The organism is Mesorhizobium sp. MC2-1-1 (genome assembly GCF_057597255.1).
In genome coordinates, this window is the sequence record NZ_CP195205.1 from 1,775,274 (window position 1) to 1,830,954 (window position 55,681).

General features: G+C 62.7%; 57 protein-coding genes and 1 pseudogene (2 of these 58 only partly in view). 21 read left to right on the forward strand and 37 right to left on the reverse strand.

Features of this window, described 5'->3' with window-relative positions; genetic code table 11:
- Positions 1-1,647, reverse strand: the 5' portion of a protein-coding gene (locus ACR64R_RS08980) for a ComEC/Rec2 family competence protein (RefSeq protein WP_487361292.1). 594 nt of this gene lie to the left of the window's left edge; only the first 1,647 of its 2,241 coding nucleotides appear in the window; its start codon is at positions 1,645-1,647; its stop codon lies off the left edge, out of view.
- A 337-nt stretch (positions 1,648-1,984) separates the two neighbouring features.
- On the opposite strand from ACR64R_RS08980, the gene gltX reads away from it, so the two are divergent.
- Both gltX and gltA read left to right on the forward strand, forming a co-directional pair.
- Positions 1,985-3,409, forward strand: coding sequence for a glutamate--tRNA ligase (gene gltX / locus ACR64R_RS08985; protein ID WP_487361293.1), 1,425 nt, complete (start codon positions 1,985-1,987; stop codon positions 3,407-3,409).
- Positions 3,410-3,590: 181 nt separating this feature from the next.
- Positions 3,591-4,919: a citrate synthase gene (gene gltA, locus ACR64R_RS08990; RefSeq protein ID WP_487361294.1), complete on the forward strand. Its 1,329-nt coding sequence runs from the start codon at positions 3,591-3,593 to the stop codon at positions 4,917-4,919.
- Positions 4,920-4,950: 31 nt separating this feature from the next.
- Here gltA and lpxB read toward each other — a convergent pair whose 3' ends face one another.
- From lpxB to ACR64R_RS09055, 13 genes are all read right to left on the reverse strand, one after another.
- Positions 4,951-6,138, reverse strand: a complete 1,188-nt coding sequence (lpxB, locus tag ACR64R_RS08995) for a lipid-A-disaccharide synthase (RefSeq protein WP_487361295.1) — start codon at positions 6,136-6,138, stop codon at positions 4,951-4,953.
- The gene (locus tag ACR64R_RS09000) at positions 6,128-7,045 is read right to left on the reverse strand and encodes an LpxI family protein (RefSeq protein ID WP_487361296.1); all 918 of its coding nucleotides are present in this window, start codon (positions 7,043-7,045) and stop codon (positions 6,128-6,130) included. Before ACR64R_RS09000 ends, lpxB begins: the two co-directional genes overlap by 11 nt.
- Entirely contained in the window at positions 7,032-7,868 is an 837-nt protein-coding gene (lpxA, locus tag ACR64R_RS09005; RefSeq protein WP_487361297.1) for an acyl-ACP--UDP-N-acetylglucosamine O-acyltransferase, read from the reverse strand. Before lpxA ends, ACR64R_RS09000 begins: the two co-directional genes overlap by 14 nt.
- A gap of 15 nt (positions 7,869-7,883) precedes the next feature.
- Positions 7,884-8,345 (reverse strand): 3-hydroxyacyl-ACP dehydratase FabZ, encoded by a 462-nt coding sequence (fabZ, locus tag ACR64R_RS09010; protein ID WP_487361298.1) that lies wholly within the window; start codon positions 8,343-8,345, stop codon positions 7,884-7,886.
- Positions 8,338-9,393, reverse strand: coding sequence for a UDP-3-O-(3-hydroxymyristoyl)glucosamine N-acyltransferase (gene lpxD / locus ACR64R_RS09015; RefSeq protein ID WP_487361299.1), 1,056 nt, complete (start codon positions 9,391-9,393; stop codon positions 8,338-8,340). Before lpxD ends, fabZ begins: the two co-directional genes overlap by 8 nt.
- A gap of 77 nt (positions 9,394-9,470) precedes the next feature.
- Positions 9,471-11,828, reverse strand: coding sequence for an outer membrane protein assembly factor BamA (gene bamA, locus ACR64R_RS09020; protein ID WP_487361300.1), 2,358 nt, complete (start codon positions 11,826-11,828; stop codon positions 9,471-9,473).
- Positions 11,829-12,046: 218 nt separating this feature from the next.
- The gene (gene rseP / locus ACR64R_RS09025; RefSeq protein WP_487361301.1) at positions 12,047-13,189 is read right to left on the reverse strand and encodes an RIP metalloprotease RseP; all 1,143 of its coding nucleotides are present in this window, start codon (positions 13,187-13,189) and stop codon (positions 12,047-12,049) included.
- Positions 13,190-13,293: 104 nt separating this feature from the next.
- Positions 13,294-14,109: a phosphatidate cytidylyltransferase gene (locus tag ACR64R_RS09030; RefSeq protein ID WP_487361302.1), complete on the reverse strand. Its 816-nt coding sequence runs from the start codon at positions 14,107-14,109 to the stop codon at positions 13,294-13,296.
- Positions 14,110-14,118: 9 nt separating this feature from the next.
- Positions 14,119-14,838 carry an isoprenyl transferase gene (locus ACR64R_RS09035; RefSeq protein WP_487361303.1) on the reverse strand — a complete coding sequence of 240 codons (720 nt, stop codon included), beginning with the start codon at positions 14,836-14,838 and terminating at the stop codon, positions 14,119-14,121.
- 30 nt (positions 14,839-14,868) lie between these two features.
- A complete protein-coding gene (frr, locus tag ACR64R_RS09040; protein ID WP_487361304.1) occupies positions 14,869-15,423 on the reverse strand; it encodes a ribosome recycling factor in 555 nt (184 codons plus the stop codon).
- A gap of 78 nt (positions 15,424-15,501) precedes the next feature.
- Positions 15,502-16,221, reverse strand: coding sequence for a UMP kinase (pyrH, locus tag ACR64R_RS09045; protein ID WP_487361305.1), 720 nt, complete (start codon positions 16,219-16,221; stop codon positions 15,502-15,504).
- Positions 16,222-16,388: 167 nt separating this feature from the next.
- A complete protein-coding gene (locus ACR64R_RS09050) occupies positions 16,389-17,498 on the reverse strand; it encodes an aldo/keto reductase (protein WP_487361306.1) in 1,110 nt (369 codons plus the stop codon).
- 32 nt (positions 17,499-17,530) lie between these two features.
- Complete coding sequence (locus ACR64R_RS09055; protein WP_487361307.1) at positions 17,531-18,058, reverse strand: nuclear transport factor 2 family protein; 528 nt, start codon at positions 18,056-18,058, stop codon at positions 17,531-17,533.
- Positions 18,059-18,167: 109 nt separating this feature from the next.
- Here ACR64R_RS09055 and ACR64R_RS09060 point away from each other — a divergent pair, with 109 nt between their 5' ends.
- Positions 18,168-19,094, forward strand: a complete 927-nt coding sequence (locus ACR64R_RS09060; RefSeq protein WP_487361308.1) for a LysR family transcriptional regulator — start codon at positions 18,168-18,170, stop codon at positions 19,092-19,094.
- Between the two features lie 52 nt (positions 19,095-19,146).
- Here ACR64R_RS09060 and tsf read toward each other — a convergent pair whose 3' ends face one another.
- The 4 genes from tsf to ACR64R_RS09080 form a co-directional block, all read right to left on the reverse strand.
- Positions 19,147-20,067 (reverse strand): translation elongation factor Ts, encoded by a 921-nt coding sequence (gene tsf, locus ACR64R_RS09065; protein WP_487361309.1) that lies wholly within the window; start codon positions 20,065-20,067, stop codon positions 19,147-19,149.
- A 119-nt stretch (positions 20,068-20,186) separates the two neighbouring features.
- The gene (gene rpsB, locus ACR64R_RS09070; RefSeq protein WP_040994986.1) at positions 20,187-20,966 is read right to left on the reverse strand and encodes a 30S ribosomal protein S2; all 780 of its coding nucleotides are present in this window, start codon (positions 20,964-20,966) and stop codon (positions 20,187-20,189) included.
- 201 nt (positions 20,967-21,167) lie between these two features.
- Positions 21,168-21,446: a DUF4031 domain-containing protein gene (locus ACR64R_RS09075; RefSeq protein WP_487361310.1), complete on the reverse strand. Its 279-nt coding sequence runs from the start codon at positions 21,444-21,446 to the stop codon at positions 21,168-21,170.
- Between the two features lie 84 nt (positions 21,447-21,530).
- Positions 21,531-22,361: a cell envelope integrity EipB family protein gene (locus ACR64R_RS09080; RefSeq protein ID WP_487361311.1), complete on the reverse strand. Its 831-nt coding sequence runs from the start codon at positions 22,359-22,361 to the stop codon at positions 21,531-21,533.
- 139 nt (positions 22,362-22,500) lie between these two features.
- Between ACR64R_RS09080 and ACR64R_RS09085 the strand changes: the two genes are divergently transcribed.
- From ACR64R_RS09085 to ACR64R_RS09100, 4 genes are all read left to right on the forward strand, one after another.
- Positions 22,501-22,965, forward strand: a complete 465-nt coding sequence (locus tag ACR64R_RS09085) for a RidA family protein (protein WP_487361312.1) — start codon at positions 22,501-22,503, stop codon at positions 22,963-22,965.
- Between the two features lie 8 nt (positions 22,966-22,973).
- A complete protein-coding gene (locus ACR64R_RS09090) occupies positions 22,974-23,702 on the forward strand; it encodes a glycerophosphodiester phosphodiesterase (RefSeq protein ID WP_487361313.1) in 729 nt (242 codons plus the stop codon).
- 55 nt (positions 23,703-23,757) lie between these two features.
- On the forward strand, positions 23,758-24,972 hold the full coding sequence (locus ACR64R_RS09095) for a GNAT family N-acetyltransferase (RefSeq protein WP_487361314.1): 1,215 nt from the start codon (positions 23,758-23,760) through the stop codon (positions 24,970-24,972).
- 120 nt (positions 24,973-25,092) lie between these two features.
- Positions 25,093-25,521 carry an HIT family protein gene (locus tag ACR64R_RS09100; protein ID WP_487361315.1) on the forward strand — a complete coding sequence of 143 codons (429 nt, stop codon included), beginning with the start codon at positions 25,093-25,095 and terminating at the stop codon, positions 25,519-25,521.
- Between the two features lie 11 nt (positions 25,522-25,532).
- Here the strand turns inward: ACR64R_RS09100 and ACR64R_RS09105 are convergent, their stop codons facing one another.
- The 6 genes from ACR64R_RS09105 to ACR64R_RS09130 form a co-directional block, all read right to left on the reverse strand.
- Complete coding sequence (locus ACR64R_RS09105) at positions 25,533-25,883, reverse strand: AzlD domain-containing protein (protein ID WP_487361316.1); 351 nt, start codon at positions 25,881-25,883, stop codon at positions 25,533-25,535.
- Positions 25,880-26,803, reverse strand: coding sequence for an AzlC family ABC transporter permease (locus ACR64R_RS09110; protein ID WP_487361317.1), 924 nt, complete (start codon positions 26,801-26,803; stop codon positions 25,880-25,882). The genes ACR64R_RS09105 and ACR64R_RS09110 overlap by 4 nt, the downstream gene beginning before the upstream one ends.
- Positions 26,796-27,140, reverse strand: a complete 345-nt coding sequence (locus ACR64R_RS09115; RefSeq protein WP_487361318.1) for a hypothetical protein — start codon at positions 27,138-27,140, stop codon at positions 26,796-26,798. The genes ACR64R_RS09110 and ACR64R_RS09115 overlap by 8 nt, the downstream gene beginning before the upstream one ends.
- A gap of 49 nt (positions 27,141-27,189) precedes the next feature.
- The gene (gene clpA / locus ACR64R_RS09120) at positions 27,190-29,655 is read right to left on the reverse strand and encodes an ATP-dependent Clp protease ATP-binding subunit ClpA (protein ID WP_487361319.1); all 2,466 of its coding nucleotides are present in this window, start codon (positions 29,653-29,655) and stop codon (positions 27,190-27,192) included.
- A 6-nt stretch (positions 29,656-29,661) separates the two neighbouring features.
- Positions 29,662-29,988, reverse strand: a complete 327-nt coding sequence (clpS, locus tag ACR64R_RS09125) for an ATP-dependent Clp protease adapter ClpS (protein WP_040972327.1) — start codon at positions 29,986-29,988, stop codon at positions 29,662-29,664.
- 277 nt (positions 29,989-30,265) lie between these two features.
- Positions 30,266-30,595, reverse strand: coding sequence for a phasin family protein (locus ACR64R_RS09130; RefSeq protein ID WP_042642580.1), 330 nt, complete (start codon positions 30,593-30,595; stop codon positions 30,266-30,268).
- Between the two features lie 286 nt (positions 30,596-30,881).
- On the opposite strand from ACR64R_RS09130, the gene ACR64R_RS09135 reads away from it, so the two are divergent.
- On the forward strand, positions 30,882-32,300 hold the full coding sequence (locus ACR64R_RS09135; RefSeq protein ID WP_487361320.1) for an SPOR domain-containing protein: 1,419 nt from the start codon (positions 30,882-30,884) through the stop codon (positions 32,298-32,300).
- Positions 32,301-32,344: 44 nt separating this feature from the next.
- On the opposite strand, the gene ACR64R_RS09140 is transcribed toward ACR64R_RS09135, so the two are convergent.
- The 3 genes from ACR64R_RS09140 to ACR64R_RS09150 all read right to left on the reverse strand — a co-directional run bounded on the left by ACR64R_RS09140 (position 32,345) and on the right by ACR64R_RS09150 (position 35,090).
- Positions 32,345-33,043 carry a J domain-containing protein gene (locus ACR64R_RS09140; protein WP_487361321.1) on the reverse strand — a complete coding sequence of 233 codons (699 nt, stop codon included), beginning with the start codon at positions 33,041-33,043 and terminating at the stop codon, positions 32,345-32,347.
- 122 nt (positions 33,044-33,165) lie between these two features.
- Complete coding sequence (locus tag ACR64R_RS09145) at positions 33,166-33,603, reverse strand: DUF1489 family protein (RefSeq protein WP_487361322.1); 438 nt, start codon at positions 33,601-33,603, stop codon at positions 33,166-33,168.
- 83 nt (positions 33,604-33,686) lie between these two features.
- Positions 33,687-35,090, reverse strand: coding sequence for an L-serine ammonia-lyase (locus ACR64R_RS09150; RefSeq protein WP_487361323.1), 1,404 nt, complete (start codon positions 35,088-35,090; stop codon positions 33,687-33,689).
- A gap of 169 nt (positions 35,091-35,259) precedes the next feature.
- Here ACR64R_RS09150 and ACR64R_RS09155 point away from each other — a divergent pair, with 169 nt between their 5' ends.
- Positions 35,260-35,979 (forward strand): DUF599 domain-containing protein, encoded by a 720-nt coding sequence (locus ACR64R_RS09155; RefSeq protein WP_487361324.1) that lies wholly within the window; start codon positions 35,260-35,262, stop codon positions 35,977-35,979.
- Here ACR64R_RS09155 and ACR64R_RS09160 read toward each other — a convergent pair.
- From ACR64R_RS09160 to ACR64R_RS09180, 5 genes are all read right to left on the reverse strand, one after another.
- Entirely contained in the window at positions 35,952-36,749 is a 798-nt protein-coding gene (locus tag ACR64R_RS09160; protein WP_487361325.1) for a YdcF family protein, read from the reverse strand. The genes ACR64R_RS09155 and ACR64R_RS09160 overlap by 28 nt on opposite strands.
- Positions 36,750-36,778: 29 nt before the next feature.
- Positions 36,779-38,344: an amidase gene (locus ACR64R_RS09165; protein ID WP_487361326.1), complete on the reverse strand. Its 1,566-nt coding sequence runs from the start codon at positions 38,342-38,344 to the stop codon at positions 36,779-36,781.
- The gene (locus tag ACR64R_RS09170; protein WP_487361327.1) at positions 38,344-38,802 is read right to left on the reverse strand and encodes a GNAT family N-acetyltransferase; all 459 of its coding nucleotides are present in this window, start codon (positions 38,800-38,802) and stop codon (positions 38,344-38,346) included. The genes ACR64R_RS09165 and ACR64R_RS09170 overlap by 1 nt, the downstream gene beginning before the upstream one ends.
- Before the next feature lie 3 nt (positions 38,803-38,805).
- Complete coding sequence (gatC, locus tag ACR64R_RS09175) at positions 38,806-39,093, reverse strand: Asp-tRNA(Asn)/Glu-tRNA(Gln) amidotransferase subunit GatC (RefSeq protein ID WP_487361328.1); 288 nt, start codon at positions 39,091-39,093, stop codon at positions 38,806-38,808.
- A gap of 113 nt (positions 39,094-39,206) precedes the next feature.
- Positions 39,207-39,914, reverse strand: a complete 708-nt coding sequence (locus ACR64R_RS09180; RefSeq protein WP_487361329.1) for a metal-dependent hydrolase — start codon at positions 39,912-39,914, stop codon at positions 39,207-39,209.
- Between the two features lie 117 nt (positions 39,915-40,031).
- Here ACR64R_RS09180 and ruvX point away from each other — a divergent pair, with 117 nt between their 5' ends.
- Positions 40,032-40,514, forward strand: coding sequence for a Holliday junction resolvase RuvX (gene ruvX / locus ACR64R_RS09185; protein WP_487361330.1), 483 nt, complete (start codon positions 40,032-40,034; stop codon positions 40,512-40,514).
- On the opposite strand, the gene ACR64R_RS09190 is transcribed toward ruvX, so the two are convergent.
- The 3 genes from ACR64R_RS09190 to ACR64R_RS09200 form a co-directional block, all read right to left on the reverse strand.
- Positions 40,456-40,797, reverse strand: coding sequence for a DUF6105 family protein (locus ACR64R_RS09190; protein ID WP_487361331.1), 342 nt, complete (start codon positions 40,795-40,797; stop codon positions 40,456-40,458). The genes ruvX and ACR64R_RS09190 overlap by 59 nt on opposite strands.
- The gene (locus tag ACR64R_RS09195) at positions 40,797-41,276 is read right to left on the reverse strand and encodes a hypothetical protein (RefSeq protein ID WP_487361332.1); all 480 of its coding nucleotides are present in this window, start codon (positions 41,274-41,276) and stop codon (positions 40,797-40,799) included. The genes ACR64R_RS09190 and ACR64R_RS09195 overlap by 1 nt, the downstream gene beginning before the upstream one ends.
- Before the next feature lie 221 nt (positions 41,277-41,497).
- Positions 41,498-43,126 (reverse strand): DNA alkylation response protein, encoded by a 1,629-nt coding sequence (locus tag ACR64R_RS09200; RefSeq protein WP_487361333.1) that lies wholly within the window; start codon positions 43,124-43,126, stop codon positions 41,498-41,500.
- 182 nt (positions 43,127-43,308) lie between these two features.
- On the opposite strand from ACR64R_RS09200, the gene ACR64R_RS09205 reads away from it, so the two are divergent.
- From ACR64R_RS09205 to ACR64R_RS09255, 11 genes and pseudogenes are all read left to right on the forward strand, one after another.
- Positions 43,309-44,274 carry an aspartate carbamoyltransferase catalytic subunit gene (locus ACR64R_RS09205; protein ID WP_487361334.1) on the forward strand — a complete coding sequence of 322 codons (966 nt, stop codon included), beginning with the start codon at positions 43,309-43,311 and terminating at the stop codon, positions 44,272-44,274.
- Entirely contained in the window at positions 44,271-45,557 is a 1,287-nt protein-coding gene (locus ACR64R_RS09210) for a dihydroorotase (protein ID WP_487361335.1), read from the forward strand. The genes ACR64R_RS09205 and ACR64R_RS09210 overlap by 4 nt, the downstream gene beginning before the upstream one ends.
- Before the next feature lie 159 nt (positions 45,558-45,716).
- Positions 45,717-46,310, forward strand: a complete 594-nt coding sequence (gene plsY / locus ACR64R_RS09215) for a glycerol-3-phosphate 1-O-acyltransferase PlsY (protein WP_487361336.1) — start codon at positions 45,717-45,719, stop codon at positions 46,308-46,310.
- Positions 46,307-46,852: pseudogene (locus tag ACR64R_RS09220) on the forward strand (DNA-processing protein DprA); the annotation flags it as partial. The gene plsY and the pseudogene ACR64R_RS09220, both read left to right, overlap by 4 nt.
- Before the next feature lie 63 nt (positions 46,853-46,915).
- Positions 46,916-48,475, forward strand: coding sequence for a recombinase family protein (locus tag ACR64R_RS09225; protein ID WP_487361337.1), 1,560 nt, complete (start codon positions 46,916-46,918; stop codon positions 48,473-48,475).
- A gap of 335 nt (positions 48,476-48,810) precedes the next feature.
- Positions 48,811-49,257 carry a hypothetical protein gene (locus ACR64R_RS09230; protein WP_487361338.1) on the forward strand — a complete coding sequence of 149 codons (447 nt, stop codon included), beginning with the start codon at positions 48,811-48,813 and terminating at the stop codon, positions 49,255-49,257.
- A gap of 68 nt (positions 49,258-49,325) precedes the next feature.
- Positions 49,326-50,210 (forward strand): hypothetical protein, encoded by an 885-nt coding sequence (locus ACR64R_RS09235; protein WP_487361339.1) that lies wholly within the window; start codon positions 49,326-49,328, stop codon positions 50,208-50,210.
- A gap of 92 nt (positions 50,211-50,302) precedes the next feature.
- Positions 50,303-51,118 (forward strand): hypothetical protein, encoded by an 816-nt coding sequence (locus ACR64R_RS09240; protein WP_487361340.1) that lies wholly within the window; start codon positions 50,303-50,305, stop codon positions 51,116-51,118.
- Positions 51,119-51,127: 9 nt separating this feature from the next.
- Positions 51,128-51,892 (forward strand): hypothetical protein, encoded by a 765-nt coding sequence (locus tag ACR64R_RS09245; RefSeq protein WP_487361341.1) that lies wholly within the window; start codon positions 51,128-51,130, stop codon positions 51,890-51,892.
- Between the two features lie 117 nt (positions 51,893-52,009).
- Entirely contained in the window at positions 52,010-52,180 is a 171-nt protein-coding gene (locus ACR64R_RS09250; RefSeq protein WP_487361342.1) for a hypothetical protein, read from the forward strand.
- A 2-nt stretch (positions 52,181-52,182) separates the two neighbouring features.
- On the forward strand, positions 52,183-52,719 hold the full coding sequence (locus tag ACR64R_RS09255; protein WP_487361343.1) for a hypothetical protein: 537 nt from the start codon (positions 52,183-52,185) through the stop codon (positions 52,717-52,719).
- Between the two features lie 117 nt (positions 52,720-52,836).
- Here ACR64R_RS09255 and ACR64R_RS09260 read toward each other — a convergent pair whose 3' ends face one another.
- Both ACR64R_RS09260 and ACR64R_RS09265 read right to left on the reverse strand, forming a co-directional pair.
- Positions 52,837-53,091: a hypothetical protein gene (locus tag ACR64R_RS09260; RefSeq protein WP_487361344.1), complete on the reverse strand. Its 255-nt coding sequence runs from the start codon at positions 53,089-53,091 to the stop codon at positions 52,837-52,839.
- A gap of 1,605 nt (positions 53,092-54,696) precedes the next feature.
- On the reverse strand, positions 54,697-55,681 hold the 3' portion of the coding sequence (locus tag ACR64R_RS09265) for a hypothetical protein (protein ID WP_487361345.1). Its footprint extends 515 nt past the window's final position; only the last 985 of its 1,500 coding nucleotides appear in the window; its start codon lies beyond the right edge, outside the window; the stop codon is at positions 54,697-54,699.

Consider the following 55,681-nt stretch of genomic DNA (forward strand, 5'->3'; position numbering starts at 1 on the left):
GATGGCCAGCAGCGCGGCGAGCGCGAACGGAACGGCGGCTAGCCTCAGCCAGGTGGTGGCCATGGTTGCGATGACGAGCGCGATGGTTGCTAGCAGCACGGACTGGATCGAGATAAGCCCGACGGCATCGACCGGCGAGCGCTCGGAAATCCATGCCGAGATGGCTATCATCGCGGTGAGCCCCTTGCCCATCACATAGAGAAAAGGACCGTCAAAGCCGAAGGGCATGGCCAGTGCGCTAAGCACGGCGAACGGCATGACGATCAGAGAGACGATCGGCATGACCGCCAGATTGGCCAGCAAGCTGAGCGGCGACACACGCTGGAAGTGCCAGATTGCGAACAGCAATGTCGCGCTGCCCGCGACAAGCGAGGTAATCGCGGCTCCACCCACTCCAACCGCCAGTTTTCGAGAGACGAAGCCGACAAACGAGCGCCTTGCCGGCGGCGTGGTCGTTTTGCCGGCGCGGTAGTCGGCAAAGCCGGCATAGGCGCCGACGAGCGCAGCAGTGGCGGCGAAAGACATCTGGAAGCTCGGGCCGACCACTTCATGCGGCGAGACGAGGATGACGGCGATGGCCGAGATCGCCAGGTTTCGCATCGTCAGCGCCGCGCGGTCGAAGAGCACGGCGACAAGCATGACCGCCAGCATGATGAAGCTTCGCTCGGCCGCCACCACGATACCGGAGATCACGAGGTAGCAGGCGATCGAGAGCAGCGCGATTGCAGCGGCATATTTCTTCACCGGCCGGCGCGACGAGAAATCGGGAAACAGCGCGAAGGCACCTCGCAACAGCACCATGATCGTGCCGGCGACCAGCGCCATGTGGAGACCGGAGATCGAGATGATGTGATAGATGCCGGTCCGCCGCATCGACTCGTTGATCGCCTCCGGAATCCCGGCGCGCACGCCGACTATCAGCGCCGCCGCGATCTCGCCTTCGGACCCGCCGATGGCGCTCCTTATGTGATCGGCTATGCCTTCGCGCGCGTTTTCTATGGCCGATGCAACGCGCGCGCCGAAGGGTGCCTCCGTCGATGCGGCCGGCGTCGGCGCAATCAGCTTTGGATCGCCCAGGAAAAAGCCGCTTGCGCCAATGCCGCTAAAATAGCTGTCGAAGGAATAGTCATAGCTTTCGGGCCGAACCGGGCCTGTTGGCGGCAGCAGCTTCACATAGCCGGTCAGTATCGACCCTGCCGTCATGTCGGGCGGAATCCTGCGCGCCGAGAGCCTGACGCGATCCGGTGCGTAGCGCAGCTTCGGATGCTCCGTGGAAATCAGATCGATGGTCAGCCGGACACGGCCGTTGGCCAATGTCTCGGCGACGATGAGGCGGCCGGTCAGCCGCGTCTGGATTTCTGACCCCAGCATCGGGGTTGCCATTCGCCAGGTTTCCACCTTGGCGGCCAGAAAGCCCAGGGCGCAGAAAAGCGCTGCCATGAAGGTCAGGTGCGTTCTCTGCCAGGAGCGCGAGACCGTCGCGCATACGGCCATCAGAGCCACCGCCGCCATCGGCCTGTAGAGGTCCGGCTCAGTGCTCAGCGAAAAGTAATAGATCACGCCGGCGGCAAGGAAGACCGGCACCAGCAGGAAGGCAACGCCACGATCGAGCTCGGTCGCGGCGGCGTCGACGATGCTTTGGCGCATCGCGGAGAACGACGCCCGGCCAAGTTGTCTGCGGAGTCCTCCGAGTGCCTCGGCCGAAGGCGAAACTGGCCGCCACGCACCGTCGCCGGACGACGGAAGCTCCGCCGGCGGATGGGGTTCCGGAACCGGCAACGGCGCCGCTTCGGCCGATATGGCGCGAGCGAACATCAGGCGCTCGCTGACGCCTGCTGTCGTTTCCCCGCCCTCTTCCGCGCCCCGGCCACGTCCAGCCATCGGGTCTGCCCCTTGCGCCCCAGACGCCCTATGCTACATGAACGCCGGTCGCGTGGAAGTCAGCGCGAAACATGCATTTCTTCAGTGCTTCTTCGAGAGTTCCATGTCCGACAAGGTCGTCACCCGTTTTGCCCCCTCGCCCACAGGCTACCTGCATATCGGCGGGGCCCGCACCGCGCTGTTCAATTGGCTCTACGCCAGGCACACAGGCGGCCAAATGCTGCTGCGCATCGAAGACACCGACCGCGAACGCTCCACGGAGGCGGCCACGGCGGCCATTCTCGACGGACTGACCTGGCTCGGCCTCTCCTGGGACGGCGAGGCCGTTTCGCAGTTCCAGCGCGCGCCGCGCCATCGGGAGGTGGCTGAGGAGCTCGTGCGAATGGGCAAGGCCTATTACGCCTATGAGACGCCGGCAGAGCTCGAGGCGATGCGCGAGGCGGCTCGCGCCAAGGGCCTGCCGCCTCGCTACAACGGCCAGTGGCGCGACCGCGATGCGTCCGAGGCGCCTGCAGGCGTCAAGGGCGCCATCCGCATCAAGGCGCCGACCGAGGGCGTGACGGTCGTGCATGATCGCGTGCAGGGCGAGGTTCGCTTCCCGAACAAGGATCTCGACGACTTTATCATCCTTCGTTCCGACGGCGTCCCGACCTACATGCATGCCGTCGTCGTCGACGACCATGACATGGGCGTCACCCATATCATCCGCGGCGACGATCACCTGACCAACGCCGCGCGCCAGACGGTGATCTACAATGCCATGGGCTGGTCGGTGCCGTCGATGTCGCACATCCCGCTGATCCACGGCGCCGACGGCGCCAAGCTGTCGAAGCGGCACGGCGCGCTGGGCGTCGAGGCCTATCGCGCCATGGGTTATCTGCCGGAAGCTCTGCTCAACTATCTGGCCAGGCTCGGCTGGAGCCATGGCGACGACGAGGTGATGTCGATCAAGGACATGATCGCCTGGTTCGACATCGGCGACGTCAACAAGGGCGCGGCCCGCTTCGACTTCGCCAAGCTCGAGGCGCTGAACGGCGTCCATATGCGCAAGATGGACGATCATGCGTTGTTCGACATCTTCGTCGCCACCTTGCCCTATCTCGAAGGCGGGCCCGCGTTTGCGGCAAAGCTCGACGACAAGCGCAAGGCGCAACTGCTTGCCGCCATGCCCGGTCTCAAGGAGCGGGCAAAGACTTTGGTAGAGTTGGTCGATGGCGCGGCTTTCCTGTTCGCCGAGCGACCGTTACCGCTGGACGAGAAGGCGGCGAGCTTGCTCAATGCCGAGGCGCGCGCGATTTTGCGCGGCGCGCATGGCGCATTGTCTTCTGTCCAGGGCGAATGGAGCGCCGCCTCGGCAGAGGCTTCGATCCGTGCGTTCGCGCAGGCCGGTGGGTATAAGCTCGGCGCCGTGGCACAGCCGCTCCGGGCGGCCCTGACCGGCCGTAGCACCTCCCCCGGCGTGTTCGACGTGCTTGCCGTGCTGGGCCGCCAGGAAAGCCTGGCCCGCATAGAAGATCAAATCGATTAGGAGCGGACTGGCCCAAGAAGATTGGCATTGAAAGGTGTGTTTCGCAGTGCAACATTAGGCCTTGGCCCAATCTGGCACGCACCTCCTAAAATGCGGTGGCGAGTTCGCGCATTCGGTGACTTCGACGTGTCGTTTGCAGGAATTTGCCTTGCCGGCATGAGGAAACAAAAAGGAGTTTGCAATGAGCGAAGCGGCGACAAAACTGGAGTTGGCCGGCAAAACGAGCCAGCCGACCGCGAAGCTTGAGCTTGCCGGCAAGACGCACGAATTCAAGGTGCGAAGCGGCTCGGTCGGACCTGACGTCATCGACATCGGCTCGCTCTACAGCACCACCGGCGCCTTCACTTACGATCCGGGCTTCACCTCGACCGCGAGCTGCGAATCGGCGATCACCTTCATCGACGGCGATGCCGGCATTCTCTTGCATCGCGGCTACCCTATCGACCAGCTCGCGGAGCATGGCGACTTCCTCGAGGTCTGCTACCTGCTGCTCTACGGCGAACTGCCGACCAAGGCGCAGAAGGACGACTTCGACTATCGCGTGACGCGCCACACGATGGTGCATGAGCAGATGTCGCGTTTCTTCACCGGCTTCCGCCGCGACGCGCATCCGATGGCCGTCATGTGCGGCGTGGTCGGCGCGCTGTCGGCCTTCTATCACGACTCGACCGACATCTCGGATCCGTACCAGCGCATGGTTGCCTCGATGCGGCTCATCGCCAAGATGCCGACGATCGCGGCGATGGCCTACAAGTACCATATCGGCCAGCCCTTCATTTACCCGAAGAACGATCTCGGTTTCGCGGCAAACTTCCTGCACATGTGCTTCGCTGTGCCCTGCGAGGAATACAAGATCAATCCGGTCCTGGCGCGCGCCATGGAACGCATCTTCATCCTGCACGCCGACCACGAGCAGAACGCCTCGACCTCGACGGTTCGCCTCGCCGGATCGTCGGGCGCCAACCCGTTCGCCTGCATCGCCGCCGGCATCGCCTGCCTCTGGGGCCCCGCGCATGGCGGCGCCAACGAAGCCGCGCTCAACATGCTGGGCGAAATCGGCCATGTCGACCACATTCCGGAATTCATCGCCCGCGCCAAGGACAAGAACGATCCGTTCCGCCTGATGGGCTTCGGGCACCGCGTCTACAAGAACTACGATCCCCGTGCCAAGATCATGCAGAAGACGGCGCATGAGGTTCTGGGCGAGCTCGGCATCAAGGACGATCCGCTGCTCGACATCGCCATGGAGCTGGAAAAGATCGCGCTGACCGACGCCTACTTCATCGAGAAGAAGCTCTATCCGAACGTCGATTTCTACTCAGGCATCACGCTGAAGGCGCTGGGCTTCCCCACCACCATGTTCACCGTGCTCTTCGCGGTCGCGCGCACTGTCGGTTGGATCGCCCAGTGGAAGGAAATGATCGAGGACCCGCACCAGAAGATCGGCCGCCCGCGCCAGCTCTACACCGGCGCCACGGAGCGCGATTACGTGCCGATCGCGAAAAGGTAGGGGATAGTGGGTAGGCAGTAGAAAGAAACCTCTACTGCCTGTTGCCTGCTGCCTTCTTGATGCACCCCATCACCACCTCTGCGGCGATCTCGCCCGAGGGCCTGTCGGTCGCCATTCGTCTGGCGATCTCGGCAAAACCGGCCTTCTGCCAGGCGCGCATGCCGGTGTCGGCAAACAGGGCTTCCAACTGCCGGGCGAGGTTCTCTGGCCGGACATACTGGTCGTAGAATTCCGGCACCAGCACGCGGTCGGAGATCAGGTTGGGCAGCAGCGCCGACCATGTCGTCACCAGATGCTGCAGAATTTGGCGCGCGATGGGGTCGAGCTTGTAGCAGGAAACCATCGGAACGCCGGCGAGCGCCAGTTCGAGCGATACTGTCCCTGACGCGATCAGCGCAGCGTCGGCCTTGCCGAAGGCCTGCCATTTGCGGTCCGGCTCGGCGATGATTTCCGGCTTGTCGTCCCAACTCGCGATCGACGTCTTCACCAGTTCGGCGACGTGCGGCACGGTCGGCAGGATGAGGCGCAGGCGGTGGCCGCGTTGGCGCAACGCCGACATCGCCTTGCCGAAAGGCTCCATCAGCCGGCTGACTTCGCCGCGGCGCGAGCCTGGCAGCACCAGCACCGTCTTGACTCGGTCCTCGGAGAGGTCGCGTGGCTGGTTCTGCGCCTTGGCGGCGCCGAGCACGCCGGGGTCTTGCGTCAGCCGATGGCCGACATAGGTGCCCGGCGGCCCGCCTAGGCGAGCAAGGGCCTTTACCTCGAAAGGCAGGATACAGAGAATGTGATCGACATAGGGCTTCATCGCCACCGCCCTGCCTGGCCGCCAGGCCCATACGCTCGGACAGACATAGTGGATGATCGGAATGGCCGGTGCTGTTGCGCGAACCTTCTTCGCGACGCGCAGTGAAAAGTCCGGGCTGTCGATGGTGACCAGGCAATCGGGCCGTTCGGCCGCGATCATCGCCGCGGTCTGGCTGATACGGCGCATCAGCCGCGGCAGGTCGCGCAGCACGGCGCTGAAGCCCATCAGCGCGATCTCGCTGCCGTCGAAGAATGGCGTCAGCCCCAGCTGCTGCAGGTGGCGGCCGCCAATGCCGACGAGTTGGACCTTGCGACCGGTCAGACGCTCGAGCGCCAGCACTATGTCAGCGCCGAGCAAATCGCCGGATTCCTCGCCGGCGACTATCGCGAGCTTGAGCGGCTTGTCAGCGGGCATCGGCCGGCTCCCCATTGGCCCGCTCCGCTGAAGGCAGGCCAACGATGAACAGGCCAAGCGCATTGGCGCGCGCCAGCGTTGCCGGAGCTTCGAGAATAAGTGAACGGCCGGCCTCGACGGCGATGCCGACAAGACCAGCGGCATGAGCGGCCTCGACCGTCTGCGGGCCTATGGTGGGCAAGTCGGCGCGCAATTCCTGTCCGGGCTTGGCGCATTTGACCAGCACGCCGCCCGTCCTGCCGGCCAGCCTGCCGTGGCCGCGCAGCTCGCGCATTCTATCGAGCAGGCCGGCGGTGCCTTCGATGCCTTCCAGCGCGACGGCCCGACCTCCGACCGCAATCGCTGCCTGGCCGATATCGAGCTCGCCAATGGCCTTGGCTGCCCTGCGCGCGGCCTCGATGTCGCGCCAGTCGGACCGATTCGGTTCGGCCGCCGTCAACGGGCCTTCGCTAGCCGTCAGTTCCGGAACGACTTCGTGCGCGCCGATGACCTTGACGCCTCGCGTTTCCAGGGCTCGGGTCAAAATCTTCAGCAGGCCGTCGTCGCCACGTCGCAATGCTCTGACCACGAAAGGTACTATCGCCAGAAGACCAAGTGTCGGCCTTATCCTGCTCAGCCGCGGCCTACGCTTGATCTCGCCGGCAAGGACAAGGTGCGTGATGCCTTGGCGACGCAGCAACGGAAACAACAGCCCGATGTCTTCCAGCGCGAGTTTTTCCCGATCAAAGGCCGCAAAATCGGCTTCCCGGTCGACCTCACCGGCGGCGATGATGATGAAGGGCGCAAAACCGTGCTTGACCAGGCCCTCCGCCACTTCGACCGGCAGGCTGCCCCCACCGGCGATGATGCCGACCCTGGAGCCCGGCGCGAGTGCAAGCCCTGCCTTGGCCGGCTCAGCCCTCGTCATCGCCATTGTCATCGTCGCCCTCACCCTTGAGCGACGGCACGGCAAAGTGCCGTTTGCCGCGACTGGTGATGAAATCGATGATCTTCATGGCCGTTGGCGATCCGGCGAACTCGGCCTTGGCGAGCTCCACATTCTCGCCGACGGTGCGGGAACGATCGAAGATCGTCCTATAGGCCCTGCGCAGCAGGTAGATCTCGGAGCGCGGCAAACCGGCGCGTTTGAGGCCAATGATGTTCAAGCCGCGCAGGCTGGCGCGGTTGCCGACGGCAATGGCATACGGGATGACATCGCCGACAAAAGCCGAGCAGCCGCCGAGAAAGGCGTTATCGCCGACGCGCACGAATTGGTGAACCGCGCTTAGGCCGCCGATATAGACGTTGTCGCCAATCTCGCAATGTCCGCCGAGCGTCGCGCCATTGGCAAACGTGGCGTTCTTGCCAACGACGCAATCATGGGCAATGTGGGCGTAGGCAAGGAAGTTGCCGTTGTCGCCGACAGTTGTCTCGCCACGGCTGGTGTCGGTGCCGACATGCATCGTGACGCCTTCACGAATGGTGCAGTTCGCTCCGACGACCAGAGTAGTGCGGCCACCCTTGTGCTTGGTGTTTTGCGGCGGCGCGCCGAGCGTCGCCATCGGATAGACCTTCGTCCCGACCCCAATCGTCGTGGCGCCCATCACCGATACATGACTGACCAGCTCGACACGGTCGCCGACGATCGAATCGGCGCTTACGTGGCAAAAGGGTCCGATGCGGACGCCCTCGCCGAGCCTGGCTCCTTCTTCGACGACCGAGGAAGGATGAATGGATGTCTCGACTTTCATGAGCATTTCGTACCGTCAGCCGGCAACCATCATGGCTGAAACCTCGGCTTCGGCGGCCTTAGCGCCGTCGACCATCGCCTCGCAGGCGAATTTCAGCAGATTGCCGCGTTTCTTGATCTTCTTCACATGGATCCTGAGCTGATCGCCCGGAACCACCGGTCTGCGGAATTTGGCATTGTCGATGGTCATGAAATATACCAGCGAGGGCCTCTCCGTGTTGAGGCTGCGAATGCAGATCGCGCCGGCGGTCTGAGCCATCGCCTCGATGATGAGCACGCCCGGCATGACCGGCTGCTGGGGGAAATGGCCCTGGAAGTGCGGCTCGTTTATGGTCACGTTCTTGATGCCGACGGCCGATTCGTCGCCATCGATATCGACGATGCGGTCGATCAACAGGAACGGATAGCGATGCGGCAGGAGCTTCATCAGCCCCATGATGTCGACCGCCTCGAGTGTCGTTGCCACCGTATCAGCCATTTCCGTCGCCTTGCTTGCGCGTCCTGGCCATCTTGCGCAGCATCGCTATCTCGCGCATGGCTTCCGCCATCGGCTGTGCCGGATAGCCTCCCCAGATCTCGCCTGCCGGCACGTTGTTCATGAATCCACTTCTCGCAGCAAGCTTGGCCCCTGGCCCGATGGTCAAATGATCAGCTAGGCCGACACCGCCACCCATCGTGACGTTGTCGCCGACGACGACGGAACCGGAGATACCCGAAAGCCCTGCTATAATGCAATTGCGGCCGATGCGAACATTGTGGGCGATCTGTACCAGATTGTCGATCTTGGTGCCCTGGCCGATGATGGTATCGGACATCGCGCCGCGGTCGACGGTCGAGTTGGAGCCGATCTCCACATCATCCTGGATGATGACGCGACCGATCTGCGGCACGCGTTCAGGTCCCTTGGCGCCGCCCACGAAGCCGAAACCGTCCTGGCCGATCCTTGCGCCGCCATGGATGATGACGCGATTGCCGACAAGGGCAAATTGGATGCTGGCGCCCGGGCCGATGAACCCGCCGCGGCCGATCTGGCAGGAACGGCCAACGACGGCGTGAGGCGCGATGACAGTCCCGCTGCCGATGGACACGCCGGGACCGATCACCGCACCCGCTTCGACAATCGCCCCTTCCTCGATATGTGCGGACGGATCGACGAAGGCATGCGCCGAGATGCCGGTTTCCCCCGTCATCGGCCCCGGAGTTGCGGCCTGCGGAAACAACAGGCGCCCGACCATTGCGAAAGCCTGTTGCGGACGAGGATGCATGAGCACCGCGATGCCCGGCGGCGCCTTGCTGGCAAAATCGGCGGGGCACAGGACGGCGGCAGCTCTCAGCGACTGCATCAACGCGAAATTGCGTTTTCCGTCGACAAAGACGAGCGCGCCGTCGCCGCCCTCGCTGGCGGGAGCCAACGCCTCGATGGCAATTTCAGCCTGAGCGGTATCAATCAGGCTGGCGCCGGTCAGATTCGCGACCTCGCCAGCCGTATACCGGCGTGAAGGCGCGAAGAACACCGGATCGGTCATTCCAGAAGCAATATCCAGCTGGGTCGGATCAGTCCACTCCGAGCCGTCAGCCGGCTCGGAGAAATCGCGACCTCAAATCAGAAGCGGGTCGCGATACCGAAGTTGAATTCCTGCGTTTTGTCGGTCGGCTCTTTCTTGACCGGGATCGCATAGTCGATGCGGATCGGGCCGAAAGGCGAAGCCCACATCAGGCCGACACCCACCGAGGCGCGAAGCTTCATGTCGGTCAATTCCTGCGCAACCGAGGTGATCTTGCTTCCGTAGAGGGTTGCTGCGTCGGCGAAAACAGCGCCGCGCAAGCCAAAGCTTTCCGGAATAACAGGCAACGGAAACTGGGCTTCGGCCGAGGCGTTGAAATATGTCGTACCACCGAGATGATCGCCCGTGAGCGGATCCACGGGGCCGATGCCGCCATACTCAAAGCCACGGATCATTCGATCGTTGCTTTGGAACTGGTCAAAGATACGCAGGCCATCGTTGCCGTATCCAGCTATGTAGCCGGCACCGCCCGAGACGAGACCGACAAGGTCCAGCTGCTCGGACAACGTCTGGTAGACGCTTGCGCGCCCGGTCACCTTGACCCACTTAGCATCTCCGCCGAGACCAGCAAACTCGGTGGTGCCATTGATGTAAAGGCCCTCGTGCGGGTTCTTCATGTCATCGATGGTGTTGTACACTAGGCCTAGACTGACCGACGACTTCAACCAAGCACCCTGGTCGATAGCATCTACGAGAGCCTGCGAAATGTTGCAGTCGCCCTGAATGCCATCATTGTTATTGTCGCAGTTGTTAAAGCCGTACTTTTCCTGAGAAATGTTATACGCCAGCTGCGTCGAAATGCTGTCGGTAATCGGCAGGCCGAACCTAACGGTCGCTCCGGTGGTGTCCGTGTCGTAGTGATCGTAATTGCGGGTCGACTTGTAGATATCGAAGCCCGCCGCGATGCGCCGGCCAAGGAAATAAGGCTCGGTGAAGGAAATAGCGTAATCGCGCGAATTCTTGCCGCCGCCGGCCGACAGCTTGATGTACTGGCCGCGGCCGAGGAAGTTGCGTTCGGTGATCGAGCCTTCGATGGACGGGCCGGGCGTGTCGCCGCCGGTCGAATATCCGGCACCGACGGAGAACTCGCCGGTCGACTTTTCAACCACGGTGACCACGAGCACGACCTGGTCAGGCGCCGAGCCTGGAACCGTCGAGATGTCGACGGACTGGAAGTAATCAAGTCTTTCCAGCCGCTTCTTCGCGCGCTGGATGAGAACCTGGTTGAATGCGTCGCCTTCGCTGACATCGAATTCGCGACGGATGACATAGTCGCGCGTGCGGTCATTGCCGCGGATTTCGATGCGCTCGATATAGGCCTTGGTGCCCTGGTCGATGGTATAGACGACCGAAATGGTGTGGTTTTCGAAATTGCGGTCGCCGCGCGGCGTCACCTGAGCGAAGGCATAGCCCGAGCCCGCGACCTTCTCGGTCAGTGCGACGATCGAGTCCTCCACGTCCTTGGCGTTATAGACATCGCCCTTATGGGTCTCGACCACGGATTCCAGCGACTTCGAGTCGACTTCGGCGATGGTGCTTTCCACGCTGACGTCGCCGAACGTGTATCGGTCGCCTTCCTGCACGGTGATGGTAACCGTGTATTTGTTGGTGGCGTCGTCAAGCTCGCCAACGGCGGACACGACCTGGAAGTCGGCATAACCGTGATTGTAGTAGAAGCGGCGCAGCAGTTCCTGGTCGGCGCGCAGCTTGTCCTCGTCATAGACGTCGTCGCGCAGCACGAAGGACAGCCAGGACGACCGCTTGGTGTTTATGACATCCGACAGGCGGCGGCTGGAGTAGGCGTGGTTGCCGACGAAATTGATCGCCGCAATCTGGGTGCGGCCGCCTTCATTGATGTTGAAGACGACGTTCACGCGGTTGTCGCCGAGATCCATGATCTGCGTGGTCACGGCGGCGTCGTCACGGCCGATGCGCTTGTAGGCGGCCTTCACCGCCTCGACGTCGGCATCGAGCGCCTGCTGCGAGAAGGTCGCGCGGGGCTTCAGCTGGATAGCAGCCTGGAGCGCGTTGTCCTTCAGCTTCTTGTTGCCCTGGAAGAGGACCTGGTTGACGACCTTGTATTCGGAAACCTTGACCACCAGGGTCGAACCGACCTGGTTGATCTGAACGTCCGAGAACAGCCCGGTGCCGAACAGCGCCTTCACGGCTTCGTCGATATCGGAGCTGGAGAAGGGCTTGCCCGGCTTGATCGAGATGTAGTTGCGGATGGTCTCCGCATCGACGCGCTGGTTTCCGCTGACCTCGACACGCGAAATGACCGCGGCCTCAGCCACCGACGTGGCGGCGAACTGCACTGCGAGCGCGCCTGGCACGACCAGAGCGGCGGACAAGGCCGCCGCGGAAGCGGCGCTCAGAAACTTGGATGCTGCCTTCATCGGGCTTTTGTACCTTTTTCTCGTAGTCCCCACGGCGAGAAAACCGGACGTGCGGTATTTTCCCTTACCGTATTAACCGGATTTTCCCTACACGCAAGGCTTCCGGTTAATTTGTATTTACTTAACCGTACCGCGTGGCTTTCGCGTCACGCATATCCCCACGCATGGTAAACGGCATCTCAATAAGCTCGGCGCTGAAGGCAAATTTCTTCATGATTTCAGCACCCAAACAGATCATTCCAAAAAACGAAGCCCATGAATCCGAGCACCAGGAAAAGTCCGGTTCGATAGGCCATCTCCATCATCCGCTCCGAAACCGGGCGCCTTATGACGGCCTCCACGCCGTAGAACAACAGGTGGCCGCCGTCGAGAGGGGGAATCGGCAGAAGATTGAGAAATCCTATCCCCACTGACAGAAATGCAACAAGCTGCACCAGCCACTCGAAGCCAAGCTTTGCCGCCTGCCCCGACATCTTCGCGATCTTGATCGGACCGCCGAGTTGGCACTTGTCCTCGCGCCCAAGGGCAAAGCGCTGCAGGAACTGGCCCGTGCGCTCGATGACGTGTCCGGTTTCCTCGACCGCAGCCACCACGGCGCCGGCCGGCGTGTAGGAAATCAAGCGTGGCTGGCCGACCTCGGCATTGTTGACGACGCCGATCACCGCGACCTTGACCTTGTTGCCCAGCGCATCCTGTTGCTCCATGGGCTCCGGCGTCGCCGTCAAGGCGATTTCCTTGCCGCCGCGCAGCATCGTGAACGTGATGGGGTCGCCTGCCCGGCCTGAAACCAGGCGCTGCACGTCGGCGAAGGTCTCCACCTTGTTGCCGTCGACTTTGACGAATCGGTCGCCTGGCAGGATTCCAGCTTTTTCCGCCGGGCTGCCCGCCGTGACCTCGGCCACCATAGGCTCCAGGACCGGACGGCCATAAAGGGAGAACAGCACCGCAAACACGGCGATCGTCAGCAGGAAATTGAACACTGGCCCCGCAACGACGGTCGCGGCCCGTTTCCAGATGGGTTGCGTGTGGAAGGCGACCTTGCGTTCGGCCTCTGTCAGTGATTCGATCTCTTCTGTACTCGGCTGGCTCGATGTCGCATTCATGTCGCCGACGAATTTGACATAGCCACCGAGCGGAATGGCACAAAGCTTCCAGCGCGTCCCGTGGCGATCGTAGAAGCCGAGGATCTCTGGCCCGAAGCCGATGGAAAAGGCCTTCACGCCGATTCCGCACCAGCGGCCGATGAGATAGTGGCCCATCTCGTGGACGAATACGACCACGGTCAGCACGAACAGGAACGGCACAAGCGTGCCAAGGACGAAGCCTTGTGTGCTGAAGACCGCGTGAAAGATATCGTTCAAGTCATGCCCTCAATTCGCCCGCACGCAACATTCCGCCGCGACTGTGGCATCAATCCGGGCGAAACCGTGGCACGCGCCCGCTTTCGCCTTGACCTTAGCGTCGTTCAGTTCGGAAACAGTCCCAGTGCCGGGTGCTCGGCGCCCGCCGCGATCCAACCAATGACGTACAGCGCGAACGCGGCCGCGACAAGCCCGTCGACCCTGTCCATGACGCCGCCATGGCCGGGAATGAGATTGCTGGAATCCTTGGCACCGTGCCGGCGCTTGACCCAGGATTCGAACAGGTCGCCGACCTGGGAAACGATCGACAGCGCCAGCGCGACGAGGCTGAGCTGGACGAAATTGCCGGCGCCGGCCGCGATTGCCAGCAGCAGGCCCGCGACAAGGCCGCCAACCGCGCCGCCCAAAGCGCCGCTCTGCGTCTTGCCGGGCGAGATCGACGGCGCAAGCTTGGGGCCGCCGACCGCACGGCCGACGAAATATGCCGCTATATCGGTTGCCCAGACCACGGCGAACAGGAAGAGAATCGCAACCAGGCCGGAATGGTTGCTATCGCGCAGATAAGCGAGCGAAAAGCCGGAAAGAGCCGCATAAGCCACCCCGGAGGCCTCCCACTGCGCAGCCTCCCTAATGCGAGCGGCGATGGCAGCGATCGCCGCCAGGATTGCGATCAGCAGCAGCATCCAAAAGGCAGGGACGCCGACAATCAGGGCGCCGATGAAGATCAGAATCAGCGCTTCCGGCAGAACGCCGATCGCCGTGCCGGTCCCAAGGCGCGCCATGCGCGTCCATTCATAGAAGATCAGCGCCGTGATTGCCGCGCAGAACAGACGGAACGGCAATGCGCCGAGCCAGGTGAGCACAAGGGTCAGGACCGCCATCACGATTGCCGAGATGACGCGCTGTTTAAGATTGCTCATGGCTGGCGCCTAAAGCGCGACATCGCGGGCGGCAAGCCCGCCGAAGCGTCGTTCACGGCCGGCGAAGTCGCGCAAGGCGTCGGCCAGATGCTCACGGCTGAAGTCCGGCCAATAACAGGGTAGAAAGACGAGTTCGCTATAGGCGGCCTGCCACAGGAGGAAGTTCGACAGCCTAAGCTCGCCGCTGGTCCGGATCACCAGCTCGGGATCGGGGATACCCCTTGTGTCGAGCGAGGCGGCAAAGCTTTCCGCCGTGATCGCGTCGCTGGCCATGTCGCCGCGCGCGACGGCCTCCGCCAGCTTGCGCGCAGTGCGCACGATCTCGTCGCGACCGCCATAGTTGAAGGCGATGACCAGCGTCAGCGCCCCGTTGTCGGCGGTCAGCGATTCGGCCTCCTGCAACAGCCCCCTTATATCGGGCTGCAACCCCTGCTTGTCGCCGATCACCCTCACCCGCACGCCGTTCTGATGCAGTTCGGCGAGATCGCGGCGGATGAACAGCTTCAACAGGCCCATGAGGTCGCTGACCTCGGATTTCGGCCGTGACCAGTTTTCCGAGGAAAAGGCGTAGACGGTCAGGTAGGAGATGCCGAGCTCGGGCGCCGCGCGGACTGTCTTGCGCAGAGCCTCCACGCCAGCGCGGTGGCCAGCGAGGCGCGGCAGGCCGCGCGCCTTGGCCCAGCGTCCGTTTCCATCCATGATGATCGCGACATGCGCGGGCGTTGCCATTGTCTCGCTTTCGAGCCGGAAAACCCGACCCTAAACCTGCATGATTTCAGCTTCCTTATCGGAAAGCAGGCGATCTATCGTGCTGATCATCTCGTCGGTCAGCTTCTGCACCTGGTCGGACCGCTTGCGCTGGTCGTCCTCGCCGATGGTGCCGTCCTTCTCAGCCTTCTTGAGGAAGTCCATGCCGTCGCGACGGACATGGCGCACGGCGACGCGCGCGTTCTCGGCATAGCCATGCGAGATCTTGACCAGCTCCTTGCGGCGCTGCTCGTTGAGCTCGGGCAACGGAATCCGCAGATTCGTGCCGTCTACGATCGGGTTGAAGCCGAGATTGGCTTCGCGGATAGCGCGGTCGACCGCGCTGACCATCGACTTGTCCCAGACCGACACCGAGATCATGCGCGGCTCAGGCACCGTCACATTGGCCACCTGGTTGATCGGCATCGTCGTGCCGTAGGCCTGCACCTGGACCGCGTCGAGCAGGTTGCTGGACGCCCGGCCGGTGCGAAGCGAAGCCAGATCGTGCTTGAAGGCGGCTATCGCCCCGTCCATGCGTCGCTTCAGGTCTTCGTACTCGCCACTCATGGTCATCTCCTCGACCCGTTCTACGGGTTCACTGCTTGTGTCGTCGTCCCGTAGCCGTTTAACGGATCCCGGCCCCGATCATTTGTCGGCGACGACCGTGCAATGGCCGCCGCCCCTCAGAATATCGCCGAAACCACCTTTTTCGTGGATCGAATAGACGATTATCGGAATGTTGTTTTCGCGCGCAAGTGCAATCGCAGCCGTATCCATGATCGCAAGCCCACGTTTGATGACCTCGGCGTGGCTGATACGGTCGAAGCGAACCGCGTTCGGGTCTTTCTTGGGATCGGCCGAATAGACGCCGTCAACCTGCGTGCCCTTGAAAAGCGCATCGGCGCCGATCTCGGCTGCGCGAAGGGCTGCGGCCGAATCGGTGGTGAAGAACGGATTGCCGGTGCCGCCGGCGAAGATGACCACCTTACCCTGGTTCATGTACGCGGTCGCCTGGCGCTGGGAAAAGCTCTCGCAGAGTTCGGGCATGGCGATGGCCGAAAGCACGACGGCGTCGACGCCGATCTTGTTAAGCGAGGTGCGCAGCGCCAACGAGTTGATGACGGTGGCGAGCATGCCCATGTGGTCACCGGTGACTCGGTCGCCGCCCTTCGACGCCACGGCGACTCCGCGGAAGATGTTGCCTCCGCCGATCACGACCCCCACTTCGACTCCCAGCGCGCGCGCTTCGGCTATGTCGGCGGCTATGCGGTCGACCACCGAGACGTCGATGCCGAAATGCTGCTCGCCCATCAACGCTTCGCCGGAAGCTTTCAGCACGACACGTCGATAGAGGGGCTTCGTCATTCTGGATCCTCGAATATCTCGGCGCGGCAATTCTGGAGGCGAACCGCCCCCGCTTCATCCGGCAATGCTGTCATGACGGGATGACCCGATACACGAAGGGCGCGGCGATGTCACGCCGCGCCCTCGTGCAAAATCCCAGGCTTTTCCGGTCAGTTGCCGCCGTTTGATCAGTTACTTGAGATGCTGACCGCCTCGCCTTCGATCATGACCGCAGGCGAATAACCGGCCGGCTTGTCGCCGATTACGGACCCACCGGTCACCCGGACCTGTATTTCGGAACCGAAATAGGAATGCGGGAACGGCGCAGGCGTGGCGCTGGCCTTTTCCAGCCGCGCGCGAAGTCCGGCAGGAATCGAAAAATCGAGCGCGCCGAGATTATCCTCAAGCTGCGCAAGCTTCGTCGCTCCAAGGATGACGGAAGCGATTCCCGGCTGCGTCGCCGCCCAGTTAAGCGCAACCTGGGCCATGCTGCGGCCTAGTTCGCTCGCCACCTTCTCGAGTTCCGCCACGATCGCCCAGTTGCGGTCGCTGAACTTCTGGAAGCCGGGATGCGTGGTGTCGCGGAAACCGTCGAGCCTCCCGGCGTTTCCGGCTGTCGTCGGCCTGTACTTGCCGCTGAGCAGCCCGCTGGCCAAAGGGCTCCACACCATTATGCCAGCGCCATGACGGGTGGCTAGAGGCACGTATTCATGCTCGATGGCGCGCTCTGCGAGCGAGTATTCGAGCTGCAGCGCCGACACCGGCTCGTAGCCGCGCAGTTCAGCGATCGCCTGGGCGCGGCCGGCATACCAGGCCGGCACGTCGGAGAGGCCGATATGGCGCACCTTGCCGGCGCGAACGAGGTCATCCAGCGTGCGCAGCACCTCCTCGGCCGGGGTGATCCTGTCCCAGACATGCAGGAGGTAGAGGTCGATATAGTCGGTGCCGAGTCGCCTCAGCGAGGCTTCCACCGCGCGCATGATGTTCTTGCGGCCATTGCCGCCGGCATTCGGATTGCCGGCCTCGGAATTCATGGTGAATTTGGTGGCGATCACTGCCTTGTCGCGTAGACCCCGCCCGGCGACGAACTCTCCGAGCCAGGTCTCAGCGGTGCCGCCGGTGTAGAGGTCCGCCGTGTCGAAGAAATTGCCGCCCGCTTCGACATAGGCGTCGAACATCGCGCGGGCGGTGTCCCTGTCAGCGCCCCAGCCCCATTCGGTGCCGAAGGTCATGGTGCCGAGCGCCAGCCGGCTGACGCGCAACCCGCTGTTGCCCAACGTGTAATAGGTCATGCTCATTGTCGTATCCGTTCCGATCCGGTTATCGTCGTTTACTGGCCGGGCGTCGCCTTGACCCAGGGATTGCCGCGCTCGTGCGTCATGCGGAAGGTGAAGCCATCGACTTTCCAGCCGGCAGCCGACCGTGTCAGGTGGTGCTCATACGTGCCCCAGACTTCCCAGAGCGGATCCCCATTGCCTTCCATCCGGTTCCAGGCATAGCCGTTGGAACGGACGGTCGCGGCGTTTGCTTCAAGCGTTACTTGATGATTGGTGCGCAGATGCAGGCTGGTCTTGCTGCCCTTGAGATTGCCCGCCCAAGCGCCGATCAGGTCGTGAGACGCAATGTTAGCCGCGGGCTGCCCGGACAGGCTGCTGAAATCGGCGGTGACACGCTCGGCGAAATAGCAGCGTGCCAGTTTCCAGTCTTGCGCGTCCACCGCGCGGTCTATGGAGTCGGCGATGCGGATCACCGCGCGCTCGTCGGCAAGCGCCTGCCAGCCGGCCGGTTCGGCACCGCCGGCATCGACCGGCGCCAGTGCCACTCCAGCTGCAAAAGTTACATGTTTCAACGCGTTCATTTCGTCTCTCCTTGAGCATCCGCGCCGTTGTGTTGACGACAATGTGGACCGGCCCAGAGGCATCGATAAGATTGCATTGTTCGCAAAGACTGTGCGATATCATTCATGAATGGATCGCGACCTACTCACACACCTGCCGGTAATCGTCGCCGTGGCGCGGCGCGGCGGGTTCGCTCTTGCTGCGGCCGAGCTCGGCATGAGCCCGTCCGCCGTCAGCCATGCAGTGCGGCTGGTGGAAGAGCGCATCGGCCAGCCGCTCTTTGCCCGCACGACGCGCAGCGTCTCGCTGACGGAAGCCGGCAAGGCGCTGGTGGAGACGGCTGCCCCGGCCTTGCAGGACATCGCCGAAAAGATGGACCGCATCCGCGGCGTGAAGGGAAGGCCGGCCGGCCTGCTCAGGATCAACGCCTCCAACATAGCGATCCCCCTGGCGGTAACGCCGGTGGTCGCGGCCATGGCCGAGCGCTACCCCGATGTGACGGTCGAGATCGTTGCCGACCAGGGACTTGTCGATATCGTGGGCGAAGGTTTCGACGCCGGCATCCGGCTGGGCGAGATGATCGCGCAGGACATGGTCACCGTCAGGATGACGCCGCGGTTCAAAGCCGTGATCATCGCCTCTCCCGCCTATGTCGGCAAGCACGGCCGTCCGCGCGACGTGGCCGATCTCGCCAATCACAACTGCATCGGCTACCGGCTGGTCCGCTCTGGCGCCTTGTATCGTTGGGATCTGACCGAGGACGGCAAGGACATCGTCGTCGAGACGCACGGCACCGCCATTGTCACCGATTCGCTCGCTGCGATTGACTTGGCGCTGGCCGGCCTCGGGCTCGCCTACGTCTTCGAGCCCCTGGTGCGCGCCGACCTGGCCGCCGGCCGCCTGGTCCAGATCCTGCCGCAGGCGGCGATCGAGGAACCTGGCCTGTTCCTCTACTTCCCGCGCCGCGCATCGATGGCGCCGAAGCTCAGGGCCTTTATCGACACCGCACAAGAAATCGGCCGGGCATCCATGCGGACACCCGGCCGAGTTGCCTGAGCTCGTGAGCTCTTCACCTTAGGGAAACGCCAAGCGTTCCCCGGGATCAGAGCTATTTCTTGACCGCCGCCGCGACTTCCGCCGCAAAGTCGGTCGTTTCCTTCTCGATGCCCTCGCCCAGCGCGTAGCGCAGATACGCGGTGATCTTGGCCGGAGCGCCGATCTCCTTCTCCGCATCCTTCAGCGCCTTCTCGACGGTGATGTCGGGATTGAGCACGAAGGCCTGCTTCAGAAGCACCACCTCTTCATAGAACTTGCGAAGGCGGCCCTCGACCATCTTCTCGATGATGGCTTCCGGCTTGCCCGACTGGCGCGCCTGGTCTGAGAAGATCGCCTTCTCGCGCTCGACCAGCGCCGGATCGACTTCCTCGGCGGAAAGCGCGACCGGGTTGCTGGCTGCGACATGCATCGCGACCTGGCGGGCAAAGGCGTTGGCGGCATGCTCGTTGCCGGTGGTCTCGATCGCGACCAGCACGCCGAGCTTGCCGAGGCCGTCGGCAACGGCGTTGTGGACATAGGTCGCCACCGCGCCATGCGCCACGGTCAGCTTGGCCGAGCGCCGGAAGCCCATGTTCTCGCCGATCGTGCCGACCGCGTCCTTGATGGTGTCGGTGACCGACTTGTCGGAGCCCGGATACTTGGCCGCGGCCACCGCCTCGGTCGTGCCGTAGGCAAGCGCGACCTTAGCGACTTTGGCGACGATTTCCTGGAAGGCTGCATTGCGGGCGACGAAGTCGGTCTCCGAATTGACTTCGACGATCGCGGCTTCACGCACGCCGGCGTCGACGCCGATCAGACCCTCGGCGGCTGTGCGTCCGGCCTTCTTGTCTGCCTTCGAGATACCCTTCTTGCGCAGCCAATCGACTGCCGCTTCCATGTCGCCGTTGGTCTCGTTCAACGCCGCCTTGCAGTCCATCATGCCCGCGCCGGTCAAGTCGCGGAGTTCTTTGACCTGTGCAGCCGAAATCGTCATTGTCGCCTCTTTGTCTCAAATGCGCCGACGCACCATCGGAACTCGATGATGCGCTCGGCAAAAGCGCTTTAGCGCGCCAACTTATTGGAAAGATGAAGGCCGGGATCCGGCCTTCCTAATCAAGCTTCCGGAGCTTCGGCAGCCGGAGTGTCGAGCGCCGGCTCGACCGGAGCCTCGGCCGAAGCGCCGATATCGACGCCGAGCGCGCCCTGCTGGCGGGCGATGCCGTCGATGGCGGCCTTCGCGATCAGATCGCAATAGAGCTGGATGGCGCGGGCCGCGTCATCGTTGCCGGGGATCGGAAAGTCGATCTTGTCCGGGTCGCAGTTCGAATCGATGATGGCCACGACCGGAATGCCGAGGCGCTTGGCCTCGAGAATGGCGATCGCTTCCTTGTTGGTGTCGATGACGAACATCAGGTCCGGCGTCGAGCCCATGTCCTTGATGCCGCCGAGCGCCTTGTTGAGCTTCTCGCGTTCGCGGTCGAGGTTCAAGCGCTCCTTCTTGGTGAGGCCCTGGGCCTCGCCGGCGAGCGTCTCGTCGAGCTTGCGCAGGCGCTGGATCGAATTCGAGATCGTCTTCCAGTTGGTGAGCATGCCGCCCAGCCAGCGCGAGTTGACATAATATTGGGCCGAGCGCTGCGCGGCGTCGGCGACAATGTCGGACGCCTGGCGCTTGGTGCCGACGAAAAGCACGCGGCCGCCCTTGGCGACGGTGTCGGACACCTGCTTCAGGGCCTGGTGCAGCAGCGGCACCGTCTGCGACAGGTCGATGATGTGGATGTTGTTACGGGCGCCATAGATGTAAGGCGCCATCTTCGGGTTCCAGCGGTGGGTCTGGTGGCCGAAGTGAACACCAGCTTCCAAGAGCTGGCGCATGCTGAAATCTGGCAGAGCCATTCTTTAGTTCCTTTCCGGTTGGCCTCCACGGACATAGGCATTTCGGACGGAATGTCCTGATGCCACCGGAGGTTTCAGCCGGATTTCTCCCGGGCAGACACCAAAGTCCGTGTGTGGAATGAGCGCGCATATAGAGGGGAAGTCCCATAAACGCAAGCCAGGCAGCGGAAAAGGCGTCCCCTGCGGCGATCCGCGTAACCGTCAACGCTTCGCTTTGCCGTTCGGCACCCTGACACGGCGAAAGATCGCGACGATTTCCTCGCGGCTGCATTCGATCGCGCCGAGCCGAACCGCGCGGTCACGCTCGAAGCCGGTGATGTCGTAATGCGGCGCCGACGTCTTGGGCGGCCCTTGATAGGAGGAAAGCTTGAGGCCGAGTTCGGTGGCGAAGCGGTGCAGCTCATCCGTGTCGTCGGCAAGAAGATGGCACCAGCGGTGGCCGGCCCATCTCCAGATCGCCGCATCGACATAGACCGCCATCAGGCCGCCGCACTCCGTCATCCCGAAACATGACGCGTCGCTGCCTGGCGTGTCCGTGCCTGGCTGCTTGCCGTCAGAGCGTTGCTACTTCGAAGCCGGGCAAGGTTTGGTCTGATCGAACAGCGACAGGTTGACCAGCTTACCGGTCATCGAGAAGTCGCCATAGTCCATCACGAGGTCGCGGGTGATGCCGTTCTCGTGCAGCTTGAAGCTGATCCGGTACTCCGGCACCTCCTCGCCGCTTTTGTCCGTATCGTCGAAATAGGCGATGTCGACCGGCCAATATTTATCGGAGGCCAGCTTGGCCAGCGCCGGTGCTTCCGGATCCGCCTTGTCGGAATCCGTCTTCTTGCCGACGATGACGGTGGTGGTCATCACCTTGTTGGCGTCCTCGGAGCCGTCGAACAGGTTGGTCTGGTAGAAATTCTCGCCCTTTTCGGCCTTGCCGATCAGCTCGACCAGATGTTGGGTCGGGAACTGGGTTGCCGCGAGCTCAAGGCTGCTTTTCTCAGGCTTGTCGATATCGACCTTGAGGCCCTTCGGTTCCCTGACGGCCACGCCTTTCACTTCCTTGTCGAGGTTCTGGTCGACGAAGGATTTCGTCACGAAGGAAAAGGTCTTGCCCTCGGCGTCCTCGAAGGTCGTCGTCTGCTGGTCCGTCAGCCGGGTGTTGTCGTTGGTGACGATCTGGGTGACGAAGCGGAACTTGACCGTGTAACCTTCGCAGGCCGAGCCGTTGAACTCGTAGACCATGCGGCCGGTGATGCCGGTAATGCCAGAACGGTCGGAGGCCTTGCTGAGCGTCAGGTCGTAGACGGCGCGGTGCGCCTGCAGCGCGGGCACCGCAAAAGCCGGCGCCATAGGAAGCACCGCCGAAAAGCAGGCGGCAGCGAGGAAAAGGCGCGTTGCGCGCATACGTTACTCCGATCGTCGCGGCCGGGAGGCAGGCCGCAGGGAAAGATGGTCCAGCATAAAAAAAGTCGTGGCGGAAGCGAGGCAAAAATAGCAATTTCGGCCCGGCCGACGCGGCGCCTTCCAGCAATAGGGAAAACCAATGAGCGAAACAATCGAAAAGCGGCTAAGTGACCTTGGCGTGAGTATTCCGGCCGCCGCCGCGCCCGCCGCCAACTACGTGCCCTATTGTCGCACCGGCAACATGCTGTTCACGGCTGGTCAATTGCCTCTGAAGGACGGCAAGCTGCAGGCAATCGGGTTGCTCGGGCGCGATATAGACACCGCCGCGGGCAAGGAAGGCGCGAAGTTCTGCGCCATCAACATCCTGGCGCAGGCCAAGGCAGCGCTTGGCGATCTTGAAAAGATCCGCCGCTTGGTCAAGATCACCGTCTTCGTCGCCTCCGCGCCGGACTTCCTCGAGCAGCATCTCGTCGCCAACGGCGCCTCCGACTTCCTGGTCGCTGCGCTCGGCGAACGCGGCAAGCACGCCCGTTCCGCCGTCGGCACCGCCTCGCTGCCTCTCAACGCCGCGGTCGAAATCGAAGCGATCTTCGAAGTCGAATGAGGCCCGAGATGTCTGACCTGTCCTGGCTGATTGCACAGCCTGTCGCGCATCGCGGCTTCCACGACATGAACAGGACACGCTGGGAAAACACGCTGTCGGCCTTTGCCGCGGCGGCCGAGCGCGGCTACGCCATCGAATGCGACGTCCATATCTCCTCCGACGGCGTCCCGGTCATCATCCATGACGGCGACCTGAAACGCCTGACCGGCCATGACGGCTTTGTCTGGCAGCGCACTGCGGCCGAACTCGCGACGCTCAAGATCGGCGGCACCAAGGACCACGTGCCGACGCTAGAGGAAGCGCTCGACCTGATCGACGGTCGCGTGCCGCTGGTGGTCGAACTGAAAGGCGTTCCGGGTCATGACGACGGACTGGTGGCAAGCGTCGGCAGGCTGCTCAAGCGCTATAAGGGAAAGGTGGCGATCATGTCGTTTGATCACTGGCTGATCCGCGACTTCGCCAGGGACGCCCCGGGTATCCCTGGCGGGTTGACCGCCTATGGCAAGGACAACCAGCTGATCGAGGCGCATTTCGCCATGCTGGCGCACAACCTCGCCTTCACCTCCTACGCAGCCGGCGACTTGCCGAACCCCTTCGTCAGCTTCGTACGGGAAAGGCTGAGAATGCCCGTCATCACCTGGACAGTGCATGATCAGCCGGCAGTCGACCTTACCTTCAAATATGCCGACCAGATGACGTTCGAGGGTTTCGAGCCCGACCTTGTGAAAGTGGCCTGAGCCGGGTGCCTCAAACGTGACTTGTAGAGGCTTCGCAGAGGCTTAAATAAGCCCCATGGATCAGGGCGACGACGACGATGGACAGGGAGCGAACGCGGACTATGCGATCCGCGTCGCGGCAGGCATCGGCGCATTCACCCGCGAGGAATGGGACAGCTTCGCCGGAACCGCGCGAGGCGATACGGAAAACGGCTACAACCCTTTGGTCTCATTCGCCTTTCTGAGCGCCTTGGAGGATTCCGGCTGCGCTGTCAGACGCACCGGCTGGCAGGGCCATCATCTGAGGCTTGAAACCCCGCAAGGCAGGCTTCTAGGAGCCGTCCCGGGTTACCTCAAATCACATAGCCAGGGCGAATACGTCTTCGACCATGGCTGGTCGGACGCCTTCGAGCGCGCCGGCGGCCGCTATTATCCCAAGCTGCAATGCTCGGTGCCGTTCACACCCGTCACCGGCCCTCGCCTTCTGGTCAGCAAAGGAGAGAATGAAGGCGCCGTCAGAGCCGGACTGGCGGAAGGCCTGAAACTCGTGACCGACAAGCTGGGCATCTCTTCCGCGCATGTCACCTTCGCCAACGAGCCCGACATCGCCACGCTGGAGGCGGCGGGCTTCCTGCATCGCACCGACCAGCAGTTCCATTTCTTCAACGAGGGCTTTTCCAGCTATGACGACTTCCTCGCCACGCTCGCCTCGCGCAAGCGCAAGGCGATGAAGAAGGAGCGGCGCGAGGCGCTGGCCGACGGCATCAGCATCGACTGGCTGACCGGCAAGGATATCACCGAAAGCGCCTGGGACGATTTCTACGCCTTCTACATGGATACCGGCGGCAGGAAGTGGGGCCGGCCCTATCTCAACCGGCAGTTCTTCTCGCTGATCGGCGAGCGCATGGCCGATGACATTCTTCTGGTGATGGCGAAGCGCAACGGCCGCTATATCGCCGGCGCCATCAACTTCATCGGCGCCGACGCGCTCTATGGGCGCAACTGGGGCTGCATCGAGGACCACCCCTTCCTGCATTTCGAGGTCTGCTACCATCAGGCGATCGACTTCGCCATCGAGCGCGGGCTCAAGGTGGTGGAGGCTGGCGCGCAGGGCGAGCACAAGCTGGCGCGCGGGTATCGACCGGTGACCATGCATTCGGCGCACTACATTTCGCATCCGGGTCTGCGCAATGCCGTCGCCGACTATCTCAGACGCGAACGGCGCGAGGTCGAGCGCATGGGCGAATACCTGGAAGAGCACACGCCCTTCCGCAAGGATCTGGGGGAATAGGGCCGAAACCGTCTCGTGCTCGGTTTCCAGTCCGCATGGCGGATCTCGCCTGAGTGCCTTGCCGCCCATCCGCGCCTTCGCTACACCGGACGGCGAATGCGCAATTGGGAGTGTCCCGCCATGGCTGAAGCCTATGATCAAGGCAACATCTTCGCAAAAATCCTGCGCAGCGAGATCCCCTCGCATCGCGTCTACGAGGATGAAGCGGTCGTCGCCTTCATGGACGTGATGCCGCAAGGCACGGGCCACACGCTGGTGGTGCCTAAGGCGCCATCGCGCAACATGCTCGACGCCGATCCGGCAACGCTCGGTCCGTTGTTCGCCGCCGTTCAGAAGGTTGCCGTGGCGGTGAAAAGGGCCTTCAACGCGGACGGCGTCACGCTTATGCAGTTCAACGAGCCGGCCTCGGGTCAGACCGTCTACCACCTCCATGTGCACGTCATCCCGCGCTTCGAGGGCGTACCGTTGAAGCCGCACTCCGGGCAGATGGAGAAACCGGAGGTGCTGGCCGATAATGCCGGCAAGATCCGGGCGGCTCTGGCGGGCTGAGATGGGGGCGATCAAAAGTTCAGATAGAGTCCCGCCAGCAGCAGAAGCTCGGCTGTGACGATGCCGACGACCATGCGCTTTCCCGACGCCAGATAGGCGACGAAACCAAGGGCCGCCGCCACAATCCTCAAGCCAAACGAAGTATGCGCAAGCGCGCCGCCTGGAAAAACAATCAGGTTGCCGATTACGGCGGCAACAAGCGCGGTCGCCATGGTGCGAACCAGCACCAACAGGTCTGAATCTTCGGAAAGCTTGCCCCCTAGATAGACACCGAGGAAGCGCCAGACATCGGTGGCGGCGAAGCCGGCAACGAGAATGAACAGGTATGGCCACCACCAGGCGCCGTTGGAAAAGTAACTCACGCCGCGCGCGCCTTGCCTCGCCACAAGTGCCAACCATAGGCGGCAGTGCCGCCGATCAGTCCGGCAACGAGCAAATCGATCCGCGGCAACACGATGTGGAACACCGGTCCAAAGACCAGACCCAGGATCATTGCCACATGCCCTGCCCGTTCGCGTGCGGAGCCCCACAACGAGGTCAGGAAATACATCGGCGTCAACATCAGCAACGCCGCCGAAAACGCGGACGGCAGCGCATCCGCCGCCGCATAGACGACGGTCACGACAATGATATTTATCGTCACCAGCGTGCAGCCGAGGCCGGAATAGTAAGTCGTACGCATCTGAGGCGGGACGCGCTTGAGGCGTTCCATGGCCAGCACCCAGGAGGTCACGGCCACGAAATGCGCCAGGAGATAGAGCACGCATTGCCGGGTTTTCCCGGTGCGCATCTCAGGCATCAGGGCCATCACCATCGGCATCAGACGTATGGCGGACAACGTGACGGCGAACATCGCCGCCGGCAGCGCCGCTCCCGACGCGATCGCGCCCACCAGCACGACCATGGATGGCAGCGCCCACACTGTTCCGGTCATGAAAGCGGCCTGTGCCGCCGTGACCCCGGCGTCCTTCGCCAAGGCGGCAAAGCCGATAAACGAGCTGATGAGGATCAGGCCAGGCAGGGAAAAGGCCGCGCGGACACCGCGCAGGAACCAGGTGGAACGAGGCGCTGTGACGTCCGAGGTCCAAGTCGACATGTGCCGGCCATAGCATGCGCGGCCATGGGATGCGACCACACCGAAAGCGGCGCATCGTCTTTCCATTGATCCAGGAAAATCTGTTGGCGGTTGCAGGACATCGGCCACGCGGGCAGCCACAAACCCTGCCCTAAAACGCGGGCAAGATGCGCGCGGCGCTGGGAAGTCGACCTTCGCCTCAGCCAACCGGTAGTTGCGTCAGGATCCGGAATGCTAACGGCTCCGGCCCGCTGGACAGGTGCACCCGAATCGCCTCTGCGCAATCCTGCGGGGTCAGCAGCGACGTATCGACTTCCAGGTCGTGGATACCGGGTTGTGCAACCCTTCCTGTCATCGTCGTACCGGCCAGGGCACCGGATCCACCGGCAGTCCAGCCAGGTGCCGCGCGAGCAAAAGCATCGACGCCGAGACTCATCCAGACGACCGAATATCTCTTGTATTGCGGTGGCGATGCTCGATTTTCGCGGGCGTAGCGCACCGTTGAGGATGCCAATCCGGCCGATTTCCACGTCTTCTTTTGCAACAAAAAAGCCCCGGCGACGGGGCTTTTCTGCAATTCGCGATAAGGCCTATCAGCCCTTGCGCGGCAGTTGCGGCACAAGGCTGCGCTTATTGCCGTCCTTGCCCTTTGGCTCCGGCTTCTGTGCCACCGCCTTCTTGGGCGCAGGCTTCTTGGCGACCGCCTTTTTTGGCTTCGGCGCGTCTTCTGGCTCTTCCTTCTTCGGCTGCACGGGCGACTCGTCGGCGAGCGATTCGAGCTTCAGGCCGGACTCGCCGGTTTCCTTCTTCTCGACGGTGACGCGCACCGTACCGCCCTTCCTGAGCTTGCCGAAAAGCACCTCATCGGCCAGGGGCTTCTTTATATGCTCCTGGATGACGCGGCCCAGCGGACGCGCACCCATGCGCTCGTCATAGCCCTTGTCGGCCAGCCAGGCGATCGCCTCCGGAGACAGGTCGAAGGTGACGCCGCGCTCGGAGAGTTGCGCCTCGAGCTGCATGACGAACTTCTGCACCACCTGATGGATCACCGGCACCGGTAGCGAGCCGAACGGAATGATCGCGTCGAGGCGGTTGCGGAATTCCGGCGTGAACAGCCGGTTGATCGCCTCGACGTCGTCGCCTTCGCGCTTGGTCGAGCCGAAGCCGATCGCCGCCCGCTGCGCGTCCGACGCACCCGCATTGGTGGTCATGATCAGGATCACATTGCGGAAGTCGATCTGCTTGCCGTTGTGATCGGTCAGCTTGCCATGATCCATCACCTGCAAAAGGATGTTGAACAGATCCGGATGCGCCTTCTCGACTTCGTCGAGCAGCAGCACGCAATGCGGATGCTGGTCGACGCCGTCGGTCAGCAAGCCGCCCTGGTCGAAGCCGACATAACCGGGAGGCGCGCCGATCAGCCGCGAGACGGTGTGGCGTTCCATATATTCCGACATGTCGAAGCGGATCAGCTCGACGCCTAGCGAGGCGGCAAGCTGCTTGGCGACCTCGGTCTTGCCGACGCCGGTCGGGCCTGAGAACAGATAGGAGCCGATCGGCTTCTCCGGTTCGCGCAGGCCAGCGCGCGCCAGCTTGATCGCCGAGGTCAGCGCCGTTATGGCCGTATCCTGACCGTAGACGACGCGCTTCAGCTCGATATCGAGGCCCTGCAACACCTTCTCGTCGTCGGCCGAAACCGTCTTCGGCGGGATGCGCGCCATGGTGGCGATCGTCGCCTCGATCTCCTTGATGCCGATCGTCTTCTTTCGCTTGGCCTCAGGCACCAGCATCTGGGAGGCGCCGGTCTCGTCGATCACGTCGATCGCCTTGTCCGGTAGCTTGCGGTCATTGATGTAGCGCGCCGACAGTTCCACCGAAGCCTTGATGGCCTCGCTCGTGTAACGGACCTTGTGGAACTCCTCGAAATAGGGCTTCAGGCCCTTCATGATCTCGATGGCGTCCTCGATGGTCGGCTCGTTGACGTCTATCTTCTGGAAGCGCCGCACCAACGCGCGGTCCTTCTCGAAGAACTGGCGGAACTCCTTATAGGTCGTCGAACCGATGCATCGAATGGCGCCGGACGACAACGCCGGCTTCAGAAGGTTCGATGCATCCATGGCGCCGCCCGAAGTGGCACCTGCGCCTATGACCGTGTGAATCTCGTCTATGAAAAGCACCGCGCCCGGATAGTCCTCGAGTTCCTTCACGACCTGCTTCAGCCGCTCCTCAAAGTCGCCGCGATAGCGGGTGCCGGCCAGCAGCGTGCCCATGTCGAGCGCGAAGATCGTTGCGTCCCGCAGCACTTCCGGCACGTCGCCTTCGACGATGCGCTTGGCTAGCCCTTCGGCGATCGCGGTCTTGCCGACGCCTGGATCGCCGACATAGAGCGGGTTGTTCTTGGAACGGCGGCACAGCACCTGGATGGTGCGATTGATCTCGCTGTCGCGGCCGATCAGCGGATCGATCTTGCCGGCCCGTGCCTTGTTGTTGAGGTTGACGCAGTAGGCCGTCAGCGCGTCCTGTTGCTTCTTCTTGCCGTTTTCTTCCTGCGGCTCGGCGCCGTTCTGGCCGCCCTGCTCATCATCGGCGCCGCGCGGCGTGCGCGATTCCGAAGCGCCGGGGCGCTTGGCGATGCCATGCGAGATGTAGTTGACCGCGTCGTAGCGGGTCATCTGCTGTTCCTGCAGGAAATAGGCGGCGTGGCTCTCGCGCTCGGCGAAGATGGCGACCAGCACATTGGCGCCGGACACCTCCTCGCGGCCGGACGACTGCACATGGATCACGGCGCGCTGGATGACGCGCTGGAAGCCTGCAGTCGGCTTCGAATCCTCGTCGTAACCGGTGACGAGGTTATCAAGCTCGGTGTCGATATAGGTGAGCACGGTGTGCTTGAGCTCGTCGAGATCGACGTTGCAGGCGCGCATCACGGCGGCCGCCTCGGTGTCGTCGATCAGGGCGAGCAGCAGATGTTCGAGCGTCGCATACTCGTGATGCCGCTCGTTGGCGAATGTCAGCGCCTGATGTAGCGCCTTTTCCAGGCCTTGGGAGAAAGCCGGCATGTTACCTCACTTTTTCTCCATCACGCATTGCAGCGGATGCTGATTCTGTCGGGCGAAATCCATGACCTGGGACACTTTGGTCTCGGCCACCTCGAATGTGTAGACACCGCACTCGCCCACTCCATGATTATGAACATGAAGCATGATGCGCGTGGCGGCCTCGCGGTCCTTCTGGAAAAACCGTTCCAGGACGTGAACGACGAACTCCATCGGCGTGTAGTCGTCGTTCAGGATGAGGACCCGGTAAAGACTGGGTTTCTTGGTCTTGGTTTTGGTGCGCGTGATGACAGCCGTGCCGCGACCGGGATCGTTGCGGTCTCCGTCACTTTGCATTCGCACCACGCCTGCCGTGGCAGTCAAACCGATCGTCACGTAGTCCAGCCTTTTCGAATCCTCATGCGAGTTCAACATGTAGGTTCTCGATGGACGATTTTAAGCCCTTCTGTTTAGCTGACAATATGGCTAGGTGGGCAAACCTCAGCGAATTTCTCAATCGTGAATGCGGCAATGTGCATCGGGTTGCGATTGTGCATGAAAAAACCCGGCCGCGTTTCCGCGACCGGGTCCTTTCCGCAGGCCGGCTGGCCGTATCGGCTGTGATCGGGCGAAATTACTTCGCCTTGGCGACCACCGATTCGAAGGGCTTGTAGGCTTCCTTGGCGAGCTCGGCATAGAGATTTCCGATCTTGCTGGCCTCGGCCACGAAGCTCTCATAGCTCTGCTTGGCGTAATCGGTCTGGATCTCGATGGCCTTCTCGATCGACTTGGCTGCGAACAGCTTCTCGAACGCGGCGCTGCCGGCCTCGAAGCTCTTCTTGGTGTATTCGCCGGCTTCGGTGGCGATCGCCTGCGCGCCCTTGGTGAGCGAGGCAAAGCTCTTCAGCCCGGTGTCGGCAAACTCTTTGCCGTATTTCGTGAAGTCCTCGTAGGTCTGGGTCATTTCATACTTCCCTTGGTTGAAACGCCCTGTGTGCCCGGGCGCCCTTGTGCAATGCATCGAACGTATTGTGCGCTGCACAAAATGTCAAGATTCCCTTGAGCAGCAAGGGATCCAAGGACCGGCGACGGCTAAAATTCGAATAAACATAGGCTCAAATCGCCGGAAAATGGTGAACGCGGCGGTTACCATAAACGGATTGGTAACGCTGAGCGCGATAGCTTGGCCGGAAGCGAGGCAGGCACTCCGTAGCCGCCTCCGGGGCAACGAAAATTCAGGGTAAGTAACGGTGCGTCAGGCGTTGTCGGGCTTCGTCTCAAAATTCTCAATTTCCTTCAAGGCGATCGCGATTGCCGCGCTTGCGGTGACGATTGTGGCCACCGACGTCGCGTCGGCTCTTGCCGCGAAGTCGGCGGCCATCGTCGTCGACGCCAAGACCGGCAAGGTGCTCTATTCGGCGGACGCCAACGGCCGGCGCTATCCGGCCTCCCTCACCAAGATGATGACCCTCTACCTCACCTTCGAAGCGCTGGCGAAGGGTCGGATCAGCAAGAACACGCCGGTCCCGTTTTCCGCGCATGCCTCCGCCGAGGCGCCCACCAAGCTTGGCGTTCGCCCCGGCGGCTCGGTTCCGGTCGAGATCGCTATTCTCTCCATCGTGACGAAATCGGCCAACGACTCGGCAACCGCGCTCGGCGAGATGCTCGGCGGCACTGAAGAAAATTTCGCCCGGATGATGACCGCCAAAGCCCGCCAGCTCGGCATGAACGGCACCGTCTTCCGCAACGCCAATGGCCTGCCCGATCCCGGCCAGTTCACCACGGCGCACGACATGGCGATGCTGGGTATCGCGCTGCGGGAACACTATCCGCAATATTACGGCTATTTCTCGCAGCGTTCGTTCCTCTATGGACGCCAGCGCATCAACGGTCACAACCGTCTGCTTGGCCGCATCAAGGGCGTCGACGGCATCAAGACCGGTTACACCCGCGCTTCCGGGTTTAACCTCGTTTCCTCCGTTGCCGATGGCGATCGCCGCCTCGTCGCGGTGGTTATGGGCGGTACCTCCGGCCGCAGTCGCGACAACCAGATGGCCGCGCTCATCAACACCTATCTGCCGCGCGCCTCGACGCGCGGTGGCGGCGATCTCATCGCCAAAGGCAATGACAATCCGGTCAAGACGCTGGCCAAGGTCTTCCTGCCCAAGCATGACGCGCCGACACCGGACGCCAAACCGGCAACGGACGACAGCGTCGTTGCCTCGACCGATGACGTTGAGGACGATACCCAGCAGGTCGCCGAAGAGACGAAGCCTGTCATGAAGAAGGTGAAGACGGTTGCTGTGGCTTCCATGGCACCGACTCCCAAAGCGCAAGACGCTTCGCCCCAGGTGGTCACCGCCTATGCAGAACCGGCGCCGGCCGCACCGGCCATCGACCCCGTCAAGACGGCTTCGGTCCCGTCCGGCTGGGTTGTTCAGGTCGCTTCCTCACCGACCAAATCTGGAGCCGAGAGCCTGCTTGATCAAACCGCCAAGCAGGCGCCCAAGATCCTGGCCGACGCTTCCGGCTTCACCGTCCCCTTCGACAAGGACGGCACCACTTACTACCGCGCCCGCTTCGGCGGCTTCGGCTCGAAGGACGCCGCCTGGAAGGCCTGCGATGCCCTGAAGCGCAAGAAGATCTCATGCTACGCCGTCCAGCAATAGGCGGCTGGTTTCAATCTCCCGCAAGGTACCCGCGTCGAAGGAGACTAATCGTGATTGGAGAGCAAGACGTCCTTGGCTTCATTGATCCGCGCCGCCAGGACAGACGTGCCGCCGACATCGGCGTTCAGGCGCTGCATCAGGCGGCGATGCGCCTTGCGGATATCCGCCGCGGCAGCCCCCGCTTCAAGACCAAGGACCTTGTAGGCCTCCTCCTTAGTCATGGCGCCCGTACGTGGCGCAACACCCAGCCCTTCGCCACCGTGCGGCTGCGCGTCCGTGCGCCAGATGGGAAAACGGCCGTCAAGATACGTCTCTAGGAGCTGTCGGCTCTCGGGATCCGGGCTGAGCTCGCCATGAAGCCGGCGCAGGTCCGTCAGTCCCAGGGCCCCCAGCATCTTGCCTTCATAGCGCCCGGCCAGCACAAGCCCCTCAAGCTTGCCGCTGTCATGGTCGAGGTCCATTTCGAGCACGGCGGTGCGAACCGTCGAATGTTTGGATACGGCCGCTCGCGCCGGCGGCCGCCTCGTGCGTATCCAGCCGACCCAGGCCAACGCCGCGAGCAAAAGCAATCCGCCGATAAGGCTGCGGCCAAAGAGCAGCATCGGCGCGCCGACCAGCCCCAGAAAAGCCGGCCCAAGCGATCGCAGACCGTCCGCCATTCTTGCCGCGTCAGCGCGCACGAAGAGCACCGCGGCGCCGAAAAGCACCACAAGGATTGCCGCCAATGCAAGGATCACGCCCATCGGTTTGCGCCGGCATATGGATGACTGAGCATAGGAAATAGGATGGGACCGAGGTCCTCCGCTTGCAAGCCCCACATCGCCCAAGCCGAAGGGCCAGCGCCTCGGCCAAGCGCGAAGCCGCGCTACAACAGGCCCAGTTCGGCGAGTTCCAGCCTGAGCTTCGGCGGCATTTCTGCGAGCGCCGCCCTGCCCTTGCCGAGGTCGGCGGGAGCGTCCGCGGGCTTGAGGTAACGCCAGCCCTGGAAAGCCCGGCGCGGCTGCCAATCGGTGCGCACCACCTCCGGATCGAGCACCAGATGACAGCGTCCGATGCCCTCGCCATCGGTGAAGGGACGGATTTCAGTGATCAACTGCCGGCACTGGACGTTACCCTTGATCACCCAGTAGAGGGAGCCGCCATCGGTGACCTCGCCGCCACGCGTCGGCACCATGCGTGTGGTGTGCCAGTGCTCGGCCGGCTCACCGGCGCGACGCCGCTCATCGAGGCGGAAAGCGATCCATTCTTCAAGATCCTCGACGCTGTCGCAGCCGACGCAAAGTTTTAGGAGATTGAGAGACATGCCCCAAGATTTAGCGCAAGGATCGACGCGTCAACGCTTTTGAGCGACTTCTCCACAGGGCCGGTCCCGGTCTTCCCGAGACCTCAGCACTCCACGACGTTCACCGCCAGGCCGCCGAGGCTGGTCTCCTTGTACTTCTCGTTCATGTCGAGGCCGGTCTGGCGCATGGTCTCGATCGCGGCGTCGAGCGGCACGAAATGCGTCCCGTCGCCTTTGATGGCCAATGACGCGGCGGTGACCGCCTTGACCGCCCCCAGCGCATTGCGCTCGATGCAGGGCACCTGCACAAGGCCGCCGACAGGATCGCAGGTCATGCCGAGATGGTGCTCGAGTGCAATCTCGGCGGCGTTCTCGACCTGCTCCGGCGTGCCGCCCATGACCGCGCAAAGGCCTGCCGCCGCCATCGCAGAGGCCGACCCCACCTCGCCTTGGCAGCCTACCTCCGCGCCGGAGATCGAGGCATTGGACTTGATGATGCCGCCGACCGCCGCGGCAGTCAGCAGGAAGTCTCGGATGCTTGGCTGGTCGGCCTCTGGATGGAAATGCAGCCAGTAGCGCAGCACTGCCGGCAGCGTCCCGGCCGCGCCATTGGTCGGAGCCGTCACCACGCGCCCGCCGGCCGCGTTCTCCTCGTTGACCGCCATGGCATAGATCGACAGCCAGTCATTGGCCAGCAACGGGTTGGGCCGGTTCTGCTGCCATTGTTCCTGCAGCTTGTCATGCAGCTGCCGCGCGCGGCGGCGCACCTTCAAGCCGCCCGGCATGATGCCGTCCTGAGACAGGCCGCGATCGATGCAGCCTTTCATCGCACCCCAGATCGCGTCGAGGCCTTCGTCAAGCTCCGCGCGCGACATGTGCTTTTCCTCGTTGGCGCGCTTCATCTCGGCGATCGAAAGCCCACTCTTTGCCGCCATCGCCAACATTTCGACGGCATTCTTGAACGGGTACGGCACCTTCTTGCCCTCGGTCGTCACCGAGCCCTTGACCTTCATGCGCTGCAATTCTTCGTCGGAAACGACGAAGCCGCCGCCGATCGAATAATAGATGCGCTTGAGCAGCAGCCGGTCGGATGCGTCATAGGCATAAAAGGCCATGCCGTTGGCGTGGCCGGTCAGCGGCGTCTTGCGGTCGAGCACGAGGTCCTTGGCGGGATCGAAGCGATAGATCGGATGCCCGGGGGGCGAAATACGCTTCTCCGTAGCGATGCGGGCGACGATGCCATCGGCCTCGTCGGGATCGACCGTCTGCGGTGTCTGGCCCGCCAGTCCAAGGATCACGGCACGGTCGGAACCGTGGCCGATACCGGTATACGCGAGCGAACCGTGCAGGCTGGCGCCGATGCGGTCGACATTGACGCCAGCGGGCCGCGGCCAGTCGCCCGCCAGTATCTCGTCGAGGAAACGGCGAGCAGCCGTCATCGGCCCCATAGTATGCGAGCTCGATGGGCCAATACCGATCTTGAACAGGTCGAAAACCGAAAGGAACACGGGGCCGTTGTCTCCTGGGGGCCGATCAAGGCTTATAGAGGAATTCGTGGGATGTTTCCGCTGTTTTGCATGTCGCGGCTCGGCGGCTGCCGACCTTGTTTGCTCCGCCAGCGACATCGGGCTCCGCCGCCTGTCGAAGCATCGGCACCCATTGTGTTAGAAGCAATGGATGAGCGATTCAATTCATCTTTCGGCCGCCGATCTGGCAGCGCTGGCTTTCTTCCTGGTGGTCTGGGTTGCGCACACCCTCGCCTCGGACGGCAAGCTCGTCCGTCGCATGTCGCTGACCACGGCAATGAACGCCCAGCGCGAGGCCTGGATGCGCAACATGGCCGAGCGTGAGATCCGGATCGTCGACACGGCCATCATGAACGGCCTCCAGCAAGGCACTGCCTTCTTTGCGTCCTCTTCGCTGATTGCTCTCGGCGGCTGTTTTGCCCTGCTCGGCGCCTCCGACCGCGTGCTGCAGATTCTGGCCGATCTGCCGTTCGGTGCGGCTGCGTCGCGTGAAGCCTTCCAGTCCAAGGTGTTCGGCCTGGTGCTGATCCTGGCCTTCGCATTCTTCAAGTTCGGCTGGGCCTACCGGCTGTTCAACTATTGCTCGATCCTGATCGGCGCCGTACCTACCCCGCATGGCCCGGCTTCGCGCAACCCGCTGAGCGAAACGGCGGTTTGGCGGGCGACGAGGATGAACGTGCTCGCCGGCAAGCACTTCAACGCCGGCCTGCGCGCCGTCTTCTTCTCGATAGGCTATCTCGGCTGGTTCGTCGATCCCCTGGTGTTCGTGGTGTCGACGCTGGTGCTTCTGGCGGTGCTTGTGCGCCGCCAGTTCTTCTCGGCGGCGCGGCAGGCAGTGCTCGGTCAGCCGCCGGGTCCGGGAAAGAATTGATCAATCCTGCCGGAAAGCCTGTAGGCGAATAGCCCGATCCACTCGCGAACAGCGATGGTGGTCGCCTGTATGGAGTCCACCGGATTGTCGCGGTAGAAGCCGACGCCTTCCCTGCCCGAGGTACGGTAGTCGACCGGCCAGGGAACGGTCGGAAAACCCGCCTTGTCGAATAGCGCCTTGGCGCGCGGCATGTGGAAAGCAGAGGTTACCAGGAGCCAGGTCTCACCCGGTTTCGGCTCGACGAGTCGTCGCGAGAACAAAGCATTCTCGTAGGTGTTGCGGGATTTGTCCTCGAGGATCAGGCGATCGGCCGGAACGCCGAGAGCGCCAAGCAGGCGCGGTGCGGTGTCGGCGTCGCCTTCTCCATCAAGGAAGAGCGAGCCGTTGCCGCCCGACACCACGATCTTTGCCTGCGGGAAGCGCCTGGCGAGGATAGCGGTCTCCACCATGCGGTCGCCGCCACTGTTCAACTCATAGCCGCCGCGCGCGAGATTGATGGCGCCCTCGAAGCCGCCGCCAAGCACGACGATGCCGTCGACCTTTTCGGGCAGTGGCGGCTTGGGGAAGCGTTCTTCCAGTGGAGTCAGCATCATCGCGCCGACGGACGTCCAGGCCGAGAGGACCATGATCACGACGGCGACCACGCCGCCGGTCGCGGCCAATCGCCGGCGACGGAAGATCGCCGCCATAAGTCCCGCGAGCAGCAGGAATATCGCCAGGTTGACCGGCTGGATGAAGAACCAGAATATTTTCGAAAGGTAGTAGAACATCCCTCACCTTCGCTCGATGAGGGACGACGCTACCACCACTTTTCAGGCTGAAATTTGCCCGCCGCCTTTTCGATGACATGCGCCGTCTGGAACAGCGTTTCCTCATCGAACGGACGGCCGATCAGTTGCAGGCCGAGCGGCAAGCCCTTGCCGTCGAGGCCGGCCGGCACGGAAATGCCCGGAAGGCCGGCCATGTTCACCGTCACGGTGAAGATGTCGTTGAGGTACATCTTGACCGGATCGGAGGCCATGTCCTCGTCGGCGATGCCGAAGGCGGCCGACGGGGTTGCGGGCGTCAGGATGACGTCGACGCCGGCGGCGAAGACGTTCTCGAAGTCGCGCTTGATCAGCGTGCGCACCTTCTGCGCCTGCAGATAGTAGGCGTCGTAATAGCCGGCCGACAGCACATAGGTGCCGATCATGATGCGGCGCTTGACCTCGCGGCCGAAGCCGGCGGCGCGCGTCTTCTCATACATGTCGATGATGTCCTTGCCGGGCACGCGCAGGCCGTAGCGCACGCCGTCATAGCGGGCGAGGTTCGACGAAGCCTCGGCCGGTGCAACGATATAGTATGCCGGCAAGGCATATTTGGTGTGCGGCAGCGAGATGTCGACGATCTCGGCGCCGGCGTCCTTCAGCCAGGCGATGCCCTTCTGCCAGAGCGCCTCGATGTCCTGCGGCATGCCGTCGACACGGTATTCCTTCGGAATGCCGACCTTCATGCCCTTGATCGGCTTGCCGATCGCCGCCTCGTAGTCCGGCACCGGGCGATCGACCGAGGTCGTGTCCTTCGGATCGACGGAGGCCATCGACTTCAACATGATCGCGGCATCGCGCACGTCGCGCGCGATCGGTCCGGCCTGGTCGAGCGAGGAAGCGAAGGCGACGATGCCCCAGCGCGAGCAGCGCCCGTAAGTCGGCTTGATGCCGACCGTGCCGGTGAAGGCGGCTGGCTGGCGGATCGAGCCGCCGGTATCGGTGGCGGTTGCTCCGGCGCACAGGAAGGCGGCCACGGACGACGCCGACCCCCCGGACGAGCCGCCCGGCACCAGTTGGGCGTTGTCCAGCGTCCGCTGCGTCTTCGTGCCGCCGGCGGAAACGAAGCCGCCGTCACCCTGATGCGTCGTCGGCATCACCACCGTATCGAGGCGCGAGCGGCGCCAGGGATTGATGACCGGACCGTAGTAGGAGGTCTCGTTCGACGAACCCATCGCGAACTCGTCCATATTGAGCTTGCCGAGCATCACGGCGCCGTCGGCCCACAGGTTGGATGTGACGGTAGACTCGTAGCGAGGCTGAAAACCGTCCAGCACATGGCTGCAGGCCTGGGTATGGATGCCTTCGGTGGCGAACAGGTCCTTGATGCCGAGCGGAATGCCTTCCAGTGCGCCGCCCTCGCCCTTGGCGAGCCTGGCATCGGAACTCTTCGCCATGTCGCGCGCCTTGTCGGCGGTAACAGTCACATAGGCATTGAGCACCGGATTGGCCCGATCGATCGCCGCGAGATAGGCCTCGGTGATCTCGGCCGCGGTGATCTCCTTGCCGCGCAGCTTGGCGCGGGCCTCGGAAATGGTGAGATGTGTGAGGTCGCTCATCAGGCAAGGCTCTTTTCGTAAAAGACCGACCACTCGGAGTCGGGATAATCCAGCACCGGTCCGCAACGCGAGAATCCGGCGCGCTCATAAACGGTCCAGGCGGCGGGATGCCGATCGCCGGTTTCAAGCACCAGGCGCGTCAGCCCTTCCTGCCGGGCAAGCGCCTCGACCCGTTCGACGATCTCGGCGCCGATCTTGCGGCCGCGATGCGAAGGCCGCGTATACATGCGCTTGACCTCGCCGACCGCGCCGTCATGACGCTTGAGCGCGCCGCAACCGACGGCGAGACCATTGTCGCGGGCGATGAACACTGTCGTATCCCTGCCCGCCATCTGCTCGACTGTGAGATGGTAACAATGTTCGGGCGGCGTCAGTTCGAGCAGCGCGGCATTCAGTTCGGCGACCAGCGCGCGCACGTCGTCCTGCAAAGGCGTCTCGACGGCGATCTCGACGGCCACGGCCTACTCCACCACCTTCGGAACAAGAAAGAAGTTCTCATCCGTTGCCGGCGCGTTGGCGACGATATCGGCGGCCTTGTCGCCGTCGGTGACGGCGTCCTGGCGCTTCTTCATCCCCATAGGCGTGACCGACCTCATCGGCTCCACGCCCGAGACGTCGACCTCGTTCAACTGCTCGACGAAGCCGAGGATGGCATTCAGCTCGCCAGTCATGCGCTCGGCGTCCTCCTCGCTCACCGCGATACGGGCAAGGCGCGCTACGCGCTTCACGGTCTGAAGATCAACGGACATGTTCTTTTCGCCTCGGCAAAACCAGTGCGGGCTATAGCGGCGCGGCGCTCAGCGCGCAACATGGATGATGCCGAAGCGATCGCGCACGTTGCTCCTCATGTCGGTGAGGCGACCTAGATCGTGATCGCCTTGCCGATCTCAGGCAGGGCCACATTGACGCCCGAGCCCTCCATGCCGGCGACGAACTTGTCTGCGGTCTGGTCGATGATCGGGAACGTGCCGAAATGGCAAGGCACGACAGTATCGAAGCCGAAGAAGCGGCGGCATGCAAGGGCTGCCACCGCGCCGCCCATGGTGAAGCGGTCGCCGATCGGCACGATGCCGATCTTAGGCTCGTGCAACTCGTTGATCAGCCCCATGTCGGAGAAGATGTCGGTGTCGCCCATGTGATAAAGCGTCTTGTCCTCCGAGAAGTGCAGGACGAGCCCGCCCGGATTGCCCAGATAGGTGTTCGTGCCGCCCTCGCCGCCGAAAGAGGACGAATGCAGCGCCTGGACGAAGGTGGTGGTGAACGGTCCGCAATCGACGGTGCCGCCGATATTGCCAGGATTGATCTTGTCGCCGCTGACGCCCTGGCCCACGAGATACATGCAGATCTCGAAATTCGCGACCAGCATGGCGCCGCTTTTCTTCAGCACTTCGACCGCGCCGCTGACATGGTCGTTGTGGCCGTGTGTCAGAAGGACATGGGTCACACCCTCGGCCGGCCCTTCCCAGCCGCCGGTCCAGGACGGATTACCGACCAGATAAGGGTCGATGAGAATGGTGGCATCCTTGGTCTCGACGCGGAATGCCGAATGTCCGTACCAAGTCAGTTTCATGAATGCTTCCTCGATTTTTCCGTTGCCGGAAGATAGAACGCTGGCCACAAATTGAAAGTGGCGCGGCGCTTCCCACCGTCAAAAGGACGTGTGACGCCCGGATGTCAGGACAAGCCGTTGGGGATTATTTCAATCGAGGAACTGCCGCAACGGCTTGCCGGCGGCAGGACTCTCGCCGGGCTCGATCTCGGCGACAAGACGATCGGCGTGGCGGTTTCCGACCGCGGGCTGTCCTTTGCCCACCCGCGCCCGGTCATCCTGCGCAAGAAGTTTTCGCTGGATGCCGCCCAACTGCTCGCGCAGTTCCAGAAGGACAATGTCGGCGCCATCGTGCTCGGTCTCCCGATCAACATGGACGGCTCGGAAGGACCTCGTGCGCAGAAATCACGCGCCTTCGTCCGCAACATGGCGTCGCTGTCGGACCTGCCCTTCGTGCTGTGGGACGAGCGGCTGTCCACGGTCGCTGCCGAACGAACGCTGATCGAAATGGATTTCTCGCGCAAGAAACGCGCCGGCAAGATCGATTCGGCGGCCGCCGCCTTTATTCTGCAGGGAGCCCTCGACCGGCTTCAGTCGCTTGGCCGAGACGATCCTCGCTGACAGTGCCTTGCCGGCGCTGCCTTATCCATTCGGCGATGTTGCGCCGGCGGCGGAAGGCCCAAAGCCCCATGAGCAGGAAAAAATCGAAAATGCAGGTCCGCGCCACCATGCCCGGGATGATCGCCGGATCGATGCCGAGCATCTGGCCATAGATCTGGAAGACGAAGTCGTGCAGCTGGCGGCTAAGCATCACATAGCCGAAATTCATGTCGTTGAGCGACAGGAAGAACCATCCCCAGAAGATCGCCATCGGAGCGGCCCAGAGTGCGAACAGCGTGCGCATCAGCGGCTGCCTCCTGGCTTGTTTTCCAGATGACCAGATATGCGGGAAAGGAGAGAGCTGTGCGCGGCGCCCATCGCCATGCGCGCGGCGGCGGCGCGTACGTCGCCCTCGGGCAGGTTCGTTGCGGCAAAGGTGGACCGGCGTTCGGCTTGCATCGCGACATAGGAAGCAAGCAGCGCCGTCATCTGTATGCCGACGATCACAAACAGCCCGTCTATACCTTGCGCCACGCCGGCGATGAGAATCAGCGACAGCAGGGACGACGCGAAGACGAAAGCGACCCTTGCAACGCTCTCGCCCGCGTCCCGCCTCGACGCGCCGTTGAGCAGCGTTTCGACAAAGGCCCAGCAGAACAGCACCGCGACGGTCAGCAGCGCGATCGAAAGCGGCGCAACCACGGCGACACTTTCGAACCGGCTGCCCTGGATTGTGAGCCCCGGCACGCCGATCGCGGCCTCGAGGCCGCCGTTGCCGTCCATGCAGATATAGGCAAGCAGGGCGAAAACCACCGCCCAATGCAAGGCCAGAACTGAACTCAACACGTGCCGCATGCGCTTCCCGCCTGGCGGAGCTCGGAGGTCATGGTTAACCCTTCCCTGCTCCAGCGGGCCGAGATTGGGCTTTGCAACGGCCCGCCGCAATGGAAACCATTTATTAAGGTTAACGGCCATCCACAGGCCGGTATCTGGTCCGGGAAGGATCAGGTCACCGGCGGATAGAGCGTGTCGATGATCATGCGCGCATCGTGGCGCGAATCGAGCATGCCGTAGGTTGTCCGCCACTGGCCGCCGAGCCGTGTCTCGACGAACGCGTCGGCGATCCGCCCCGCCCCCAGCCTTCGAAGCTCCGCCGCCGCAGCCGACAGCGCCAGCTGTTCGGTGAGCAGGCGCGCGGATTCCTCGTCGGTCGTCGCCACCTGCATGGCTGCCTTGAGCACGCCGATGGTGCCTCGCCCGCCGGTGCCAAGGTCGCGGTCGATGCCGAACAGCACCTCCTCGAACAGGCCTGGCGCGCGGCCAAGCACGCGCAGCACGTCGAGCGCCATGACATTGCCCGAACCTTCCCAGATCGCGTTGACCGGCGCCTCGCGATAGTAGCGGGCAAGCGGCGCTTCCTCGACATAGCCGTTGCCGCCGAGGCATTCCATCGCCTCGTAGAGCACCTGCGGCGTGATCTTGCAGACCCAATATTTGACGACAGGCGTCATGGCGCGGGCAAAGGCCGCCTCGCCGCGATCGCTTGCCGCTTCATCGAAAGAGCGCGCCAAGCGGAACGACAGCGCCGTGGCGGCCGCGACGTCGAGCGCCATGTCGGCCAGGACCCGCTGCATCAGCGGCTGGTCGATCAGGTTCGAACCGAACACCTGGCGATGGCGTGTGTGGTGAACCGCCTCGGCGAGCCCCGCCCGCATCAGCGCCGATGACGCAACCGCGCAGTCGAGTCGGGTCAGCGTCACCATGTCCATGATCGTCTTCACGCCCGCGCCCGGGTCGCCGACCATCTCGCCGATCGCATTGACGAACTCCACCTCCGATGAGGCGTTCGAGCGGTTGCCGAGCTTGTCCTTCAGGCGCTGGAAGCGGAAGCCGTTGCCGGAACCGTCGCCAAGGATGCGCGGAACGAGAAAGCAGGACAGTCCCTCCGGAGCCTGGCCGAGCACCAGAAAGGCGTCCGACATCGGCGCCGACATGAACCATTTGTGGCCGGTCAACCTGTAGAAACCGCTGCCGGTGCGCTCTGCCCTGGTGGTGTTGGCGCGCACGTCGGTGCCGCCCTGCTTCTCGGTCATGCCCATGCCGAGCGTCAGTCCGGTCTTGTGCACCGGCGGTTTCTGCGCCTGATCGTATTTGCGCGTCGTCACGCGCGGGGCCCATTCGCGAAAGAGCTTCGGGCTTGCCATCAAGGCCGCCAGCGAGGCGCTGGTCATGGTGATGGGACAAAGATGCCCCGCCTCGAGCTCCGCGGTCAGATAGAACCGTGCCGCCCTCACCTGATGGCGGCGACCGATCTCGGCATCGCCGTTTTCCCATACGGAAGAGTGCAGGCCGCCCGCGATCGAGCGGCGCATCAAGGCGTGATAGGCCGGATGGTATTCGACCAGGTCGAGGCGCCGACCCTGGCGGTCATGTGTCCGCAATTTCGGCGTGTCGGTGTTGGCGAGGCGGGCAAGCTCCTGCGCCTCCTGTGTCATCACGAACCGGCCAAGCCCGTCGAGGTCCTTGCGCACGGGGTCGGAAAAACGCTCGGCGAGCTGGATGAGCAACGGATCGCCCCGCCATGCATTGCCGCCCGTCAACGGCGGCGGCTGGTTGATCACCTCGTCGGTCACGCCCAATCCTTCAATTGGCAGAAAGGTCCTTAAAGCCGAAGGCCACGATCTCGAATCCGAGGCCATCCGGCCTTATAACCCAAGCGTCGTGGCGCGCGCGATGAAAATACCGGGGAGAACACCCGCAATCCAAAGCTGGTGCTTGCGGCAGGCCGGACCGCACCCTATAGCAGCGCCTTGAGATGACCGACGCTTCGTCCCTGCCGCTTTTTCCTCACCGCCATCTTCTGGGCATCCGCGACCTTTCCCCCGCCGATATCGAGCTTTTGCTCGATCGCGCCGACCGTGCCGTGGCGATCTCGCGGCAATCGGAAAAGAAGACCTCGACGCTGCGCGGCCGCACCCAGATCAACCTGTTCTACGAGGCATCGACCCGCACGCAGTCCTCCTTCGAACTGGCCGGTAAAAGGCTCGGCGCAGACGTCATGAACATGCCGGTGGCAAGCTCCTCGGTAAAGAAGGGCGAGACGCTGATCGACACGGCGATGACGCTCAACGCCATGCGGCCCGACATACTGATCATACGCCACCAGTCGGCCGGGGCCGCGGCGCTGTTGGCGCAGAAGGTCGGGTGCTCGGTGGTGAACGCGGGCGACGGCGCGCATGAGCACCCGACGCAGGCGCTGCTTGACGCGCTGACCATCCGCCGCGCCAAGGGCCCGCTGTCGAAGCTGATCGTGGCGATCTGCGGCGACATCCTGCATTCGCGCGTCGCCCGTTCAAACATCATGTTGCTCAACGCGCTTGGCGCGCAGGTGCGAGTCGTAGCGCCCTCGACGCTTCTGCCGTCCGGCATCGACAGGATGGGCGTGATTGTCTCGCGCTCGATGGCGGAGGGCCTCAAGGATGCCGACGTCGTGATGATGCTGCGCCTGCAGCGCGAGCGCATGGCAGGCGCCTTCGTGCCGTCGATCCGCGAATATTTCCATTACTTCGGTCTCGATGCCGAAAAGCTGAAGGCCGCCAAGGAGGATGCGCTGGTCATGCATCCCGGCCCGATGAACCGTGGCGTCGAGATCGCCTCCGAAATCGCCGACGGACCGCAAAGCGTCATCCAGGAGCAAGTCGAGATGGGGGTCGCCGTGCGCATGGCGGTCATGGAAGCGCTGCTCGACCCGCGCCGCAACCATGAAGGGCGCGGCGCATGAGCGTGGCTGTCTTTACCGGGGCGCACATCGTCGACCCCTCGCGCGGCGTGGACGAGATCGGCAGTGTCATCATCGACGGCAGCAAGATTGTCGCGTCCGGCAAGGCGGCCCTGAACCAGGGCGTGCCCGAAGGCGCCACCGTCGTCGACTGCGCCGGCAAGACGATCGTTCCGGGCCTCGTCGACGCGCGCGTCTTCATCGGCGAACCCGGCGGCGAGCATCGCGAGACCATTGCTTCGGCGAGCGTCGCTGCCGCGGCCGGCGGCGTCACCTCCATCGTCATGATGCCAGACACCGACCCGGTGATCGACAATGTGGCCCTGGTCGAATTCGTGCTGCGCACGGCACGCGACACCGCAAGCGTCAATGTCTTCCCGGCGGCCGCGATCACCAAGGGCCTTGAAGGTCGCGAGATGACCGAATTCGGCCTGTTGCGCGAAGCCGGCGCCGTCGCCTACACCGACGGCCGCCATACGATCGCAAGCGCGCTGGTGATGCGCCGCGCGCTCACCTATGCCCGCGATTTCGGCGGCGTCATCGCACACGAAACGCAGGACGCCGATCTCGCCTCGTCCGGAGTGATGAACGAAGGTCTCTACGCGAGCTGGCTCGGCCTGTCCGGCATCCCACGCGAGGCCGAGCTCATCCCGCTCGAGCGCGACCTGGCGCTGGCCCGGCTGACCGGCGGCGCCTATCACGCCGCCAAGATATCGTCCGCAATGGCTGCCGGCACGGTGAATCGGGCAAAGACCGACGGCGCCAATGTCACGGCGGGTGTGGCCATACACAACCTGTCGCTCAACGAGAACGATGTCGGCGAATACCGTACCTTCTTCCGGCTGACCCCGCCCTTGCGCGCCGAGGACGACCGGCTGGCGATGATCGAGGCGATCAAGGACGGCACGATCGACATCATCGTCTCCTCGCACGACCCGCAGGACGTCGACACCAAGCGCCTGCCCTTTGCCGACGCCGCCGCCGGCGCCATCGGGCTGGAGACGCTGCTTGGCGCCGCGCTTCGGCTCTACCACAATGGCGACGTGCCGCTGCCGAGGCTGATCGAGACGCTGTCCACCGCGCCGGCAAGATTGTTCGGCCTGCCGGGCGGCACGCTGAAGCCGGGCGCGCCCGCAGATCTTTGCGTGGTCGATCTCGACGAGCCGTGGATCGTCAGCGAAAGCGGTCTGCACTCACGCTCGAAGAACACCTGTTTCGAGGGTGCGCGTCTGCAGGGCAAGGTCCTACGGACGGTGGTCGCGGGCCGCACGGTGTTTTCCGCATAAGCTCCACTGCCGAGGCCGCGCGGCACAGAGTTGCTTGGCGAACCCTCTCGACTCTACCATTATGACCGATTGACGCCTGAGCAAGGTCAGCTCTTGCAAACAAAGGTTGCATAGCGCACAGTAATTCAACCTGGGGAAGCGCTCTGTGCGAGAGGAGATATGGGGGAAACAATGGGTTACGTGATCGCGCTGGTCTTCGGCTATCTGCTCGGCTCGATCCCGTTCGGGTTGCTGATCACCCGCGCGGCCGGCCTCGGCGATGTCCGCAAGATCGGCTCAGGCAATATCGGCGCGACCAATGTCCTGCGCACCGGCAACAAGGGCCTCGCCGCCGCGACGCTGCTGCTTGATGCGCTGAAAGGCACGGCCGCCGCCTTGATCGCGGGGCATTTTTCACCGGACTACGGACTTGTCGCCGGCTTCGCAGCCTTCCTCGGCCATCTCTTCCCGGTCTGGCTCGGCTTCAAGGGCGGCAAGGGCGTCGCAACCTATCTCGGCGTGCTGCTCGGACTTGCCTGGCAAGGCATGCTCGTCTTCGCCGTCGTCTGGCTGGCGATGGCCATCCTGTTCCGCTACTCATCGCTGGCAGCACTGGCGGCGGCGGTAGTTGTGCCGATCGCGCTGTATTTCATCGGCACGCCGCACATCGCCGGCCTGTTCGCGGTGATGAGCCTGATCGTCATCATCAAGCATCATGCCAACATCTCGCGACTGCTCGCCGGCACAGAGGGCAAGATCGGGGCGAAGGGATGAGCGCTACGACCGCCGGCCCGCGCCTCAGCGACCGGCAACGGCTTGCCTGGCTGCGCCTGATCCGCACGCCGAATGTCGGCCCGGCTTCGTTCCGCGAACTGATCAACCGCTTCGGCTCGGCCGAAGCCGCGCTGGAAATGCTGCCCGAACTGACGATCTCCGGCGGCGCCAATCGCATCATCCGCGTCCCCTCCGTCGCCGAGGCTGAAGCCGAACTGGACGCCGCCCGACGCGCCGGCGCCCGCTTCGTCGGCGTCGGCGAAGCCGACTATCCGCCCCTGCTGAAGACCCTCGACAACCCGCCGCCGCTGCTGGCGGTGAAAGGCGAAGGCGCCGTCTTTCGCCTGCCGGCAGTGGCGATTGTCGGCGCCCGCAACGCCTCGCTTGCCGGCATCAAGATGGCGCGCATGCTGGCGGCCGATCTTGGCCGCGAAGGCTATGCCATTGTTTCCGGGCTGGCGCGCGGCATCGACACGGCCGCGCACAAGGGCAGTGTTGCGACCGGCACGGTCGGCGTTCTGGCCGGCGGTCTCGATGTGCCTTGACGGTCACTCTACAAACAACTACGAAGCCCCCAGATGTTGCTTTGAAAACGGGGGTAAACCATGCTGCAACCCAGAGACCTCAAGGGCCGCCGCGCCATTAGCTACGCCCGCTGGTCCTCCGATGGCCAGACATCCGGCGACAGCCTGAGACGCCAGACCGAGGGGGCCGAACGGTTCTGCTCTACCTATGGGCTGGCGCTCGACCTCAAACTTAAGGACGAAGGTGTCTCGGCCTTCAAGGGCGCAAACCTTGAGGCATCCTTCGGCAAGCTAGTGGCAGACATCAAGGCCGGGGTGATCCCTGGTGACATGGTGCTGATAGTCGAGAACGTGGACCGCATCTCCCGCGTCAACTACCTCGACGCGCAAGAGTACTTCCTTGCCGTTCTCAAGACCGGCTTGACCATCGTGACCCTGCACGACCAGCGCGTCCACACCATCGAAGACTACCGTTCCAACGTCATGCTGTTGGTCATGTCCCTCATGGAGATGCAGGCGGCCAATGCCTACAGCGCCAAGATATCAGAGCGCGTCGGGTCTGAGTGGAACAACCGCACCAACAGGGCGCGGCAGGGCAAGGTCAAGATGTCCAAGGTTCCCTTTTGGATTGACCAGCAGACCCAGCAGTTGAACGCTCGTGCCGATGATGCCCGGCTGATATTCCAGCTTGCCAAGGATGGCGTCGGCCAGGGTGCAATCACCCAGCAGTTGAACGCCAAGGGCTTGCCGTCTCCCAAAGGGGGCCAATGGGGCAAGAGCGTCGTGCAGGACATCATCAAGTCCAAGGCGGCGTATGGGTCCCTCGTGGTCAAGGGTGACGAGGTACGCGACTATTACCCTGCCCTGATCACTGAGACCGAGTGGCTGTCCATCCAGCACCGTACCCGCCAGAGGGTCCACAATTCCCAGAACGGCAACACTGCCACCCTGTTCCCTCGGCTGGTTTACTGTGGGCACTGCGGGTCCGTCATGAATCTCACGTCCTCGAAGTTCAAGGAGTTCCGCTACCTCATCTGCTCTGGCAAGACCACGAAGCGGACGGACTGCAAGGCCCCCAATTGGCGCTATGAACGCTTCGAGGCCGAGATGCTTTCCCGCGTCGGGCTCCTAGCCGTTCCCATACCGGGAGAAGCAGCGGCGGGTTCCATCGACAAGGTAACGGAACTTGCCGACGCCATAGGTGCCCTTGAGGCCAAGCAGGGCAACATTCTTGCTGGTATGGCTGAGGCCGCCGACGCCGCGTCACGTAAGTTCTTGCTGGACCAGTCCACTGCCCTGTCCTTAGAGATCGAGGCGAAGCGTGGCGAGATGATGCGGCTACGTGAGGAGGTCGCTAGGGCTGAGGATGCTGAGACCTCCTTGGCTGACTTCGAGCTTGACCAGCACGAGATTGAACGGCTGGCCAAGGAGGACCGCAAGGAGGCCCAAAGGCTCCTGGGGAACCTTGTGCAGCGCATCGACCTTGAGAGCGACAGCAAGACCCTCAGACGTGCCTTGGTGACCATGCGCGGCTTTCCCGCCACCACCACCACTCTTGTCGACAGCACCGGGGCGGAGGTTACCGTGGGGGTGCGTCACACGCACGCCATCGTTTTCGACGGCACTGGAGAGCCGGACTAGGGGGTGGCACCGGCCCTCATCCATAACTCGCCGGTTATTACCTCTCCATACAGTACATAAGACACGTACTCGTCCGATTAGGTTGCCGTATGGACGGTAGACGGCCTCACCCGCGTCTCCCTGCCTGTCTTCGCGAATACCCGCCCATCATGAGAGTAGACGGCCTCGCCGGATCACCTACTCATACTGCACAAAGGACGCTCGTCCGCATCTCCCTGCTCGTTTTCACGTCTGCTCCCGGTTTTTCTCTTGGGTATGGGTCCTGTAGTTGAGGCCCTCTACACACCACACCTAGCGCCTAACGCGCCATCCAGCACAACATCCAGGATACCACTATGACCGAAACCATCGCGGCCATCGCCGAAGCTATGCGCACATCGCTGCGCCCATCCCTTGCAGCAACCTTCCACGTCGTTCGCGACCACAACGACACCCGCACGGCCCCCGTCCACATCAAGAACAACCGTGTGGCTCGCTACCTTGCCCACCGTGGAGGGATGACACCTGAGGGATGCACCGAGGCAGATTTTGAGCGGGCCCGTAGCAACCACCGGCTTCCTATCCCGGACATCAGGGAAATCCTAAAGGCTCTCTGGTCCTTCCGGCTTCTCGGCTGGCTCCCGCACGACACAAGCTACATGCATTACGGCCAGATCAGAGACATTGTGAAGGCAGGCACAACCCGTCCCGCTGACACATCCAACATGATCCCCGACTGGTTCGCCGACCGACTGAGTGTCGATGAGCAGATCGCCTTCGCGACCGGCACCAAGGACAACTGACAACTGGGCAAATTGCCCACGTAGGAATGCCCAGCCGGGCACTCGCCGCCAACACGGAAAGGTTCCAAATGACGGAGCGCAAATCACCCCACGAGGCCCTCGCGATAATCCGCAAGGCTCTTGAGAGCCACGGGTCCACACCGCCCGCTCCCCTACCGACACACCTCGACCTCAAGGGCCCCGCCGGTCCCTCGCGTATCACTTCGATGGTCGGCGCGTTCCAGCCGCGCGAACTCGAAGGCCGACAGCTAGAGAGCGACAAGCATGTCGCCACACTCCGGGATGCTATCGGCTCCCAGTCCAACCCCTCTTACCTCGACAAGCTTGTGGTCTGGTGGGGTGGTGACCGCTGGTATGTGATCGATGGACACCACCGCCGCCTCGCCTACCTCAGCGCCGGGGTCCACTCGAACATCCCCGTCGAGGTCTTCACGGGCTCACTCGAAGATGCCCTGGCGTTCGCAGCCGAGGCCAATTCAAAGGACCGCCTGCCCATGTCGCTGGAGGAAAAGCTCGACCGCGCGTGGTTCCTGACGGTGACCACCGACCTCTCACGCGACCGCATACGGCGTAGCTGCTCCGTTGCTGACGGGACCATCAAGAACATGCGCAAGGTGCGCGAGGCCCTCTTGTCTGCCGGTCAGACACCCGAGGGTCTCTTGGCACTCACTTGGCGAGAGGCGCGGGACTTACTGCAGGGCATCGAGCCCCGCGAGCCCGTGCCCGATTGGCGATCAAAGGAGGTGGACCGATACGTCAAGGCACTCAAGAAAACCTTCGGTAGCAAGCTGTTCAAGAACGCGGACATCCTCGCAGACGCTCTGGTCAAGCTGGACAAGCGTTTCCCCGAGTGGCTGGTGGAGAGTGAGGCATTCGAGGAGTTCATCATAACCAACATCGACCGCTACATGGATCAGGCCACCAATCCTCACGCCGGTCAGTCCGACTACTAAGCCAGCATCTGGGCAAAATGCCCATGTAGGAATGTCCACTGGGCAAACCGCCAGCGCCCCTGCGCTCTCATTAGCAACCACAAAGGAACCTCATGGCATCTCCCGTCACTCGGGGGCACCCGCGCGACTGGCGTGTTGGTGCCCAAGCCCCCGACAACGCCGCGCAGTTGCGCCGCCGCCAGATACTCAACGAGCAGAAACCATGCTCATGCCCCGGCTGTGACCGCAGGCGCTCAGGCATCTCACGCTACTGTGCTTCCCACAAGGAAGCCGCGAGTTCCCGTGGCGATCCCATCGCCCGCCACCCGTCCCGCAACGAACTCGCCATCTTCCGCCACGCCATCGCTGTCTACCTCCAGACCGACGCCCAGCTTGCCGCGCGCATCGCGCTGGACCTCAGGACCCTCGACCGCCGCCAGTCTCTGCCGCCGTCCTTCTGTCTCGGTCCTGGCGACATCCACCGGGGCCTCCCACAGATCGCCAAGGCTAAGGGTCTCCTCGCAAACTGGCAGCACAAGGACAAGCGGACCTATACCGACGCCGTCACCAACGCCCAGGCGCTTCTCGGGTGGATGTCTGCCTACTACGACACCGGCAAGGCAGGCGGGCTACGGGAGAACCGGAACGCCTTCCTGTTCACACGTGCCGGTGCGCTCCTCGGAGACTTCCGCAAGACCATAGCTGGAAAGCCGCTGGTTAAACGCGCTGCCTACGGGGCAACTCACCGGCTCCTTGGCCGCGACTTCGTCCGCCACGCCAACACGATCTACGGCAAGGACTTCTGGTCCTCAGCTGTCTCCACGCTGCCAAACGGCGGCTCCAACTCGGGGTCCGAAACCGCTGCTTCGCAGCATATGACCCTGCTCACCTACACCAAGCTCGCGCTAAGCGCTGCCCAACTCCTCTAAGGAAACCCCATGTCCAATCATTACGACCCCACCGCTGACAGCATGATGCGCATGCCGTCCCCAGATGTCCCAAGCTCCGGTTGGGTCGACCGCAATCCCGGGTACGCTGCTGGCTCTGCCGCTGGCCCCGCCCCTGAAGGTAAGGTCTTCGTTCCGGGTATGAACACTTACGTCGACATCGACATTGCTGAACAGCTTGGCCTTACAGGGCCCTCAGGTACCCCAGCGGTCTCCGATGGCCCAGTGCCTACCGGCACGTCGACGTTCAACAACGCAGCTGCACTCAACCCTGAGGCTATCCCTTCCGGTACCGATCCCCTCGAAGACGTCAACATCGAGGGGATGACAGACAGGGAACTTGAGGCCCTCCAAGAGCAACTTGAGATCAAGGACGCCGGGACCATCACATCACTTTCGGAGACCCTTGACGAGATTGCCGACTGCTTCACACCCACCGAAGTTACTGACAGCATCGATACCATGGTTGCCACGGGAGACCTCAGCGACATCGTAGAGACAATGCAGGACGCCTTGGGGTTCGACGCTCAGACCACCTCAACCCTGATCGAAACCACCGTCATGGAGGCGTCCCCGATTGCCTCCGAGTACATCGGCGGGGACCGCTGGTCATCTCTTGTCTACGCTGCGTCCCGTACCGATGACCCATTCGCCCGCCGCGTGGTGGCCGATGTCGTCTCAGGGAAGCTCCACCCGTCCAAGCTGGGTGGCGCCTATGGCCTTTGGTACCAGTCGCTGCCAGATGCCGACGACTAGTAGGCCCGTTCTCGCCAAAGCGTTCGGCTACATGACCACAGCCTACATCTTCGCGACTCTTACTGGGTGCCTTCTCGCCCTTTTCCCCTTGTCCTAACACCTCGAAAGGAAATCAACATGAACATGAACATCTTTGAAAATCTCACGATCCTCCGGGAAGCTATTGAGGATTTCAACTCCGACCCCGAAATTCAGTACCGCTATGCTGGGCTCCGAGCTGAAATGGACCTACTAGTCTCGTACATCGCAATACTCGAACGTCGCTGCAGCGAAGAAAGCAAAATTTGACCATGAGCAAGAAACTCGCGACCCGTGAGGAACTCCTCGCTCAACTCGAGGCCTTGGACAATTCGACTGAGATTGCCAAGCTGACCGCCGAGGTCTCCCGACTGACCGATGAAAACGCCTCGCTCGTGTCTCAGCGCACCAACCTTGAGCGACAGCTTAAACAGGAGCGGGGCGCCCTCCAAGCAATCCGCGATGCGCTCCGCAAGGTGGATGTCCAGACCCGGACCTATGGTGCAGACCGCCCGGGCTATGTCGAGATGCAAGCGGCCTCCGAGCGGTCCAGCCGCATGGCAATGGCAGAGGTACAGCACGGCATCCGCAACGGAACCCACGACCCAGCCACTGGCCAGCCGTATACAGCCGGGACCAAGCCGCAACGCGACCTGACTGCCGGGGCCCCTAAGGTAACCCGGAAGGAACTCGCGTCTTTCTTCCCAGCCCTTAGTGGCCCCGAAGTGGACGCCACGACCCACGCCGATACTCTGCTCAATGCCGAGTTGTCGGAAGCCAAGTGCGCCCTCGCAATTGCACAGGGCTAACGGAGGCTGACAGTTTGCCCATGCGTTTTGGTTACGGTCGACGCATGGGCAGGCTCTTGCTGGGCTCGGGCGCTCGAAGTGCCCAACTGTCGAAATGCTCGATACTACGAGGCCCGCTTATGAAAGAGGTCTCATCAGCCTGGCCCTCTTCCTGAGAATGTGAAAGGCTCTCAGGACTATCAGATCATTCTCCCTCTCCGACTCCTCCAGCTTCTCTTCGTACGAGGCCTCCTCGACGTGAAAGTCTTCCGCTCTTGCTGGTAGGTTCTTCCAAGCCCACTGACATGCGTCCCAGTGGTCTTGGCAAGGGATCATGCGCTCCGCGACTACGCGACCCCTGCTTCCGAAAAATACGATCTTGAAATGCGTCATGTGGTCGGCTCCCTTTAATTGGCACCATGGCCGACAGACGATGTTTCACACATTCCAACAGGAAAAAAGAGCGAAGACTGCAGCCTTCGCGCTAACGCAGACAACAACTTGGCCTCATTCAGCACAGCTGCATTACTGTTGCCATCCGATCGCCCCTCGGCTTTATTCGTCAAACGTGATTTGGGGGCGCGGATTAAGCGCGGCAACTGAATTGAGGCGTCAGATACAAATTCAACGGAGCCTGAAAAGATGTTTTCCGAACACCCGGGCAGGCGGGTAGCCATAGCCGGAGCGGTCGTTCTAGCTGGGGTCCTGTGGTTGATGCCCCACGAATTGAGGCAAACTGTGGGGCTGAAGTTGGCCCGGGGATTTGGCACTATAGCGCCTGCTGTCGCCCTCGGTGGGTTGGCAGGCTGGCTGTCCTATAACGTCCATACATGGTTTTGGGCCACGTTTAGCCTAATGTTGATCACTCTAATTATAGTCCTAGCCGATCCTACAGCAGGATTGGGATGGATCATTGCATCAGGCGGGGCCTACCTCTGCGTTTCACTGGCTTTCTATGTTTTTTACATTGTAAAATTGGAGCCTCGCAAAATCAGGGCTATCGAAAAAAAGGAAACGTGAGGCCATGGTCCCGATCAAACCAGAGGATGAATCATTATAGGCTTGCTTTAAAGGCTCTGACGCCAGACTGCAGCTATTCACGTCGGACCGCCAAGCAATTATGTCTGAGGGGCATGTCTGAGCCGATGGCAGCAGCAATTCCTCGTCGACATGCGAGCGCGGTTCATTAAGTATGGCCCGCGCACCCGATTGAGCGAGAAGCAGTCGGCAAAGCTTTACGAGATCATAGGACGTCCGGAAGGTCCCAGCACGTCCTACGAGCCGTCACAACCGCGCCCCCCAGGGCCCCCTCCATCGCCCTACAGGCCCCCCCTCCGTCGTCGTACCGGCCCAAATCGTCTCCTCCATGGCGACCACGCCGCTCGGGAAACCTACTCGAACGAGAGGCTCGCTACGTGGCGCGGAGGTTTAAGAGAGCCTTCGGAATCGCACTGGTGTTGATGCTTATAAGCGCGGTCTTCTCGCTTTTAGACAACGGCGAGCGTACCGTATCGCCAAACACGCCGTCATCGCTCGCGGAATCTGGCACAGGAGACAGGGTACCGCTTGGGAGATCACAGTTCACCATTACGGACGGCGACACTATCCGGCTTGACGGTGCCTCAAGGGGAACCCGGCTTGTCGGCTTCAATGCCCCGGAGAGCATCGAGCCGAAATGCGCCGTTGAGGGAGAGCTAGGCCGCAGGGCCAAGGCGCGCCTCATAGAACTGGTCTCTAACGCCAAGCTGGAGTTGCAGATGGTACCTTGCGCGTGCCGTCCGGGGACCGAGGGGACAAAGCGGTGCAACTATGGGCGAAGCTGCGGCTCACTTTTTGCCGATGGCCATGACGTAGGCGACGTATTGATTTCCGAGGGGCTGGCGGTGCCTTTCGCCTGCGGCGCAACAAGCTGTCCACCTACTCCGCGTCCTTGGTGTAGCTGATCCAATACGGCTCAACACGTGCCCGGCTAAGCTTGAGCTTCCCGAACCAATAGGCCTAGTGAAGAGTTGGCTCTGAAATGAACGACATCGCTTCCTGTAGTTCGGGCCAGTTTATAGGTAGTCCAACGCCGATTCGGAACCCGCTGCCGACAAGCCCCAAGCCACGCAAGAGAGCCAACTCCGCCTGGAACGGCTTTCGGGCGACACCCCCTCGGGGCGCCACCTTCCTTAAGACGTGCAAGCGCATTTCCATTTCGTCCTCAAGCCAGTTCAGATAGGCGTCTTGTTGGAAGACAGGGGGCCCGCCAGCAGCAGCAGGCACCGTGAACGCCAGCGGGTTCACGTTAAAGCGCTCCTCCGACAGTCGATAGATGTAGTGGAGGAAGGCGCCGAGAGCGCCCTCACCGACCACAGCTCGCAAGAATATAGCCTTCGGTACTCCGGCGTTCGGATTTCCATACCGTTCGCAAGCGTCGACAAAGCGATACCCAATATCCGTTAGCCTGCCGTCGGAATCCACGAAGCCGAGATGCTCGCAGCCCGAGTCTATGTCCTCGCGATAGGAATGAGCCCTATCGAAATAATTCTTGGCAAGCCTATCGTGCGCCACGTCGAGGTTGATCGCTCCAGCGTTAAGATCGCTAACGATCCGGTTCTTGATAGAATTGGACTTACCGACGAAGAAGCGCTTGAACCCGCTTCCGTCCGACTTTGTGATCAAGCTTTGCGTCCCATTGACGGTGTACGGAGGTCCGCCAACTTGCCATCCGGGGATCGCGGCCGGATGCAACACATACGAAAACCAAAAATGCCGCCAAGCTTGATCGGGCAGTTCATTGTTCACGCAATTCGAGAGGTATCGTGCAGGGTCCGCCCCCGGACGGAGGCGCTGCACCGCTGCCAACAGATCTGGGCTGAACACCGGGGCTACGGGCGCCACGATGCCGCCCCCCAAAAGCTTAACTGCCTGGAGATATCTGAAGAACGCGTCTGGGTCGGTGCTGCCTTCGCGAACATGCGCCCACTGAGTCTGCGTCCGA

Bases quoted from the DNA above. Each gene is read 5' to 3' on its own strand.
- ACR64R_RS09205 (WP_487361334.1), top strand. From the start codon at position 43,309: ATGACCGACGCTTCGTCCCTGCCGCTTTTTCCTCACCGCCATCTTCTG.
- ACR64R_RS09035 (WP_487361303.1), bottom strand. From the start codon at position 14,838: ATGGCAACGCCCGCGCATGTCGCGATCATCATGGATGGAAACGGACGC.
- ACR64R_RS09225 (WP_487361337.1), top strand. From the start codon at position 46,916: ATGCTGCAACCCAGAGACCTCAAGGGCCGCCGCGCCATTAGCTACGCC.
- ACR64R_RS09080 (WP_487361311.1), bottom strand. From the start codon at position 22,361: ATGCGCGCAACGCGCCTTTTCCTCGCTGCCGCCTGCTTTTCGGCGGTG.
- ACR64R_RS09090 (WP_487361313.1), top strand. From the start codon at position 22,974: ATGTCTGACCTGTCCTGGCTGATTGCACAGCCTGTCGCGCATCGCGGC.
- gatC (WP_487361328.1), bottom strand. From the start codon at position 39,093: ATGTCCGTTGATCTTCAGACCGTGAAGCGCGTAGCGCGCCTTGCCCGT.
- ACR64R_RS09000 (WP_487361296.1), bottom strand. From the start codon at position 7,045: ATGACGAGGGCTGAGCCGGCCAAGGCAGGGCTTGCACTCGCGCCGGGC.
- ACR64R_RS09145 (WP_487361322.1), bottom strand. From the start codon at position 33,603: ATGTCTCTCAATCTCCTAAAACTTTGCGTCGGCTGCGACAGCGTCGAG.
- tsf (WP_487361309.1), bottom strand. From the start codon at position 20,067: ATGACGATTTCGGCTGCACAGGTCAAAGAACTCCGCGACTTGACCGGC.
- ACR64R_RS09130 (WP_042642580.1), bottom strand. From the start codon at position 30,595: ATGACCCAGACCTACGAGGACTTCACGAAATACGGCAAAGAGTTTGCC.
- plsY (WP_487361336.1), top strand. From the start codon at position 45,717: ATGGGGGAAACAATGGGTTACGTGATCGCGCTGGTCTTCGGCTATCTG.
- lpxA (WP_487361297.1), bottom strand. From the start codon at position 7,868: ATGAAAGTCGAGACATCCATTCATCCTTCCTCGGTCGTCGAAGAAGGA.
- ACR64R_RS09100 (WP_487361315.1), top strand. From the start codon at position 25,093: ATGGCTGAAGCCTATGATCAAGGCAACATCTTCGCAAAAATCCTGCGC.
- ACR64R_RS09235 (WP_487361339.1), top strand. From the start codon at position 49,326: ATGACGGAGCGCAAATCACCCCACGAGGCCCTCGCGATAATCCGCAAG.
- ACR64R_RS09165 (WP_487361326.1), bottom strand. From the start codon at position 38,344: ATGAGCGACCTCACACATCTCACCATTTCCGAGGCCCGCGCCAAGCTG.
- ACR64R_RS09085 (WP_487361312.1), top strand. From the start codon at position 22,501: ATGAGCGAAACAATCGAAAAGCGGCTAAGTGACCTTGGCGTGAGTATT.
- frr (WP_487361304.1), bottom strand. From the start codon at position 15,423: ATGAGTGGCGAGTACGAAGACCTGAAGCGACGCATGGACGGGGCGATA.
- clpA (WP_487361319.1), bottom strand. From the start codon at position 29,655: ATGCCGGCTTTCTCCCAAGGCCTGGAAAAGGCGCTACATCAGGCGCTG.
- ACR64R_RS09095 (WP_487361314.1), top strand. From the start codon at position 23,758: ATGGATCAGGGCGACGACGACGATGGACAGGGAGCGAACGCGGACTAT.
- pyrH (WP_487361305.1), bottom strand. From the start codon at position 16,221: ATGACGAAGCCCCTCTATCGACGTGTCGTGCTGAAAGCTTCCGGCGAA.
- ACR64R_RS09245 (WP_487361341.1), top strand. From the start codon at position 51,128: ATGTCCAATCATTACGACCCCACCGCTGACAGCATGATGCGCATGCCG.
- fabZ (WP_487361298.1), bottom strand. From the start codon at position 8,345: ATGGCTGATACGGTGGCAACGACACTCGAGGCGGTCGACATCATGGGG.
- ACR64R_RS09060 (WP_487361308.1), top strand. From the start codon at position 18,168: ATGGATCGCGACCTACTCACACACCTGCCGGTAATCGTCGCCGTGGCG.
- ACR64R_RS09250 (WP_487361342.1), top strand. From the start codon at position 52,010: ATGAACATGAACATCTTTGAAAATCTCACGATCCTCCGGGAAGCTATT.
- lpxB (WP_487361295.1), bottom strand. From the start codon at position 6,138: ATGCCCGCTGACAAGCCGCTCAAGCTCGCGATAGTCGCCGGCGAGGAA.
- ACR64R_RS09230 (WP_487361338.1), top strand. From the start codon at position 48,811: ATGACCGAAACCATCGCGGCCATCGCCGAAGCTATGCGCACATCGCTG.
- rpsB (WP_040994986.1), bottom strand. From the start codon at position 20,966: ATGGCTCTGCCAGATTTCAGCATGCGCCAGCTCTTGGAAGCTGGTGTT.
- ACR64R_RS09140 (WP_487361321.1), bottom strand. From the start codon at position 33,043: ATGGGCGTGATCCTTGCATTGGCGGCAATCCTTGTGGTGCTTTTCGGC.
- ACR64R_RS09030 (WP_487361302.1), bottom strand. From the start codon at position 14,109: ATGAGCAATCTTAAACAGCGCGTCATCTCGGCAATCGTGATGGCGGTC.
- ACR64R_RS09050 (WP_487361306.1), bottom strand. From the start codon at position 17,498: ATGAGCATGACCTATTACACGTTGGGCAACAGCGGGTTGCGCGTCAGC.
- ACR64R_RS09075 (WP_487361310.1), bottom strand. From the start codon at position 21,446: ATGGCGGTCTATGTCGATGCGGCGATCTGGAGATGGGCCGGCCACCGC.
- lpxD (WP_487361299.1), bottom strand. From the start codon at position 9,393: ATGACCGATCCGGTGTTCTTCGCGCCTTCACGCCGGTATACGGCTGGC.
- ACR64R_RS09195 (WP_487361332.1), bottom strand. From the start codon at position 41,276: ATGGACGGCAACGGCGGCCTCGAGGCCGCGATCGGCGTGCCGGGGCTC.
- ACR64R_RS09155 (WP_487361324.1), top strand. From the start codon at position 35,260: ATGAGCGATTCAATTCATCTTTCGGCCGCCGATCTGGCAGCGCTGGCT.
- bamA (WP_487361300.1), bottom strand. From the start codon at position 11,828: ATGAAGGCAGCATCCAAGTTTCTGAGCGCCGCTTCCGCGGCGGCCTTG.
- ACR64R_RS09055 (WP_487361307.1), bottom strand. From the start codon at position 18,058: ATGAACGCGTTGAAACATGTAACTTTTGCAGCTGGAGTGGCACTGGCG.
- ACR64R_RS09260 (WP_487361344.1), bottom strand. From the start codon at position 53,091: ATGACGCATTTCAAGATCGTATTTTTCGGAAGCAGGGGTCGCGTAGTC.
- ACR64R_RS09160 (WP_487361325.1), bottom strand. From the start codon at position 36,749: ATGTTCTACTACCTTTCGAAAATATTCTGGTTCTTCATCCAGCCGGTC.
- clpS (WP_040972327.1), bottom strand. From the start codon at position 29,988: ATGCAAAGTGACGGAGACCGCAACGATCCCGGTCGCGGCACGGCTGTC.
- ACR64R_RS09210 (WP_487361335.1), top strand. From the start codon at position 44,271: ATGAGCGTGGCTGTCTTTACCGGGGCGCACATCGTCGACCCCTCGCGC.
- gltX (WP_487361293.1), top strand. From the start codon at position 1,985: ATGTCCGACAAGGTCGTCACCCGTTTTGCCCCCTCGCCCACAGGCTAC.
- ACR64R_RS09240 (WP_487361340.1), top strand. From the start codon at position 50,303: ATGGCATCTCCCGTCACTCGGGGGCACCCGCGCGACTGGCGTGTTGGT.
- ACR64R_RS09180 (WP_487361329.1), bottom strand. From the start codon at position 39,914: ATGAAACTGACTTGGTACGGACATTCGGCATTCCGCGTCGAGACCAAG.
- ACR64R_RS09255 (WP_487361343.1), top strand. From the start codon at position 52,183: ATGAGCAAGAAACTCGCGACCCGTGAGGAACTCCTCGCTCAACTCGAG.
- gltA (WP_487361294.1), top strand. From the start codon at position 3,591: ATGAGCGAAGCGGCGACAAAACTGGAGTTGGCCGGCAAAACGAGCCAG.
- ACR64R_RS09190 (WP_487361331.1), bottom strand. From the start codon at position 40,797: ATGCGCACGCTGTTCGCACTCTGGGCCGCTCCGATGGCGATCTTCTGG.